The sequence below is a fragment of the Amaricoccus macauensis genome, assembly GCF_014201905.1.
Classification (GTDB): domain Bacteria; phylum Pseudomonadota; class Alphaproteobacteria; order Rhodobacterales; family Rhodobacteraceae; genus Amaricoccus; species Amaricoccus macauensis.
This window is the reverse complement of record NZ_JACHFM010000002.1, coordinates 1,189,175-1,246,845: the sequence shown is the minus strand read 5'-3', so window position 1 is coordinate 1,246,845 and position 57,671 is coordinate 1,189,175. Positions and strand designations below refer to the sequence as shown.

48 protein-coding genes, 1 tRNA gene and 1 pseudogene (2 of these 50 running past the window's edge) are annotated in these 57,671 nt (G+C 67.9%); 32 read left to right on the top strand and 18 right to left on the bottom strand.

The window, feature by feature from the left end:
• From HNP73_RS13415 to HNP73_RS13385, 7 genes are all read left to right on the top strand, one after another.
• Positions 1-857, top strand: partial view of a sugar ABC transporter substrate-binding protein gene (locus tag HNP73_RS13415; protein ID WP_184150193.1) — the 3' portion only. Its footprint begins 262 nt before the window's first position; 857 of the gene's 1,119 nt are visible here — the last part of the coding sequence; its start codon lies beyond the left edge, outside the window; its stop codon occupies positions 855-857.
• Positions 858-921: 64 nt separating this feature from the next.
• Positions 922-2,436: a sugar ABC transporter ATP-binding protein gene (locus HNP73_RS13410; protein WP_184150190.1), complete on the top strand. Its 1,515-nt coding sequence runs from the start codon at positions 922-924 to the stop codon at positions 2,434-2,436.
• Positions 2,433-4,493 (top strand): ABC transporter permease, encoded by a 2,061-nt coding sequence (locus tag HNP73_RS13405; protein WP_184150187.1) that lies wholly within the window; start codon positions 2,433-2,435, stop codon positions 4,491-4,493. The genes HNP73_RS13410 and HNP73_RS13405 overlap by 4 nt, the downstream gene beginning before the upstream one ends.
• A 12-nt stretch (positions 4,494-4,505) precedes the next feature.
• The gene (locus HNP73_RS13400; RefSeq protein ID WP_184150184.1) at positions 4,506-5,306 is read left to right on the top strand and encodes an SDR family oxidoreductase; all 801 of its coding nucleotides are present in this window, start codon (positions 4,506-4,508) and stop codon (positions 5,304-5,306) included.
• A complete protein-coding gene (locus HNP73_RS13395) occupies positions 5,306-6,253 on the top strand; it encodes a 3-hydroxyacyl-CoA dehydrogenase (protein ID WP_184150181.1) in 948 nt (315 codons plus the stop codon). The genes HNP73_RS13400 and HNP73_RS13395 overlap by 1 nt, the downstream gene beginning before the upstream one ends.
• A gap of 104 nt (positions 6,254-6,357) precedes the next feature.
• Complete coding sequence (gene kce, locus HNP73_RS13390; RefSeq protein WP_246399825.1) at positions 6,358-7,227, top strand: 3,5-dioxohexanoate:acetyl-CoA acetone transferase; 870 nt, start codon at positions 6,358-6,360, stop codon at positions 7,225-7,227.
• A 138-nt stretch (positions 7,228-7,365) separates the two neighbouring features.
• Positions 7,366-8,244: an SMP-30/gluconolactonase/LRE family protein gene (locus HNP73_RS13385; RefSeq protein ID WP_184150175.1), complete on the top strand. Its 879-nt coding sequence runs from the start codon at positions 7,366-7,368 to the stop codon at positions 8,242-8,244.
• A gap of 36 nt (positions 8,245-8,280) precedes the next feature.
• Here HNP73_RS13385 and HNP73_RS13380 read toward each other — a convergent pair whose 3' ends face one another.
• From HNP73_RS13380 to HNP73_RS13345, 8 genes are all read right to left on the bottom strand, one after another.
• Positions 8,281-9,825, bottom strand: coding sequence for an FAD-dependent oxidoreductase (locus tag HNP73_RS13380; RefSeq protein WP_184150172.1), 1,545 nt, complete (start codon positions 9,823-9,825; stop codon positions 8,281-8,283).
• Positions 9,826-9,953: 128 nt separating this feature from the next.
• Positions 9,954-10,955, bottom strand: a complete 1,002-nt coding sequence (locus HNP73_RS13375; protein ID WP_184150168.1) for a 4-hydroxyproline epimerase — start codon at positions 10,953-10,955, stop codon at positions 9,954-9,956.
• Positions 10,956-11,013: 58 nt separating this feature from the next.
• Positions 11,014-12,258 (bottom strand): NAD(P)/FAD-dependent oxidoreductase, encoded by a 1,245-nt coding sequence (locus HNP73_RS13370; RefSeq protein ID WP_184150165.1) that lies wholly within the window; start codon positions 12,256-12,258, stop codon positions 11,014-11,016.
• A gap of 4 nt (positions 12,259-12,262) precedes the next feature.
• Positions 12,263-12,985, bottom strand: coding sequence for an amino acid ABC transporter ATP-binding protein (locus HNP73_RS13365; protein WP_184150162.1), 723 nt, complete (start codon positions 12,983-12,985; stop codon positions 12,263-12,265).
• A complete protein-coding gene (locus HNP73_RS13360) occupies positions 12,978-13,631 on the bottom strand; it encodes an amino acid ABC transporter permease (protein WP_184150160.1) in 654 nt (217 codons plus the stop codon). Before HNP73_RS13360 ends, HNP73_RS13365 begins: the two co-directional genes overlap by 8 nt.
• An 11-nt stretch (positions 13,632-13,642) precedes the next feature.
• Entirely contained in the window at positions 13,643-14,308 is a 666-nt protein-coding gene (locus HNP73_RS13355; protein WP_184150157.1) for an amino acid ABC transporter permease, read from the bottom strand.
• A 69-nt stretch (positions 14,309-14,377) separates the two neighbouring features.
• Positions 14,378-15,187: a transporter substrate-binding domain-containing protein gene (locus HNP73_RS13350; protein ID WP_184150154.1), complete on the bottom strand. Its 810-nt coding sequence runs from the start codon at positions 15,185-15,187 to the stop codon at positions 14,378-14,380.
• 219 nt (positions 15,188-15,406) lie between these two features.
• Entirely contained in the window at positions 15,407-16,366 is a 960-nt protein-coding gene (locus HNP73_RS13345; RefSeq protein ID WP_184150151.1) for a dihydrodipicolinate synthase family protein, read from the bottom strand.
• A 193-nt stretch (positions 16,367-16,559) separates the two neighbouring features.
• Here HNP73_RS13345 and HNP73_RS13340 point away from each other — a divergent pair, with 193 nt between their 5' ends.
• Positions 16,560-17,264 (top strand): GntR family transcriptional regulator, encoded by a 705-nt coding sequence (locus tag HNP73_RS13340; RefSeq protein WP_184150148.1) that lies wholly within the window; start codon positions 16,560-16,562, stop codon positions 17,262-17,264.
• Between the two features lie 47 nt (positions 17,265-17,311).
• Here the strand turns inward: HNP73_RS13340 and HNP73_RS13335 are convergent, their stop codons facing one another.
• Positions 17,312-18,415 carry a mandelate racemase/muconate lactonizing enzyme family protein gene (locus HNP73_RS13335; RefSeq protein WP_184150145.1) on the bottom strand — a complete coding sequence of 368 codons (1,104 nt, stop codon included), beginning with the start codon at positions 18,413-18,415 and terminating at the stop codon, positions 17,312-17,314.
• Between the two features lie 300 nt (positions 18,416-18,715).
• Between HNP73_RS13335 and HNP73_RS13330 the strand changes: the two are divergent.
• The 12 genes and pseudogenes from HNP73_RS13330 to HNP73_RS13275 all read left to right on the top strand — a co-directional run.
• A pseudogene (locus tag HNP73_RS13330) lies at positions 18,716-19,053 on the top strand (histidinol dehydrogenase); the annotation flags it as partial.
• Positions 19,054-19,367: 314 nt separating this feature from the next.
• Positions 19,368-20,084 (top strand): GntR family transcriptional regulator, encoded by a 717-nt coding sequence (locus HNP73_RS13325; RefSeq protein WP_221288499.1) that lies wholly within the window; start codon positions 19,368-19,370, stop codon positions 20,082-20,084.
• A 243-nt stretch (positions 20,085-20,327) separates the two neighbouring features.
• Positions 20,328-21,494 (top strand): TauD/TfdA family dioxygenase, encoded by a 1,167-nt coding sequence (locus HNP73_RS13320; RefSeq protein ID WP_184150140.1) that lies wholly within the window; start codon positions 20,328-20,330, stop codon positions 21,492-21,494.
• 102 nt (positions 21,495-21,596) lie between these two features.
• Positions 21,597-22,640 (top strand): ABC transporter substrate-binding protein, encoded by a 1,044-nt coding sequence (locus HNP73_RS13315; protein WP_184150137.1) that lies wholly within the window; start codon positions 21,597-21,599, stop codon positions 22,638-22,640.
• A gap of 18 nt (positions 22,641-22,658) precedes the next feature.
• Positions 22,659-23,759, top strand: coding sequence for an ABC transporter ATP-binding protein (locus HNP73_RS13310; protein WP_184150134.1), 1,101 nt, complete (start codon positions 22,659-22,661; stop codon positions 23,757-23,759).
• Entirely contained in the window at positions 23,759-24,688 is a 930-nt protein-coding gene (locus HNP73_RS13305; protein WP_184150131.1) for an ABC transporter permease, read from the top strand. Before HNP73_RS13310 ends, HNP73_RS13305 begins: the two co-directional genes overlap by 1 nt.
• Complete coding sequence (locus tag HNP73_RS13300; RefSeq protein WP_184150128.1) at positions 24,685-25,470, top strand: ABC transporter permease; 786 nt, start codon at positions 24,685-24,687, stop codon at positions 25,468-25,470. Before HNP73_RS13305 ends, HNP73_RS13300 begins: the two co-directional genes overlap by 4 nt.
• Positions 25,471-25,559: 89 nt before the next feature.
• Positions 25,560-27,215: an FAD-dependent oxidoreductase gene (locus HNP73_RS13295; protein ID WP_184150125.1), complete on the top strand. Its 1,656-nt coding sequence runs from the start codon at positions 25,560-25,562 to the stop codon at positions 27,213-27,215.
• Between the two features lie 161 nt (positions 27,216-27,376).
• Positions 27,377-28,012: a VOC family protein gene (locus HNP73_RS13290; RefSeq protein WP_184150122.1), complete on the top strand. Its 636-nt coding sequence runs from the start codon at positions 27,377-27,379 to the stop codon at positions 28,010-28,012.
• 212 nt (positions 28,013-28,224) lie between these two features.
• Complete coding sequence (locus HNP73_RS13285) at positions 28,225-29,241, top strand: Ldh family oxidoreductase (protein WP_343063297.1); 1,017 nt, start codon at positions 28,225-28,227, stop codon at positions 29,239-29,241.
• Positions 29,241-30,485 (top strand): iron-containing alcohol dehydrogenase, encoded by a 1,245-nt coding sequence (locus HNP73_RS13280; RefSeq protein WP_184150116.1) that lies wholly within the window; start codon positions 29,241-29,243, stop codon positions 30,483-30,485. Before HNP73_RS13285 ends, HNP73_RS13280 begins: the two co-directional genes overlap by 1 nt.
• Complete coding sequence (locus tag HNP73_RS13275) at positions 30,482-31,960, top strand: NAD-dependent succinate-semialdehyde dehydrogenase (RefSeq protein ID WP_184150113.1); 1,479 nt, start codon at positions 30,482-30,484, stop codon at positions 31,958-31,960. The genes HNP73_RS13280 and HNP73_RS13275 overlap by 4 nt, the downstream gene beginning before the upstream one ends.
• Before the next feature lie 125 nt (positions 31,961-32,085).
• On the opposite strand, the gene HNP73_RS13270 is transcribed toward HNP73_RS13275, so the two are convergent.
• From HNP73_RS13270 to HNP73_RS13250, 5 genes are all read right to left on the bottom strand, one after another.
• Positions 32,086-33,378 (bottom strand): type III PLP-dependent enzyme domain-containing protein, encoded by a 1,293-nt coding sequence (locus HNP73_RS13270; protein WP_184150111.1) that lies wholly within the window; start codon positions 33,376-33,378, stop codon positions 32,086-32,088.
• A gap of 101 nt (positions 33,379-33,479) precedes the next feature.
• On the bottom strand, positions 33,480-34,466 hold the full coding sequence (locus tag HNP73_RS13265) for a transketolase family protein (protein WP_184150108.1): 987 nt from the start codon (positions 34,464-34,466) through the stop codon (positions 33,480-33,482).
• A gap of 2 nt (positions 34,467-34,468) precedes the next feature.
• Positions 34,469-35,350: a transketolase gene (locus HNP73_RS13260; protein WP_184150105.1), complete on the bottom strand. Its 882-nt coding sequence runs from the start codon at positions 35,348-35,350 to the stop codon at positions 34,469-34,471.
• Positions 35,351-35,500: 150 nt separating this feature from the next.
• On the bottom strand, positions 35,501-36,730 hold the full coding sequence (locus tag HNP73_RS13255; protein WP_184150102.1) for an aminotransferase class III-fold pyridoxal phosphate-dependent enzyme: 1,230 nt from the start codon (positions 36,728-36,730) through the stop codon (positions 35,501-35,503).
• A gap of 172 nt (positions 36,731-36,902) precedes the next feature.
• Entirely contained in the window at positions 36,903-38,120 is a 1,218-nt protein-coding gene (locus HNP73_RS13250) for a CaiB/BaiF CoA transferase family protein (RefSeq protein WP_184150099.1), read from the bottom strand.
• Positions 38,121-38,329: 209 nt separating this feature from the next.
• Here HNP73_RS13250 and HNP73_RS13245 point away from each other — a divergent pair, with 209 nt between their 5' ends.
• The gene (locus tag HNP73_RS13245) at positions 38,330-39,481 is read left to right on the top strand and encodes an acyl-CoA dehydrogenase family protein (protein ID WP_184150096.1); all 1,152 of its coding nucleotides are present in this window, start codon (positions 38,330-38,332) and stop codon (positions 39,479-39,481) included.
• Positions 39,482-39,773: 292 nt separating this feature from the next.
• Here HNP73_RS13245 and HNP73_RS13240 read toward each other — a convergent pair whose 3' ends face one another.
• Complete coding sequence (locus HNP73_RS13240; RefSeq protein WP_184150093.1) at positions 39,774-40,145, bottom strand: DUF2493 domain-containing protein; 372 nt, start codon at positions 40,143-40,145, stop codon at positions 39,774-39,776.
• Between the two features lie 55 nt (positions 40,146-40,200).
• Positions 40,201-40,680, bottom strand: coding sequence for an Lrp/AsnC family transcriptional regulator (locus HNP73_RS13235; RefSeq protein ID WP_184150090.1), 480 nt, complete (start codon positions 40,678-40,680; stop codon positions 40,201-40,203).
• Between the two features lie 99 nt (positions 40,681-40,779).
• On the opposite strand from HNP73_RS13235, the gene HNP73_RS13230 reads away from it, so the two are divergent.
• Positions 40,780-42,261 (top strand): aminotransferase class V-fold PLP-dependent enzyme, encoded by a 1,482-nt coding sequence (locus tag HNP73_RS13230; protein WP_184150087.1) that lies wholly within the window; start codon positions 40,780-40,782, stop codon positions 42,259-42,261.
• A gap of 287 nt (positions 42,262-42,548) precedes the next feature.
• Entirely contained in the window at positions 42,549-43,868 is a 1,320-nt protein-coding gene (locus HNP73_RS13225; RefSeq protein ID WP_184150084.1) for a DUF5930 domain-containing protein, read from the top strand.
• Positions 43,869-43,961: 93 nt separating this feature from the next.
• On the opposite strand, the gene HNP73_RS13220 is transcribed toward HNP73_RS13225, so the two are convergent.
• Positions 43,962-44,582, bottom strand: a complete 621-nt coding sequence (locus HNP73_RS13220) for a cupin domain-containing protein (RefSeq protein ID WP_184150081.1) — start codon at positions 44,580-44,582, stop codon at positions 43,962-43,964.
• A 72-nt stretch (positions 44,583-44,654) separates the two neighbouring features.
• Between HNP73_RS13220 and HNP73_RS13215 the strand changes: the two genes are divergently transcribed.
• From HNP73_RS13215 to HNP73_RS13205, 3 genes are all read left to right on the top strand, one after another.
• Positions 44,655-45,740, top strand: coding sequence for an NUDIX domain-containing protein (locus HNP73_RS13215; RefSeq protein ID WP_184150078.1), 1,086 nt, complete (start codon positions 44,655-44,657; stop codon positions 45,738-45,740).
• Positions 45,741-45,842: 102 nt separating this feature from the next.
• Positions 45,843-46,877, top strand: a complete 1,035-nt coding sequence (locus tag HNP73_RS13210; protein WP_184150074.1) for a cysteine synthase A — start codon at positions 45,843-45,845, stop codon at positions 46,875-46,877.
• Entirely contained in the window at positions 46,861-49,281 is a 2,421-nt protein-coding gene (locus tag HNP73_RS13205; protein WP_184150071.1) for a DUF3772 domain-containing protein, read from the top strand. The genes HNP73_RS13210 and HNP73_RS13205 overlap by 17 nt, the downstream gene beginning before the upstream one ends.
• A gap of 36 nt (positions 49,282-49,317) precedes the next feature.
• On the opposite strand, the gene uvrB is transcribed toward HNP73_RS13205, so the two are convergent.
• Positions 49,318-51,498 carry an excinuclease ABC subunit UvrB gene (uvrB, locus tag HNP73_RS13200; RefSeq protein WP_184150068.1) on the bottom strand — a complete coding sequence of 727 codons (2,181 nt, stop codon included), beginning with the start codon at positions 51,496-51,498 and terminating at the stop codon, positions 49,318-49,320.
• Positions 51,499-51,833: 335 nt separating this feature from the next.
• Between uvrB and HNP73_RS13195 the strand changes: the two genes are divergently transcribed.
• The 6 genes from HNP73_RS13195 to HNP73_RS13170 all read left to right on the top strand — a co-directional run.
• A complete protein-coding gene (locus HNP73_RS13195; RefSeq protein WP_184150065.1) occupies positions 51,834-52,145 on the top strand; it encodes an ETC complex I subunit in 312 nt (103 codons plus the stop codon).
• A 24-nt stretch (positions 52,146-52,169) separates the two neighbouring features.
• Positions 52,170-52,245: transfer RNA gene (locus HNP73_RS13190), tRNA-Arg, on the top strand.
• 291 nt (positions 52,246-52,536) lie between these two features.
• The gene (ggt, locus tag HNP73_RS13185; RefSeq protein ID WP_184150062.1) at positions 52,537-54,273 is read left to right on the top strand and encodes a gamma-glutamyltransferase; all 1,737 of its coding nucleotides are present in this window, start codon (positions 52,537-52,539) and stop codon (positions 54,271-54,273) included.
• Positions 54,274-54,537: 264 nt separating this feature from the next.
• Positions 54,538-54,996: a MarR family winged helix-turn-helix transcriptional regulator gene (locus HNP73_RS13180; protein ID WP_221288494.1), complete on the top strand. Its 459-nt coding sequence runs from the start codon at positions 54,538-54,540 to the stop codon at positions 54,994-54,996.
• Complete coding sequence (locus tag HNP73_RS13175) at positions 54,993-56,141, top strand: HlyD family secretion protein (protein WP_184150055.1); 1,149 nt, start codon at positions 54,993-54,995, stop codon at positions 56,139-56,141. The genes HNP73_RS13180 and HNP73_RS13175 overlap by 4 nt, the downstream gene beginning before the upstream one ends.
• Positions 56,138-57,671: the 5' portion of a DHA2 family efflux MFS transporter permease subunit gene (locus HNP73_RS13170; protein WP_184150052.1), read on the top strand. 8 nt of this gene lie beyond the right edge of the window; only the first 1,534 of its 1,542 coding nucleotides appear in the window; the start codon lies at positions 56,138-56,140; its stop codon lies off the right edge, out of view. The genes HNP73_RS13175 and HNP73_RS13170 overlap by 4 nt, the downstream gene beginning before the upstream one ends.

Genomic DNA, 57,671 nt, shown 5'->3' with positions numbered 1-57,671 from the left:
GGGCGAACGCCATCGTCGTCTTCCCGATCTCGCCCACCGCGCTCAATCAGGTGGTGAAGAACGCCTGCGACAAGGGCGTGGTGGTCTTCGCCTACGATGCCGAGATCACCGAGCCCTGCGCCTACAACGTCCATATCGATCAGGAGGAGGCGGGCCGCGTCACCGCCGAATGGCTCGTGGAGAAGCTCGGCGGCAAGGGCGACATCGTGGCGGTGACCGGCGTCCCCGGCACGTCGGTCGATGACCTGAGGACGAAGGCCGCGAAGGAAGTCTTCGCGAAACATCCCGACATCCACATCGTCGCCGAGGCAGTCGGCATGTGGAGCCAGGCGGTCGCCCGCACCGAGCTTGCGAAGATCACGGCGACGCGGAACTGGGACGAGATCGACGGCCTCTGGATGCAGGCCGGCTGCTTCACCGCCAACGCCATGCAGCTCGAAGCCGGCAAGACGCCCGAGCAACTCCTGCCCTGTGCCGGGGAGGGGGCGAACGGCGGCCGCATCCAGATGCTGCCGGTCGGCACCGAGGTCGAGGGCGCGGCGATCCCTTACGCGCCGCTCGGCGCCCCGCGCATCTCCTACGCCTCGCCGCCCTATTCCGGCGGGCTCGCGCTCAAGCTCGCCGTCGAGGTGCTCGAAGGCAAGGAGGTACCCAAGACCACCATCCTGCCGCTGCCGGTCGTCACCAACGACACGGTCAAGCTCTGCCAGGAAGGCACCTGGGAAGAGATGAAGGCCGGCTGCAACGTGTTTCAGCCTTCGCTGGTTTCAAACCCCGGCTGGTTCGCCTCGATCTTCTCCGCGGCCACCCCGGAGATCGGTCTGAACGCCGCCCTCGTCGGTCAGCCGGAAGGCTGAGGTCCCGTCCCCGGTCCGCGCCCTGCACGGGGGGCGCGGACGTCTGACACGGAGCCCGGTCCCCATGTCTTCCGCTCCTGCCGTCGCCTTCGACGGCATCCGCAAGGCTTTTGGCGCCACCGTCGCCCTCGACGGCGTTTCCTTCGAGATCCCCGATGGCAGCGTCCATGCGCTTCTCGGCGAGAACGGCGCCGGCAAGTCGACCGCCGTCAAGCTGCTCGCCGGGCTGCTGCGCCCCACCGAGGGCATGATCCGCATCCACGGCGTGCCGCACGGATCGCTCTCGCCGCGCGCCGCCCACGCGCTGGGCGTGCAGACCGCATTTCAGGAAATGACGCTGGTCCGTGACCTTACCGTGCTCGACAACATCCTTCTGCCCTATGCGCCGCAGGGGCCGACCGGCCTCATCCGCCGCGCCGCCGCCCGTGCGGCCGTCACCCGGCATCTCGACTCGCTGGGCTTTGCCATCGACCTCGACGCCGACGTCTCCGAGCTCGAACTCTCGGTGCGCCAGAAGGTCGAGATCGCCCGCGCCCTCTGGCGCAAGCCCCGGGTTCTGCTTCTCGACGAGCCGACCTCGACCCTCGCCGGGCGTGACATCGACTGGCTTGGCGAGATCATCGCCGCCGAGAAGGCAAAGGGCACCACGGTCGTCTTCATCACCCACCGGATGCGCGAGGTCCGCGCCTTCTGCGACTCGCTCACCATCCTCAGGAACGGCCGGCACATCGTCTCGGGGCCGGTCGCCGGCATCACCGACGCCGAGGTGATCGAGAAGATCATCGGCCGCTCTCTGGAACAGACCTACCCGCCGCGTCCCGACGCTGCCACCCTCGGCGCCCCCGTCCTCGGCGTGCGCGACCTCAAGGCCGGCTCGAGGCTCGCGGGCGTCTCCCTCGACCTCAGGCAAGGCGAGATCCTCGGGATCGCCGGCCTTCAGGGTATGGGCCAGCAGGACCTCTTTCTCGCCTGCTTCGGCATGGCCGAGATCGACGCGGGCGGCGTTCTCGTCGATGGCCACCCGGTCCGTCTCGGCTCGCCCGCCGACGCCATCCGCCCGAACGTCGCCATCGGCCTCGTGCCGGAAGACCGCAAGACCGAGGGGCTGTTCCTCAAGCTCTCCGGGCGCACCAACGCCTCGATTCCGGTGGTCTCGCGCTTTACCCGCGGCGGCCTGATCGACGCCGAAGCCGAGGCCACCGCCGTCGGCGCCGCCTTCGACAGCGTCGAGGTCGACCGGCGCGCGCTCTGGACCCGCGCCGGCGCCTTCTCCGGTGGCAATCAGCAGAAGATCGCCATCTCGCGCTGGCTGGTCGCCGAGAGCCGGATTCTCCTCCTCTTCGACCCGACCCGCGGCATCGACGTCGGCACCAAGCACGAACTCTACCGGATGATGCGCGAGTATGTGGCCGCCGGCGGCTCGATCCTCTTCCACTCGACCGAGATCCCGGAGCTTGTCCACCTCGCCGACCGTGTCCTCGTGCTCTACGACGGCCGCATCGCCGCCGAGCTCGCGGGCGACGCGATCACCGAGCCCGCCATCATGCGCCCCGCCCTCGGCCAGTCGGAGGCCGCATGACCGTACCGGCGAGCATCCCGACGCGCCCCGGCTGGCGCCGCCACCTCGGCCGCAGCCGGGGCGCGATCATCGCCGGCGCGGTCTTCCTGCTGCTCCTTGGCCTCGTCGACTGGGTGGGTGCCGGCCCGCTCACCTACTTCGACGTCTCCTTCCTCGCCTCGGGCGGCGCCACGCTGGCCCTCGCCGCCATCGGCCAGACGCTCGTCATCCTCTCCGGCGGCTTCGATCTCTCGGCCGGCGCGGTGATCAGCCTCGTCAACGCCACCCTCGCCTCGCACATGGACCCGATGGCGATGGACGCGAGCGTCCCGCTCTGGACCCTCGCCGGCATCGCCATCGGCTGCGCGGTCGGCGCCTTCAACGGCTTCTTCATCGCCGTGCTGCGGCTCCAGCCGATCGTCGTCACCCTCTCGACGATGTTCATCCTGCAAGGCGTCACGCTGCTCGTGATGGAGAAGCCCGGCGGCATGATCTCGCCCTCCCTGGGCGCCTTCTACCTCGGCGACGCCGTCCCCGGCTGGCTGCCAATGCCCGTCGTCGTCATCGGCGTCGTGCTGCTGCTCTGGGCCTGGCTCAAGGGCACCCGCTTCGGCACCGCGCTCTACGCCACCGGAAGCGATCCCGAGGCCGCTGCCGCGCAGGGCCTCAACGTCACGCTCACGCGCTTTCTCACCTACGTCATCGCCGGCGGCTGCTACGGGCTCGCGGGGGTCTTCATCAGCGCCCAGACCGGCAGCGGCGACCCGCTGGTCGGCAACCCGCTGCTGCTGTCGCTCTTCGCCGCTGTCGTGGTTGGCGGCACGAGGCTCGGGGGCGGGCAGGGCGGCCCGCTCGGCACCGTCTTCGGCGCCTACGTGCTGATGATGGTCGTGAACATCCTGCTCGTGCTCAACGTCTCCGCCTACTACTCCACCATCGCCGAGGGCACGATCCTGATGCTGGCGGTCCTCGCGGGCTCGCTCAGCCGGGACGCGCCACTCGCCACCCACCTGCGCGCGCTCAGGAGCTGGGCCAGCGCCCGCGCCGCCGGCACGCTGCCCTCCGCACTGCCCGCCACCGACCGCCGGCTTCGCCTGCCCGCCGGCTCCGCCCGCACGGCGACGCTGCCCTCCTACCTCAGCCGTCACGCCGAGACCCTGCGCTTCGCCATTCCGGCCTACGTCTGCCTGATCCTCGTCGTCGCCGTGACGCAAGCCTGGCTCGGCGCCGCCGTCTTCAGCTGGAACTACTGGAACGCGCTCCTCGTGCTCTCGTCCTTCCTCGCCGTCCTCGCCCTCGGGCAGGGGGCGGTCATCCTGACCGGCGGCCTCGATCTTTCGGTCCCCTGGACCATCGGCCTCTCCGGCATCCTGCTCGCCGGCATCGTCAACGGCTCGGACGCGGCACTCCTCTACGCGCTCCCCTTCGTCCTCATTCTCGCCGTCATCATCGGGCTTGCGAACGGCATCGGCATCGTCTGGCTCGGGGTCTCGCCCATCGTCATGACGCTCGCCACCAACGGCGTCCTGCAGGGCGTGGCGCTCCTCTACTCGCAGGGCACGCCCGCCGGCTTCTCCTCGCCGATGCTGCGCTGGCTGATGACCGGCAAGCTCCTCGGGCTGACGCCAGTGGTCCTCGCCCTCGCGCTCTTCATCGTCCTCGCCACCACGCTCCTCGGCCGCACGCCCTTCGGGCGCCGCGTCTACGGCATCGGCAACGGCCTGCGCGCGGCGCGCATCTCCGGCATCCCGGTCGAGCGCACGCTGATCCTCGTCTACGTGCTCTCCGCCGTCTGCGCCGCCCTCGTCGGCGTGATGCTCACCGGCTTCTCCGGTCAGGCGAGCCTCGGCATGGGAGACGACTACCTCCTGCCCTCGATCGCCGTCGTCGTGGTCGGCGGCACACTCATCACCGGCGGCCGGGGCCACTATCTCGGGATGCTCGGCGGCGTGCTGCTTCTGACCGCGTTGCAGATGCTGCTCGCCGGCACCACGCTGCCGTACGCCACCCGCGCCATCGTCTACGGCCTCGTCATCCTCGGCGCGGTCCTCGCCCTCCGCGAGAAGCGATCGCATTAAGGAGAACCCGCGATGAGCAACCGCGCCCCCACATCACCCGCCGACTTCCTGCGCGGCCTCGACGGCCAGCGGGTGCTGGTCACCGCCGGCGCCGGCGGCATCGGCCTCTGCATCACCGAGACGCTCACCGCGCTGGGCGCCCGCGTCGCGGTCTGTGACGTCTCCGAGGCCGCCCTCGACGCCGTCCGCCCGAAGGTCGCGGCCGCGATCCGCGCCGACGTCTCCTCCGAGGCCGACGTGGACGCGCTCTTCGCCGAGACGGCGGAAACCCTCGGCGGGCTCGATGCGCTCATCAACAACGCCGGCATCGCTGGCCCCACCGGCGGCGTCGACGAGATCGCCGTCGAGGATTGGCGCCGCTGCATCGACATCTGCCTCACCGGGCAGTTCCTTTGCGCCCGCCGCGCCGTGCCGCTGATGAAGGCGGCCGGCGGCGGCTCGATCGTCTCGATGTCCTCTGCCGCCGGCCGCTTCGGCTACGCCTTCCGCACGCCCTATTCCGCGGCGAAATGGGGGATCATCGGCTTCACCCAGTCGCTCGCCAAGGAACTCGGGCCGTCCGGCATCCGGGTCAACGCCATCCTGCCCGGCATCATCGAAGGCCCGCGCATGGAGAGCGTCATCGCCAACCGCGCGAAGCAGGTCGGCGTCAGCCACGACGAGATGAAGACCCGCTACCTCGCCAACATCTCGCTCCGCCGCATGACGAGCCCGTGGGACGTGGCCTCGATGGTCGCCTTCCTGCTCTCCGACGCGGGCGCGAACGTCTCCGGCCAGTCGCTCGGCGTCGACGGCAACGTGGAGTCCCTCTGATGGCAAGGACGGCAATCATCGGCTCCGGCTTCATCGGCCGCGCCTGGGCGATCTCCTTTGCCCGCGCCGGCCACGATGTCGCCCTCTGGGACCGCGAGCCCGAGGCGGCACCCGCCGCGCGCGGCTACATCGCTGGCGTGCTGGGCGATCTTGCCGGCAACGACCTGCTGAACGGCGCTGATCCCGCCACCGTTCTCGCCCGGATCACCCCGGTCGCGGACCTCGGCGATGCCCTCGCAGGGGTCGCCCACGTTCAGGAAAACACCCCGGAAAATCTCGACATCAAGCGCGCGGTCTTCGCTGAGCTTGACGCTCTCGCGCCGCCCGAGGCGGTGCTCGCCAGCTCGACCTCCGCGATCCTGCCATCGGCCTTCACCGAGGCGCTTCCCGGCCGCGCCCGCTGCCTCGTCGTCCATCCGATCAACCCGCCGTACCTGATCCCCGCCGCCGAAGTCGTCCCCGCGCCGTGGACCGACCCTGCCGTCGTCGAGCGGACCCGCGCGTTCCTCGTCGCCGCCGGTCATGCGCCGCTCGTCATGCAGCGCGAACTCGACGGCTTCATCATGAACCGGATGCAGGGCGCGCTCCTCGAAGAGGCGTTTCGCCTGGTCGATGAGGGCTATGCCACCGCCGAGGACGTGGACATCGGCATCCGCGAGGGGCTGGCGCTGCGCTGGTCGTTCATGGGGCCATTCGAGACCATCGACCTCAACGCGCCGGGTGGGGTGCGGGACTACGTGATCCGCTACCAGTCGATTTACTCCAACCTCTTTCCCCAGATGCAGCACCGCGCCGACTGGGCCGGCCCGGTGCTCGACCGCGTCGAGGCCGACCGCCGCGCCCGGCTTCCCGAGGCCGATCTCGGCGGGCGTCAGGTCTGGCGTGACCGCCGGCTGATGGCGCTCGCGGCCCACAAGCGCAGAACCGACAAGGAGTTCGGCAAATGACCGAAACGACCCCGCATGCGAGCGTCCGCAAGGGCAGCGGCAGCACCGACAAGCGCAAGGTCATCATCACCTGCGCGGTCACGGGGGCGATCCACACGCCCACCATGTCGCCTTACCTGCCGATCACCCCGGACCAGATCGCGTCCGAGGCGATTGCCGCCGCCGAGGCGGGGGCGGCCATCCTGCACCTGCACGCCCGCAATCCCGAGACCGGCCAGCCCGACCAGACGCCGGAGGCCTTCGCCCGCTTCCTGCCGCGCATCAAGCAGGCGACGAACGCCGCCATCAACATCACCACCGGCGGCAGCCCCTACATGAAGGTCGAGGAGCGTGTGCGCCCTGCGGCCGAGTTCAGGCCCGAGGTCGCCTCGCTCAACATGGGCTCGATCAACTTCGGACTCTATCCCCTGCTGGAGAAGTACCCGAGCTTCAAGTTCGAGTGGGAGAAGACCCATCTCGAAGCCACGCGGGATCTGGTGTTCCGCAACTCCTTCAAGGACATCGAGTACATCCTTGCGACGTGCTACGACAACGGCACGCGCTTCGAGTTCGAGTGCTACGACATCGCCCACCTCTACAACCTCGCGCATTTCGCCGACCGCGGCCTCGTCAGGCCGCCGTTCTTCGTCCAGTCGGTCTTTGGCCTCCTCGGCGGCATCGGTCCGCACCCGGAGGACGTGGCGCACATGAAGCGCACGGCCGACCGGCTCTTCGGCGACCAGTTCCGCTGGTCGGTGCTCGGCGCGGGCGCGAGCCAGCTTCGCATCGCCGCACAGGCAGCCGCCCTCGGCGGCAACATCCGCGTCGGGCTTGAGGACAGCCTCTGGGCCGGCCGCGGGCGTCTCGCGAAATCCAACGCCGAGCAGGTGGTCCTCGCCCGCAAGATCATCGAGGGCCTCGGCCTCGAAGTGGCGACACCCGACGAGGCGCGCGCCATCCTCGATCTGAAGGGCGGCGATCAGGTGAACTTCTGAGGTCCGCGCAGCCGTGCATCCCGATTGGGACCGGGCTGACGTCAAGTGATAGGCGATTGATTCAAAATGATATCCCCGCTCCGCGAGACTTGGGCAGAGCGGGGATGCGGGGAACCATCGGAACCGGGAGGAAGACCCATGAAGATCGACGTCGTTGTCGACGTGAAGACCACTCTGGGCGAGGGCCCGCTGTGGGATGTCGACCAGCAGCGCCTCTACTGGATCGACAGCTTCGACGGCCGGGTGTTCCGCGCCACCCACGACGGCCGCGAGATCCGCTCGTGGGACGTGCCGCAGAAGATCGGCTCGATGGCGATCCGCAAGGACGGGCAGGGGGCCATCGTCTCGCTCGCCCGCGGCTTCCACACCCTCGACTTCCGAACCGGCGACGTGGAACTCATCCACGACCCGGAACCCGGCCGCAACGAGAACCGCCTGAACGACGGCAAGGTCGACAAGCAAGGCCGCTTCATCGCGGGCTCGATGGATACCGAGGAGAGCGGCCCGAACGGCGCGCTCTACCGCCTCGACCCGGATTTCACCCTCCACACCCTCGACACCGGCATCATCGTCTCGAACGGCCCGTGCTGGAGTCCGGACGGCGATACCTTCTACTTCGCCGACAGCTGGTCCGGCGAGATCTGGGCCTACGACTACGACCAGACGACCGGCAGCGTCTCGAACCGCCGCACGTTCACCACGATCGACACCTCCCGTGGCGGCGCCGCCGACGGTTCCACCGTCGATGCCGAAGGCTGCCTCTGGAACGCGCAGGTCTACGACGGCAAGCTGATGCGCTACACCCCCGACGGCAAGCTCGACCGCGAGATCGAGATGCCGGTGAAGAAGGTGACGAGCGTTGCCTTCGGCGGCCCCGACCTCGACACCCTCTACGTCACCTCGATGGCAAAACCCCCGCTCCCCCGCTTTCCCGGAGACGGTGTGCTGCGCGGCAGCCTCTTCGCCATCACCGGCCTCGGCGTGACCGGCGTCCCCGAACCACGCTTCGGCGCCTGACGCGAGCGGCTCACGGGAGCCAGCCCTGGCGGTGCGTCAAGGACCGCTCGGGGGGCTCTCCGGGAAGTTGGGCGGTCTCGGGTCTGCTTCGCCGGAAGCCGCTGCTCGCGGGCGGAAGCTCCGCTCGATCCCGGCGCGGTAGGCGGCGAGCTGCGCCTCGCGCTCGGCTTCGTCCCAGCCGAGGACGTCGGCCGCGTGCCGGGAGGCTTCCTCCGCGACGCCGAGACCGAGGTCGTCGGACCAGGCGACCAGCAGGCGTCTTCGCAGGATGTCCGAGAGGTCTCGCGCCTGTTCATCGACGATGGCGCGGCGGACGCTGAGCGCGGTGACGCGATCCTCGTCGGCCTGGCTGGTCAGCGTGTAGTCCGGGGTCCGCGAGGGCCGCGACGGCGCGATGTGCCGGCCGAGCGCGCGCACGAGTCTTCTGCCGGCGTCCCGGTGAGTCATGAAGAGGCCACCGGTGAAGACGATGAACCCCGGCATGCCATGGTCGGAGAGATCGTGCTCGCGGACCTCGAACGTCCCCATCGGTGCATTCGCCCCGGCCGTGCGCGGCCTCACACCGGCCCAGCTGTAGAGCACGTCCGAGGCCGTCAGGTTCAGGTCGGGGAAGAAGTGGTTGGCGTCCGACAGGATCTCGGCGATCTCGCGGTCAGTCGCGCGGAACTCGGTCGTCGCTGCATCCGCGGCGGTATCGGCCGGCCCGATGTAGTGCAGTTCTCCCCAGGGGAAGAGGTAGAAGGGCGTGCCGCGCGCGGTGACGGCCTCGAAGCCGAGACCCCGCGCGGCCGCGGGCAGCCTCACCAGCAGGTTCACGCCCTTCGCGCCGGTGTTGAGGCGCGGCGCGCGGTTCGAGGCGAGGCCGGTAATGTCATCGACCCACGCACCTGCGGCGTTGATGACCGCTCTGGCGGTGATGGCGGAGGTGGTGCCGCCGTGTTCGAGCGTCGCCTCCCACCCGGCGGCCCCTCGCCTCAGACCAACGAGGCGCGTGTGATTGCGTGCGTCGAGGCCGGCCTCGCGTCCCCTGACGATCGTGTCGACGACGATGCGCTCGGGCGAGACGTACTGATATTCGACGTAGCGCAAGGCGCCCTGAAGCTCCCCGGAGCTGGCGATCATGCGCAGCAGCGGATGCACCCGCGCCTCCCCGGCGCTCAGGAAGGCGGGCTCGAGCGAGAGCCCCGCGCCGCCGAGCAGGCGCATGGCCATGGTCGCCGCCCGCATCTGCCACCCGGTGATGCCGGTGGTCCCGCCATATGGAACGTAGAACTCGCACCGGCGCACGCGATCCGGCGAGGACCGCACGAAGTCCGCGCGCTCGCGCATCGCCCGCCGCGCGAGTTCGAGTGATGAGACGATGCGGCGCGGATCCCGGAGCACCTGCGATCCGGCGCCATGCAGGTCCATGAAATACATGAACCCGCAGTTCTGCATGCGGGAGGTCCGGCTGCTCGTCGCCGACGCGTAGTCGTCCTGCTCGACGAGGAGCGTATCATATCCGGCGGAGGCCGCGTGATGTCCGGCCGTCGCACCGATGATGCCGCCACCGATCACCAGTACGTCGAAGTCGCTGTTCATGCCCTGCCGCCGCCTCACTTGCATCGCGGGCTTTGCGCTTCCCGATCTGCCGAGGCGGTGGTATCGCGTGCCAGCCCTACGGCAACGCCGGCGTTCCGGCTCCGGTTGCAGGCGGTCTGCCGGAGAGGCTACTTCACGACGAACCCGTGGGCGAAGGGGTCGCGGTCGTCGATGAAGATCGTGTTGATCCCGGTCTGCCGCGCCCACCCGGCGACCGAGGGGATGATCGCGGGGCGGCCCGCGACCGTGGTCGCCGCCTCGACCCGGCCCTTGAAGATCGAACCGATGATGCTCTCGTGCCAGAACTCGTCGCCGACGCCGAGCTTTCCCTTTGCCGCGAGGTGGGCCATGCGCGCGGACGTGCCGGTGCCGCAGGGGGAGCGGTCGATGGCCTTGTTGCCGTAGAACACGGCGTTGCGCGCGTGGGCGCCTTCGGTGACCGGCGCCCCGGTCCAGAGGATATGGCTCAACCCGTTGATCGCCGGGTGCTCGGGGTGGGCGAACTCGTACTTCGCATTCAGCGCGGCGCGCAGCTTCGGTGACCAGCCGATCAGCTCCCCGGCGGTGTGGTCGGCCATGTCGCGGAAATTCTTCTGCGGCTCGACGATGGCGTAGAAGTTGCCGCCGTAGGCGACATCCACCACGATCTCCCCCAGACCCTCGACTTCTGCGGTCAGCCCCTCCGCATGGAGATAGCCCGGGACATTGGTGAGGCGGACCTCCTCGACGAAGCGGCCTTCCTGACGGTAGGTGATATCGACCTTGCCGGCGGGCGCGTCGATGGAGAGCCGGCCGGGAACGCGGGGAGTGATGAGGCCGTTCTCGATCCCCATGGTGATCGTGCCGATGGTGCCGTGACCGCACATCGGCAGGCAGCCCGAGGTCTCGATGAACAGCACCGCCACGTCGCAGTCGTCCCGCGTCGGCGGGTAGAGGATCGAGCCGGACATCATGTCGTGGCCGCGCGGCTCGAACATCAGGCCGGTGCGGATCCAGTCGTAGTCCCGCAGGAAGTGCGCCCGCTTCTCCAGCATGTCGGCGCCCTCGAGACGCGGGCCGCCACCGGAAACGAGGCGGACGGGATTGCCGCAGGTGTGACCGTCGAGACAGGAAAACGTGTGGGTGGCCATGGCCGGGAGACCTCTGGGAGCGTGTGGGGATGATGGAGGCGAGTGCGCATGCCGGGCGTCAGAACCGGGAAGCCGAGAAGGGCGCGAGGTCGAGCGCGGGGGCCGCCCCCGTCACGAGATCGGCGACCAGCCGCGCGGTGCCCGCTGATTGGGTCAGGCCGAGGTGGCCGTGGCCGAAGGCGTAGGTGACGCGCGGCGTGGCGCGGGCCGGGCCGATGGCGGGCAGGCTGTCGGGCATCGACGGGCGAAACCCCATCCACTGCGCGCCGCCCTGCGGGTTCAGTCCGGGCAGGAAGTCACGCGCCTTGCGCAACATGGCCTCGGACCGCCGGAAGTTCGGCGGCAGGTCGAGCCCGCCGAGCTCGACCGCGCCGCCGACGCGGATGCCGGTGGAAAGCCGCGTCACGACGAAGCCATGGCCACCGAAGGTGAGTTGTGTGCGGAGGTCGAAGGCGCCGACGGGCAGGGTGGTGTTGTAGCCGCGTTCGGTCTCGAGCGGGATCCTTTCGCCGAGGGTCGCGGCGAGCTGGTGCGAGAAGGCGCCGGCCGCGAGCACGACGTGCGCGGCGGTTCGGACGGCCCCATCGCTCATGCGGACCTCGACGCCACCGTTGGCCGGCCGCAGCGCCACGACCTCGGCCCGTTCGATCGCGCCGCCGGCCCTGCGGAGCCGGTCCGCCAGCGCGAGGGTGAAGAGCTTCGGGTCGGCGATCGAAAACCAGTCGGACGTGAAGGTACCGTGGGTGAAGCGCGGCGCAATGCCCGGCTGGATCTCCGCCATTTCGTCCGCGGTCATGTGGCGGAACGAGATGCCGTGCGCCTCGCGCGCGGCCCAGCCCGGGAGCGATGCGTCGAACTCGGCGCGGGACTCGTAGACCTGGAGGTTGCCCTCCTTGCGCAGCATGTCGGCTGTGCCGGTGGCGGCAAGGAACGGCTCGAGCTCGGCCTTCGAGAGGTCCATGAGCCCAGTCTGCGCCGCGGTTGCCGCGGCGACCCGCGCGGGCGCGCAGGCGCGCGCGAAGCGGAGCATCCAGGGCGCGATCCGCAGTGCGTAGGCCGGCGGCACGCTGAGCGGCCCGAGCGGGTCGAGCAGCCACTTCGGCGCCTTGCGCAGGATGCCGGGCGAGGCGAGCGGCAGGATGTCGGAGAAGGCAAACGCTCCGGCATTGCCCGCCGAGGCGCCCGCCGCCGGTCCCTCACGGTCGAGCACGGTCACGCCGAGCCCCCGCTCGCGCAGGGCGAGCGCCGCGGACAGGCCTATGACGCCCGCGCCGATCACGATCACAGACGCCGGTTTCGTCATGCCGTCAGTGCGTCGCCGAGAGGAAGGCGCGCAGTTCCTCGCTTTTCGGCGCGCCGAAGAGTTCCGCAGGGGCGGCAATCTCGGCCATGACTCCCTTGTGGAAGAAGGCGACGCGGTCGGAGACCTCGCGGGCGAACTTCATCTCGTGGGTGACGCAGATCATCGTCATGCCCTCGGCCGCCAGCATCCGCAGGGTGTCGAGCACCTCACCGACGAGCTGCGGGTCAAGCGCGGAGGTCACCTCGTCGAAGAGCATGTAGTGCGGTGACATCGCGAGCGCCCGCGCGATCGCCATGCGCTGTTGCTGGCCGCCCGACAGGCGCGACGGATAGACCTTGAGCTTGTCGCCGAGGCCGACGTGGCTCAACTGGCGCACGGCCTCGGCTTCCGCCTCGGGCTTCGAGCGGCCGAGCACCTTGCGCTGCGCGAGCATGACGTTCTCGACCACCGTCAGGTGCGGGAAGGCGTTCCACTGCTGGAAGACGATGCCGATCTTGCGGCGCAGCTTGTTGAGGTCGGTGGATTTCGCATGGACCTCGGTGCCGTCGACGAGGATGCGCCCGGAGTCGATCGGCTCGAGCCCGTTGATGCAGGTGAGCAGCGTCGACTTGCCCGATCCCGAGCCGCCGATCACGCTCAGGACCTCGCCCTTCGCCACCCTGAGGTCGATCCCTTTCAGGACCTTCAGCTGGCCGAAGGACTTGTGGACCTTCTCGATCTCAATCATTGGACCACCGCCTTTCGAGGTAACCGCCGAGGCGGGCGAGGGGAAAGCTGATGACGAAGTAGAACAGGCCGCAGATCATCAGGAGGAGCAACGGTTCCTGCAGTCGGGTGATGAGGATCTGGGTCGCCTTCAGAAGCTCCGTCACCTGCACGATATAGACGAGCGCGGAGTCCTTCATCACCCCGAGCGCGAGGCCGATCCACGAGGGCAGCGCCACTCGGGTGGCGAGCGGCAGGACGATGCTGGTCATGTCCTGCCACCATGTGAGCCCCAGCGAGCGCGCCGCGCGCCGGGTTGTTCCGGGCACCGCCTCGATGGCGCCACGCACGATCTCGGCGCAATAGGCGGCGGTATAGAGGGTCAGCACGCCGCAGGCGACGGAGAAGCCCGAGATCTTCAGCTTCAGCACCATGCCGAGGAAGGCGTTGACCAGCACGAGCTGGATCAGCAGCGGGATCGAGCGGAAGATGTCGAGCAGGAAGGTCATCGGCGCGGCCCACCACGGGCCGACCTGGAAGCGGAAGATGCCGCAGGCAATGCCGAGACAGGTGCCGAGCACGACCGAGATCGCGGTGACGAGCAGGGTCATTCCCGCGCCGCGCGCGAGGAACAGGAAGTCCGAGGAGGTGAGGGCGGTGTCGAACATCTCTCTTCCCCTCAGTACCGGAACAGGCGCATGGCGATGAGCCGTGCCGCGAACTGGATGAGCTTGACGATCACGTAGAACACCACCCCCGCGAGGGCGAAGAGCTCGAAGGTGCGGAAGGTGAGCGCGTTCAGCGCCTGGGTGACGCCGTAGAGGTCGGTGCTCATGCCCACGGTGACGCCGAGCGAGGTCATCAGGATCGCCCAGACCATCTGGTTCGTCATCGGCAGGAAGGCGATGCGCAGCATCTGCGGCAGCATGATGTAGCCGAACGCCTGGTTCGACGTCATCCCGAGCGAGCGGCCGGCGCGGGTCTGGGTCTCGGGGATCGCCTTCAGGGCGCCGCGGAAGTTCTCGGCGAGATAGCCTGCGTTGTTGAAGGTGATGCCGATCAGGAGCGAGGTGAACGGGTTGAAATGGATCCCGAAGGTCGCCACGCCGAAATGCGCCATGTAGATCTGGAAGAGCGCGGGCGTGTTGCGCGCGATCTCGACCCAGCTCGTCGCGATCCCTGAGAGGACCCGGCTGCCGGAGCGGCGGAAGACAGTGAGCACGATCGCGAGCAGGATGCCGAGGACCATGGACAGGATGGCGATCTGCATCGTGATCAGCGCGCCGTCCAGCATCTGGGGCAGCCTGGCGAAGGCCTGGTTCCACTGGAACTTGTAGGAGAACATTGGGGGGACCGCCTCTTCACAGTGCGACGGGAAGACGGAGGGCGCGCCACGCCCTCCGCTCGGGCGGGATCAGCGGTAGGCGTTCGGGACGGTCAGGCTCGGCACCTCGCCGCCCACCCACTTCTCGAAGAGCTCGGCATAGCGGCCGGTGCGGACCTGCTGGTTCACGAAGAGGTTGAGATAGTTGATGAAGCCGTACTCGTCGCGGTTGGTGAAGAGCGCCACGTAGTCGATGTCGAAGGGCGCCTTGCCGACCACGGCGATGCCGGGATAGTTGCCGGTCTTGACGTTGGCCTGGGCGACCGTCGAGGTGGAGACCGTGGCGTCAAGCTGGCCCTGGCTCAGGGCGAGGAAGACGTCCGCCTGGGTCTGGTACGGCCGGAACTCACCCGCGCCCCACTCTGTCACCTGCTTCTCCAAGGCGATCGCCTCGAAGGTGCCGGCGGTGGCGCCGACCGTCTTGCCCTTCATGTCGTCGAAGGACTTGATGCCGGACTTGTCGCTGGCGGTGACGACCATCTCGAAGGCGAAGTAGGGGACCGAGAAGCCGACCGTCTTGGCGCGCTCGAGCGTGTCGGAGGTCGAGGCGACGCCCACATCCACCTGCCCGCTCATCAGCGCGGGGATGCGCTCGGGGAAGGGGGTCTCGACGATCTCGGCGGTGACGCCGAGCGCCTTGGCGAGGTCGTTGCAGTAGTCGACGTCGAAGCCGATCGGATTGTTGTCCGCGTCACGCGAGCCCATCGGCGGGAAGTCGAGCACCACCGCGCAGCGCAGCGTTCCTGAGGAGATGATGTCGTCGAGCTTGTCCGCATGCGCCGGGGTCGACAGGCAGGCGACGGCCACGGCGATGGCAGCGAGGGCATTCCAATGCTTCACGATGAGCCTCCTTGTTGGTTGTTTGGGTCGGCGAAGAGACTGGTCTGCAGTACGAAGTCCGATCACAGATACAGTACTCGCAGCGCGAGTGGCTGCAATCCGCGACGAGCGCGGAAGAAGTCGTGCTTGCCCGGCAATTGCGAAGCAGCGGCGGCGTGGGCCGGCAGGGACGCCCCACCGGCGACGGCCGACGGCAACAAGGCCGTCGCCGGCCAGTGATCAGGCGGCGTAGCGCAGGACTTCAGGCTGCTTCGACCAGTCGGCGTACCAGGTTTCGAAGAGCGCGAGCTGTGCCTCGATGAACCCGCGCTGGCTCGGGGCGAGCGCATCGGTCTCGTTGAAATGCAGCCCGTACTCGGCGTCGCCCTTCAGCACCATCATGTGCTTGAAATAGAGCACGAGGTCGGGGCCGGCATCAACCGTCGAAAGCACCTGGAGCGCGTCGTCGAGTTCCTTGCCGAGCCGGCGCGCGGTTGCGTCGCCCTTCTGGGCGGCGGCGCAGAGCGCGTTCAGGTGCAGCACCTCGCGCGGCAGCACGCAGCCGATGCCGGTGATGGCGCCGGTCGCGCCGCAGTTGACGTAGCCATGGTAGACGGCGGTATCGACGCCCACCATCAGCGTGATGTCCGCGTCCTGCGAGGTGATGTGCTCGGCCGCATAGGAGAGGTCGTCGGGGCCGCCGAACTCCTTGAAGCCGATCAGGTTCGGATGCTCGGCACGCAGCGCGAAGAACAGGTCGGCGCGGGTGGCGAAGCCGTAGTACGGGCTGTTGTAGATCACCGCCGGCAGATCGGGCGCGGCGGCGAGGATCGCCTTGAAGTGCTGCTTCTGCGCGGCGATGACGCTGCCCCGCGACAGGACGCGCGGGATGACCATCAGGCCTTTGGCGCCGACCGAGGCGGCGTGCGCGGCATGAGCCACGGCCGAGGCGGTGTTGACCGCGCCGGTGCCGGCGATGACCGGGAGCCCGGCATCGACCAGACGCTCGACGCCCTCCATGCGCTGCGCGTCGGTCAGGAGCGGCCAGTCACCCATCGAGCCGCAGTAGACCACGGCCGACATGCCGAGTTCGACGAGCTCCTGGCCCTTGCGCACCAGCGCGTCGAAATCCGGCGTCCGATCCGCCTTGCACGGGGTCATCAGCGCCGGGATCGTTCCGGTGAAGATCGTGGACTGCATCTCTTTTCCCTTTCAAGGCGCGGGAGCGGCGTCCCGGGGCGTGCGCGAATCCGTCAGTGATGCGGTAATAATACGAGTTGGATTTTACTTGTCGACAAAAAAGCAACCGCATGCGACGTTTCGTCTTGCACTCCGGGCCAGGTCCGTATCCTCCACCGGCACACCCCGCTTGCACACAGAGAGAGGCGACCCCATGGCCCAGAAGACGAAGAGCCCTCCGATCGAGCGCAAGCGAGGGGAGGGCAGCAAGCTCGTCTACACCGCGTTGCGCGACGACATCCTGAACCTCGTGCTGCCGCCCGGTAGCCCGATCGACGAGGTCCAGCTCACCGAGCAGTTCTCCATGTCGCGCACGCCCATCAGGGAGGCGCTCGTGCGGCTTGCCGGCGAAGGGCTGGTGCGGACGCTGCCGAACCACTCGACCGTGGTCTCCAACATCGACTTCCTGAACCTGCACAGCTTCTTCGACGCGATAACCCTCATGTACCGCATGACGACCCGGCTGGCCGCCCAGTTCCACCGGCCCGCCGATCTCGACGTCATCCGCGGCCATGAGGCTGCCTTCGTCCGGGCTGTGGAGGCGCGCGACGCACTGGCGATGATCGCCACCAACCGCGATTTCCACGCGGCCATCGCCGAGGCCGGGCGCAACCCTTACTACGCGGGCCTGTTCGGCCGGCTGCTCGACGAGGGGCGGCGTATCCTGCGGGTGTACTATTCGTCCTTCGACGACGAGCTGCCGCTGCAGTACGTGGGGGAGCACGAGCAGATGATCGCCGCAATCGAGGCGCGCGACATCGAGGCCGCCGACCGGATCGCCACGGCCCATGCCGACCAGATCGTCCGCCAGATCCAGCAGATGATTACCCGAGACCACCGACGCCCGATCGCGCTCTGAGGAATGGCGTTGCGCCGCGGGCAGGACTCCCGCGGCGCGCGACAAGATCAGCGGACGGAGAAGATCGGGGCGCCGAGCGCCGCCTCGTCGACCTCGATCCCGAGCCCCGGGCCATCGGGCACGCGGCCGCGGCCCTGCACGGAGCGGGGCGCATAGCCCGCGACGTGCTCGTTGGTCCAGTCGTTGAAGAAGGACGCGTGCATCAGGCTGTCGGGCCGGGCCGAGCCCGCCACCTGGGCGACCGCGGCGCTGGTGACGTCGCCGCCCCACACGTCCTCGATGGTGAAGATCATGCCGAGTTCGGTCGCGAGATCGCGGATGCGGACCGCGCCGCTGATGCCCCCGAGCCGGCCGATCTTGATGTTGAGCGCCACCGCGCCCGCCTCGAACTTGGCGCGGTAGAGCTCGTTGACCCCGGTCACACACTCGTCGAGCGACAGGGGCAGGGTGCTCATCTGCTGGACCAGCGCGCAATCGGCAAGATCGCGGCAGGGCTGCTCCACGATCACGTCGAGCCCGGCCAACTCGCGCACCGCGACCACGGCCTGCCGCAGATTCCAGCCGCCATTCGAGTCGGCGACAATGAAGGCCTCGCCCCCCATCGCCTCGACGACCGCGCGGGTCCGGGCGGCGTCCTCATGCGGATCGTTGCCGACCTTCAGCTGGAAGCGGCTGATGCCCGCCTCGCGCCGAAGCAGGCAGAACGCGGCCATCTCCTCGGGCGATGTGAGCGGCACGGCCTCGTAGAGCGGGAAGCTCTCCTGGGTCCTGCCCCCGATCAGCGCGGCGACCGGAAGTCCCGCGACCTTGCCGAGGATGTCCCAGCAGGCGATGTCGATCGGGCTCTTCGCGGCCTCCTGGCCCAGCAGCACGCCGTCCATGATCTCGTGCAGCGCAGTGATCCGGGTCGGATCCTCGCCGATCAGGTACGGCAACATCTCCTGGAGGGAAGCGCGGATCCCGGCGGGAAAGGCAGGCAGATAGGTCCCCCCAAGCGGGCAAGCCTCTCCCCAGCCAGTGACGCCGGCGTCGGTCTGCACGCGCACCAGCGTCGATGACTGAGCCTGAGCGGCGCGACCGCCGGACATGACATACTCACCATGGGCATATGTGAGGTCGTATGCGTAGACGTCTATGCCTTTGATCTTCATGGGAATCCTCTGAGATTCAACAGTTACACCCACGGTGTGTCGTCAGACTACCACAGTATATAAGTAGTATACACTGATTGTGCAACAGGCTCGAGCGAACCCTGCGGAACACTTGGCAGGCGAACCCGAGCTGGACTGCATACGCATCCGCAACGTGCTTGCCTCGTGTGGGCAACCGCGGGGGGAGCGAATCACGGCACGACCGGAGCACGCTCCGTCCGATGACGAAGCGGAGGGGGTGGGAGCGGTGGCCGAAGGGCGCGTCCTTCAGGTGGAGCGCCGCGATTTCGTGGATATCGTGCCCGAGAACAGGTGCGGAATTTCGCGCAGGCCAGCGTGACTCGATGAAGGATATCGAGATCGAAACCCTGCCGGGCGTGATCCTTGGGCACAGGAACATCCCCGTCCAGTCGGTCGGCTGCTACGTGCCGGCCGGCAAGTTTCCGATGGTCGCCTCGGGGCACATGTCGGTCGCGACCGCGAGTGTCGCGGGCGTGCCGCGCATCATCGCCGCCACGGCGCCGTTCCAGGGCAGGCCCAACCCGGCGGTGATCGCCGCGATGCATCGCGGCGGTGCCCACGAAATATACGTGCTCGGTGGCGTGCAGGCGATTGGCGCATCGAGCATAACTGTGGAATAAGTCACTTTTGAATGCATGGAGCCTTTCGCTCGCGAGTGCGGGAGGATCTGGTCTCTCCCCCTCACCATCGCCGGCAGTCTGGATCTCCAATCAACCGCCGGCGCAACGGTCTGATCAGGCGGCTGAAAAGAAAGGTTTGGAGCTTTCAGGCGTGCTTTCGGGGGAGCGCGGACGGAGAATGAAATTTGATATATTGCCATGAAGTGCAGAGGCTCGATACGGTGAGGCAGTCGTGATGTGGCGGGCCGGGCAGTATGGTGGAGGTGAGTTTGAGAGAGATGGACGGTGCCCCGAGGGGCGAACTCGCTCCAATGGAACCGATTTCCCGCGATAGTCTGACCCGCAGCGTATACAACAGTCTCAGAACCGGCCTGATGGAGGGGCGGTTCTGGCCCGGACATCGCTTCAAGATCCGCGACCTCGCCGCTTCCATGCAGGTTTCCGAGACGCCCATCCGGGAAGCGCTGATGCAGCTCGTCCGGGCGAGGGCTCTGGAACTGCTGGATGGCCGCTCGATCGTGGTCGCCCACATGACCCATGCGCAGTATCTGGAGCTGCGCACCATCCGGCTCTATTTGGAGGGGCTGGCGGCGGAGACCGCGACGCCGAAGATCTCCGATGAGGACATCGAACTCATGAAGGTCTCCCATTGCGAGCTGATGGAGGCGGAAGAGTCCGGCCGCTGGGGAGACGCGGTCCGGGCGAACTGGCAGTTTCACAACCGGCTCTACGAGGCGGCGCAGATGCCGGAGCTGCTGCATATCCTCGGCGACATCTGGATGCGGAACGGCCCGCTGCTGAACTACCTCTATCCGCACGCGCGGCCGACGTATGACGGCGGTCACGAGCATTTCGTCATCCTCGACATGCTGAAGAGGCGGGACGCCTCCGGTGTGAAGAATTCCGTGCAGAGCGACATGATTCAGGGCGGCGCCAAGCTCCTGCAATTCCTGGAGTCGATCGGCGACACCCGGAGCATGGCGACGGAGCCCGAACGCGCGTCCCGTGCCAGACGGAAACCGAAGTAGGTTTTCCCCGACGCCAAAGCGGCCTCCCGGCGACTCTCCCCGAAACCCGGACCAGATGCCGCCGCGCCCGCGGGCGCGGCGCTTGCGGTCTTTCGTGCGCGTGGCCGTCTTGCCGCGATTTCCACGGCACCGAACCGTCCGATCCGCCCGAGAGGATTCCACCCGCGCTCCAACAAAGATGTTGACTTGCGCAATGTCCGTATGGTGATATGATATATCAAATGCACATACGGGGAGCGGAAAGTGCACGATCGTCCACAGGGGCTTGAAAGCCCCGCCGCCTGGAAAGGCGGTTCGTTTGACTACCATTCAGACGCGTTGCAGACTCTCACGGCGGACGAGGTGTCCGAGATCGACGCGGGTCTGCGGAAGTTCGAGCAGTGTGGTCTGTCGGACCTCCTGGAAATCAACCCGGCGACCTTTCCTCTCCCCGAGGTCGGCCGGATGCTGGCCGGTCTCAAGTACGACCTGAGGTACGGCCCGGGCGTCGTGCTGCTGCGCGGACTGCCGCGGGACAAGTACTCCGACGACCAGCTCAGCAAGATCTACTTCGCGCTCGGCACGTACATGGGCTTCCCGGTGCCGCAGTCCCACAACGGCGAGCTGCTCGGGAGCGTCATCGACATCACCGACGCGGATCCGGGTGTGCGCGGCTATCAGGCGGGCGGCAAGCAGGGCTTCCACACCGACGGAACCGCCTGCGATATCGTCTCGCTCATGTGTCTGCGCGCGGCGAAGTCGGGGGGCGCGAGCCGACTCGTCAGCGCGCTCGCTGTCCACAATGCGATGGTCGAGAAGAACCCGGCATTCGCGCAGGTCTTCTACGACGGCTTCTTCTATCGCCAGATGGACAACGACGCCGAGAAGGCCGGGATCGATCCGATGTCTCCGGAACCCGTCGAGGTCTTCGCCATTCGCAATGGCGAATTCTTCTGCAACATGAACAGCGGGGAAATCAAGCGCGCCGTCGAGAAGGGCGGCAAGAAGCTGACCGATCTTCAGCTCGAAGCTTACGACTTCTACATGGAGATCGTGAACTCCGATGAATACGTCCTGGACATGAACATCCAGGAAGGTGACATCCAGTTCGTCAACAACCGGAGCGTGCTGCACGGTCGCGCCGGATACGAGGACCACGACGAGGTGAATCGGCGCCGGTATATGCTGCGCCTCTGGCTCGAAGTCCGCGACTGGCCGGCGCGGCCGCAGCGGCAGGTGGGACTCACCTTCGACATCGCGCGGCGCTGGCTCGCCAACCGCACCCCGAGCATGGAATTCCCGACGAACTTCATGAAGGCCAAGCAGGCCGACATCGTGGCGAAGCAGAGTGCTGGCATCGCCGCGTCGAGGATCAAGCCCTACGAGTCGGGCGGATCGAAGGCGTTCTTCCAGACGCCGACGCCGACCTGACCGCACCGTCATCCGTCAAAAAAACAAGAGCCTGCTCGAAGCCAGCGAACGGATCGCTGGCTCGAGTTCAATGACCAACGTCCAATGAGGGAAGTAGTGGAAATGACAGTATCCTGCTTCAAGAAGTGCCTTCTCGCCGCAGCGTCGGTATTCGCGCTGGCCGGGACTGCTCACGCCGGGGGGGAAATCGTGTTCGGCTGCTTCGGCGGCACGGTTCAGCAGACTTACGAGAACTATCTCATCAAGGACTTCGAGTCGAAACACGACATCAAGGTTCGCTACATTCCGGGAGTGTCGACCCACTTCGTCGCGCAGCTTCAGGCGCAGGCCCAGAAGCCGGAATACGATCTCGTCTGCATCGACAACGGCCCGCAGGGCCAGGCGCGCGACCTCGGCGTTCTGCGTGCGGTCCCGGAAACGGTTGTGAACTACCAGGACACCCTGCCGATCGCGCGCGGCGTGGACGATTCCGGCGTCGGCTACGGCCTGCTCGCCATGGGCCTCGTCTACAACGAGGAAGCGTTGACGAAGGCCGGCGTCGCGCCGCCGCGTACGTGGAACGACCTCGCCGATCCCCGTTTCGAGGGAATGGTCGGGATGCCCGGCTTCAACAGCACACCCGGCGTCTTCACCCTGATGATGCTGGCCCAGAACAACGGCGGCAGCGTCGAGAACATCGATCCGGGCTTCGAGAAGGTCCGGGACGTCGTCAAGAATGTCTCCGCGTTCGGCGCCGGCGGCGAGATGAGCAAGGAGTTCCAGCAGGGCGAGATCGCGGTCTCGGTCTGGACGAACGGCGAGACCGCGCGCTTCGTGCGGCGCACCGGCTTCCCCCTCAAGTTCGTCTACCCCGAGGACGGCACGCCGATCGTGATGCCGATGCTGAACCTCGTGAAGGACAGCCCGAACCAGTCGAACGCGGAGACCTGGCTCAACTATCTGCTCAGCGAGGATGCGCAGGCGATCTACGTCGAGCAGTCCCGCGTCGGGCCGGTGAACGCGAAGGTGAAGCTCACGCCCGAGCTGGCGGACGGGGTGATCTACGGCGAGGAGACGATCGGCAAGCTGATCCGTCCCGACTGGCCGGCGATCAACAAGGAGCGCGCCGCCTGGACCGAGCGGTGGAACCGCGAGGTCGAACGGTAAGCAGGCGGGGACGACCGGATGAGCTACCTTTCTGTTCAGTCGCTCGAGCACTCCTACGGCAGCGTCCGCGTGCTCGACCATGTTTCATTTAACGTCGCCGAAGGCGAACGGCTCTGTCTGCTTGGCCCGTCGGGGTGTGGAAAGACCACCACGCTCAACGCGATCGCCGGCTTCGTCGAGACCGATGGCGGGAGGGTAGTTGTCAGGGGGGAAGCTCTCACGGGGCTTCCCCCCGAAAAGCGGAACATCGGGATCATGTTCCAGAACTACGCGCTCTTCCCGCACATGACGGTCTTCGAGAACGTCGCTTTCGGGCTGAGAATGCGCCGGGAGGCCGAGGCCAGCGTGTGCGATCGCGTCACGGACATGTTGCGTCTCGTGAAGCTCTCGCACGCCGCCAAGCGCTTTCCCAAGCAGCTCTCCGGCGGCGAACAGCAGCGTATCGCCTTCGCCCGCGCGATCGCGATCAAGCCGGCGCTGCTGCTGCTCGACGAGCCGTTCAGCAACCTCGATGCCCGGCTGAAGGTCGAGATGCGGAACGAGCTTCTCGAACTGCTGCGGCCGCTCAAGATCGCGACCATCATGGTCACCCACGACCAGGAAGAGGCGATGGCGATCGCGGACACGATTGCCGTCATGCGTCGCGGCCGCATCGAGCAGATGGGCAGTGCGCGGGAGATCTACCGCTCCCCGGCCAATCTGTTCGTGGCGAGCTTCATCGGCGAGTCGAACGTGCTCGAAGGCCGGCTGAGGAGCGTCGCCTCCGGGGTCGCCACGGTGGACGCCGGCGGTGTCGGACCGGTCATGGCGCGGCATTCGGGAGGACTTCGGTCCGGCGACCATGTGCAGATCATCGTGCGCCCGGAGGACATCCGGGTCGGCACGCGGCCGGCCTGCGGAACCTGCGCGGCAACGAACCGGTTCGAGGCGAAGCTGGTCGATGTGACCTTCCTCGGCAACCGGACCGTCATCCGCACGCAGATCGGGGAGGCGCCGATGGTGCTCTCCGGTGACGAGCAGTTCGCCTCGTCGCTCAGGGGCGTGCAGCGCGGCCAGAGCGTCTACATCGACTGGGCGTCCGACCGGGGCCTGATCGTGAAGAAGGAAGAGGCGCAGTGATGGGGCGGCTCCTCGGCAGGTCGGCATCGTCCTGGTTGTCGCTCATCGCGGTGCCGACCCTCATCTTCGGCCTCCTCTACGCGGTGCCGATCGGCAATCTGGTCAACCTGAGCTTCACGCCGGGCGACGGCGCGGCCGCGACTGGCAGCGCCTACACGCTCTCGACCTACGTCGACCTCCTGTCCGACGAGTTCGTCCGCGAGGTCTTCCTGCGGACGATACGCATCAGCCTGATCACGACGATCGCCGCGGCGATCGTCGGCTACCCGATCAGCGTCTACATCCTGAGCGTGGTCGGGTGGCGGCAGACGGCGATGTTCATCCTGCTGCTCCTGCCGCTGATGACGAGCGTGACGGTCACGACCTACGGCTGGCTGATCCTGCTCGGCCACGGCGGCGCGGTGAACAACCTGCTGATGAACCTCGGGCTGATCGATGCGCCGCTCCGCATCATCAAGACGGAATGGGCGATCGTCGTCGGACTGGTCTACACGCTCTCGGCGTTCATGGTGATCTCGATCGCCGCGTCGTTGCAGAGCATCGACCAGAACCACGTCCGTGCCGCCCGGAGCCTTGGCGCGTCTCCCGCGAAGGCCTTCTGGAGGATCGTCTTTCCGCAGTCCCTGCCGGGGCTGAGGACAGGGTGCCTGCTGGTCTTCTCGCTCAGCATGAGTTCGTATGCGACGCCGATCATCCTCGGCGGCCAGACCAACAAGTTCGCCTCGCTCCTCGTCTACCAGCAGGCGATCAACCTGCTCAACTGGCCCAAGGCGGCAAGCCTCGCGGTGCTTCTGCTGCTGACGACGACGGGGTGCCTCGTCCTTGCCAGCGGTTTCTCCAGGGTCTGGGCGTCGGCGCGACGTCTCAACGCGACCGACGTCCCGATCGGCAGTTCCGGCCCGGCGCAAGCTTCGAGTGTGGTGTCATGAGGAAATATCTTCTTCCCGTCTACGCGGTGGCGTTCTTCACGTTCCTGCTGGCGCCCGTCCTCGCGCTCACCATCGGCTCGCTGACCGAGGCCAACTACGTCTCGTTCCCGCCCGAGGGGCTGAGCCTGCGCTGGTATATGAAGATCTTCGCCGAACAGGAGTCGATGTACGCGCTCATCATGAGCCTCGGCGTGGCGACGGCGGCGGCGACGGTCGCGACGGCGATGGCGCTGCCGACGGCCCTGGCGCTGCACCGCTACAGGACACCGCTCAACAAGGTCGTCTACCTGCTCGTGATGACGCCGGCGATGCTGCCTGCGGTGTTCCTCGGCCTCGCGTTCCTGCTCTTCTATTCGGCGCTGGGCTTCGGCGGCACGCCGCTCTCGCTGGTGGCGGGCCACATCATGATCGCGACGCCGTTCGCCGTCTCCATGAACATGGTCGGCCTTGCGTCGAACGATGGAGCGCTGGAGCGGGCGGCGCGCAGTCTCGGAGCGTCGCCGATCATGGCCTTCCGCAAGATCACCGTCCCGAGCATCTCGTGGAGCCTCTTCGCCGGGTGGGGATTTGCGTTCATGATCTCGTTCGGCAGCCTGGAGGTGTCGCTCTTCCTCTCGACCTCCACGATGGTGACGCTGCCGGTGCAGATCTACACCGGTCTCGAATGGTCGCCGCTCGATCCGTCGCTGACCGCCGTGTCCTCCGGCCTCGTCATCGTCACGCTGACGGTCCTCATCCTGACGGCACGGTTCGTGAAGATCGACCGGTTCCTTCAGAGGTGATCGAAGCCACCCGGAAGCCGGGATGATCCCTCGGCAAGTTCCGTGTCCGAAGTGAGCGATGCTCACGTTTCAAGTGCAGGAGAAGCGTCATGGGCGCCTCAGCTCCCAACGCCGTCGACGAACGCGGCGATTCGATCCGCTGTGACGTCGCCGTCATCGGGTCGGGCGCGGCGGCGCTCACGGTGGCCCTCAGGGCAGCGGCCGGCGGCCGGTCGGTCGTCATCCTGGAGAAGGCCGCGAGCATCGGTGGCACCAGCGCCATGTCCGGTGGCATGACGTGGGTGCCCGCCAACCATCTGGCCGCCGCCGCCGGGCACCGGGACTCCGTCGAAGAGGCCATCCGGTACGTGGAGGCGGCCGCGCCCGCGGGCTGGCTCGAAACCGAAGGCGAGCTTCTGCGCGCGCAGGTGGCGAACGGTCCAGACATGCTGCGCTTCGTCGAGGCGCACTCGCCCCTCCGCTTCACGATAGCCGACGTGCCCGACCCCATGATGGAGCTTCCGGGCGCGAAGCGGCTCGGGCGTCTCCTGAGCCCGGTTCCCGTCAGCAGGAAGCTGATCGGCCGCTACGGGGATCTCGTCCGTTCCTCGACGCTGCCCCTCAACATGACCTACGCGGAGGCCCAGCGGGCGAACATCCTGCGAAAGCCGGTGATGGGGGCCATCCGCTACGGCGCGACGATGCTCCGGCGCTACCTCTCGGGCGGCGTGTCGCGCGGGCGGGCGGTGATCGTCGGACTGCTCAAGGGGTGCCTCGATCATGGCTGCCGGCTGGAGCTGTCCTGCCGGGCGACCGGTCTGGTTCTTGACGAGAACGACGTGGTGACGGCGGTCGACTGCGAGCGCAACGGGCGGCCGTTCCGCGTCAATGTCACCAGCGCCGTCGTTCTCGCCACCGGGGGGTTCGAATGGGACGCCGAGATGATGGCGAAGTACTTCCCCACCGACTACGAGTATCGCAGCAGCCCCCGGACCAACACCGGCGACGGCCACCGGATGGCGCAGGAGGCCGGCGCGGCCTTTGCCCGGATGGATCAGGCCAACATCATGGTCCAGCCGCCGATCCGCTACGAGGGCGCCCTGCATGGCCTGCCGCTGGTCATCCACACCGACGCCGACGCGATCATCGTCGATCGTTCGGGACGCAGGTTCGTCAACGAATACAGCTTCACGATCAACGACCGCATCATGGGCGTCGATGCGGAAACCGGCAGGTCGGCGCACCTTCCGGCGTGGGTCATCACTCACAGGCCCATGGTCCGGCGGACGCTGCTCATCAACTGGTACAAGCGCTACGACAGGAACTGGCTGGTCTACGCGCGGAGCGTGGAGGAGCTGGCGCAGCGCATCGGGGTCGATGCCGCCAACCTTCAGGATACCGTCTGGAACTTCAACCGGATGGCCAAGGCCGGCGTCGATACGGAGTTCGGGCGCGGCGAGGACGAGTACGGACGCGCCCTCGCGAAGCGGCTCGGCCTGATGCGGCCGATCGACACGCCGCCCTACGTCGCGATCCGCTGCAAGCCCTCGGTGCTTGGCACGAAGGGCGGGGTGCGCACCAACGCCCGGGGGCAGGCGTTGCGCGAGGACGGCAGCGTCATCGCGGGCCTCTACTGTGCGGGCAACGTCATGGCGAACCCGGTCGGAACCCGCACGCCCAGTCAGGTGGGCACCACGATCGGACCCTACATGACCTGGGGCTACATCTGCGCCAGCAGCATCCTGTCCGACAATCGCGGCGCCTGATCCCGTCGCGGGCGGCGCCCGGAACAGCGTCATCCACTGCTCGAGATTCTGGAGGCAGGCCCGGCGCGGGCCTGCGCCGGGAGGCGTCGTGCGGAAACCACGAGACAGCGGGTCAGCACGGACTGTCCGCGACCCGAACACTGGAAGAGAGGATTGAACCGATGATCGACCATCTGGTCTGGCAGGTGCCAAATCTCCGCGAGGCAATGGCCACGTTCGCGGACCTGAGCGGCGTCGAGCCGAAATTCGACGGCGAGCATCCGGTGAAGGGTTTTCAGGTGGCGGTCGCGAGCCTCGGCTCGGCCTTCGGCTACGGGTGCTACATCTGCATCGACGGGCCGCTCGACGACCCGGCGCCGGGCACCTACGGCGAGACGCTGAAGGGCATCGAGCGGCCACGGATGCGTCGTTTCGCCGTCCAGACCCCCGATGCATCGCACGTCCAGCAGGTCCTCGCGGATCGGGGCATCGCCACGAAGATCGGCTCGAACACCCGGCGGCAGGCGGACGGCGCGCTGGGTGAATGGGACTACATCGACTTCTCACCGGCGGGGCCGCGCCCCTGGGGCCCGGACATGCCATACTTCAAGCAATGGCGGACGTCCGTGCACCCGTCCGCGGAAACGCCGGCCGGCTGCGTGCTCGAGGCATTCGCCGTCCAGCATCCCGATCGGGCCGAGGTGTCGGACTTCTTCCGCGCCGTGAAGATCGACGTCCCGGTCGTCGAAGGCGCGAGCGCGAAGATCCTCGCGCGCTTCCGGGGCAAGAAGGGCATCTTCATGCTTCCGAGCGACTAGAGCGGTCGCTGCGCCGGAAGGGCGCGGCCCCGGCATCTGGCCGGCGCGCGGTGCGCGGGCCGGCTTCTGACATGTGGTCGACGCGCGGTGCGCACCCGTCCCGGACACTGAGGCCGGGACCGCGGTGCGCAGCCGGAATGCATCTTCGGCTGTCCGCAGTGCATCCAGACAACGCAGTTGCATCCAGACAACATCGTATCGGATCGCGAACCGTGAGCATCTTCACCGAGAGTGAGACGAGGGGCCTCGTCAGAGCCGTCCTGTCGCGCGCCGGCGTTCCCGCGTGCAACGTCGGCATCCAGCTCGACATGCTGCTGGAGGCCGAGCTTCGCGGTGTGACGTCGCACGGCCTGCTGCGGCTCGAGCGCATCGTCGCACGGATCGCCAACGGCGTCGCCGACCCCGTGACGGCAGGAACCCATCACTGGCGCGCGCCGGGCTTCCTCGCGGTCGACGGCGAACGCGGCCTCGGCCCGGTCGTCGCGTTCCGCGCGCTCGACGCGCTCTGCGAGCGCGCCCGGACGAACGGCATCGCGGTCGCGGCGATCCGCAACTCCAACCACATCGGGATGCTCGGCTGGTACGTCGAGGAGGTCGCCCGGAAGGGGTTCTCGGCGATCGCGCTCTCCACGAGCGAGGCGCTGGTGCATCCCTGGGGCGCCAAACGCGCGGTGATGGGGACAAACCCGATCGCCATCGCGGTGCCGACCGGCGATGACGCGCCATTCATGATGGACACGGCGACGAGCCTCGTCTCCATGGGCGAGATCCACGACCACGCCAGTCGCGGGGCGGCGATCCCGCTCGGCTGGGCCCTCGACGCCGACGGCAACCCGACGACGGACGCCGTGGCCGCCAAGGCCGGTGCCATCGCGCCGCTGGGCGGCGCCAAGGGCTATGCGCTCGGTCTGGCCTTCGAGCTGCTGGTCGCGGCGCTCAGCGGGGCGGCGGTGGGCGCGGACGTCGTCGGAACGCTCGATTCCGACCGGGTCTGCACCAAGGGCGATGTCTTCATCGTCATGGACGGACCGAACCCCGATTTGCGCGGCTTCCTGCAGGGGATCCGCGATCTCGAACCCGCGGACGGCTTTCCGGGCGTACTCGTGCCCGGCGAGCGCGGCCGCGACTGCAAACGCCGCCGGCAGCGCGAAGGTCTGCCGATCCCCGATGCCCTGTGGAGCCGGATGCAGGATCTCGCCGGCGCCACCGCTCCAGCGGAGACATCCTGATGCCGACCTTTGGCGCCCTGCGCGCGCCACGCAATATCGTCTTCGGTGCGGGACAGCGCCGGGCGACAGCGGGCTTTGCCCGCGGCCTCGGGCATTCGGCCCTGATCGTCACCGACAGCCGCCTGGCGGACTCCCCGGAGCTTGCGGGGCTCGTGGACTCCCTCACGGCCGCGGGCGTGCGCTCCGCGGTCTTCGGCGGGACGGTGGCGGAACTGCCGCTCGACTGCCTCGATGCCGGCTGCGAGGCGGGCAGGCGGCTCGGGGTCGACCTCGTCATCGGTCTCGGCGGCGGGAGCTGCATGGACGCCGCGAAGATCGTGGCGCTGATCCTCGCCCATGGCGGGCGCCCGAGGGACTACTACGGCGAATTCAGGGTTCCCGGGCCGGTCCTGCCGGTGATCGCGCTGCCGACCACGGCCGGAACCGGGTCCGAGGTGACGCCCGTCGCGGTGGTGGCCGATCCCGAACGGGAGGTGAAGGTCGGCATCGCGAGCCCCGCGCTCATTCCGCACACCGCGATCTGTGACCCGGAGCTGACATACTCCTGTCCTTCGGGCCTGACCGCCGTCTCCGGTGCGGATGCCCTGACGCACGCCATCGAAGCCTTCACCACCCGGCGGCGCGAGGCGACGGGCGGGATCGTTCACGAGCACGTCTTCCTCGGGAAGAACGCCATGAGCGACCACTACGCGTTGCTGGCGGTGCGCCATCTGAGCGGCAGCCTGAAGCGCGCCTGCGAGGCGCCCGGCGACATCGCGGCGCGGGAGAGCGTGATGCTCGGCTCGCTCGCTGCGGGGCTCGCCTTCGGCACCGCGGGGACGGCGGCGGCCCATGCCATCCAGTATCCGATCGGCGCGAGTACCCACACCCCGCACGGTCTCGGCGTCGCGGTCCTGATGCCCTACGTCATGGCGTTCAACCGCCCCGCGTGCGAGGCCGAGCTCGCCGAGATCGCCGTCGCCATGGGCGTCTCGCCCGCCGGCCGCGATCGGGCGGAGCTTGCCGCACGGGCCATCGAGGCGGTCACGGCGCTCTTCTCCTCGATCGGCATCCCTTCGACGATTGCCGGTCTCGGTGTCAGCGCCGCGGAGCTTCCACTGATCACCGAGCGGGCGATGGGCAGCACGCGGCTGATCAAGAACAACCCCCGCGAGCTGACGCTGCCCCTCATGGCCTCGATCGTCGAGCAGTCTTTCCACGGTCACGGCGCCCCGGCTTCGAGCAACTGCGAGCATCAAGAATGACAGCATTCCAGAAAATCCCCGTGGGGATCCGGTCCCACCTCGCCGGCATCCCGACGGACCTCCTGATCGGTGGCGCGTGGCGTCCCGGACTGACCGGCGCGCGGCTCGACGTGACCGACCCTTCGACGGGGGCGAAGATCGCCGACGTCGCCGACGCCTCGATCGAGGACGCGCTGGCCGCGGTCGCCGCCGCCCATGACGCGGGCCCGGAGTGGGCGGCGACGCCGCCGCGCCGGCGCTCCGAGATCCTGCGGCGCTGCTTCGAGCTGATGCTGGAGCGCAAGGACTTCCTTGCGGAGATCATCAGTCTGGAAAACGGCAAGGCGCTGCCCGACGCCCATGGAGAGGTGGCTTATGCGGCCGAGTTCTTCCGCTGGTTCTCGGAGGAGGCGGTGCGGCTCACCGGCGACTACGCCACCGCCCCGAGCGGGGCGAACCGGATCATCGTCCAGCATCAGCCGATCGGCGTCTGCGTCCTCGTGACGCCCTGGAACTTCCCCGCCGCCATGGCGACGCGCAAGATCGCGCCAGCCCTCGCCGCGGGATGCACCTGCGTCCTGAAGCCTGCGACCGAGACGCCGCTGACCGCCTTCGCGCTCGCGGCGATCTTCGCCGAGGCGGGGGTGCCCGATGGGGTGATCAACGTGCTGACCACCGGTCGCTCCGGTCCGCTCGTCAGCGCCATGCTGCACGATCCCCGGGTGCGCAAGCTCTCCTTCACCGGCTCGACCGAGGTCGGGCGCCGGCTGCTGCATGAAGCCGCCGACACGGTCATCTCCTGCTCCATGGAGCTCGGCGGCAACGCGCCCTTCATCGTCTTCGACGACGCGGATCTCGACAAGGCGATCGACGGCGCCATGGTCGCGAAGATGCGCAACGGTGGCGAGGCGTGCACGGCGGCGAACCGGTTTCTCGTGCAGGAGGGCATCCAGCACGCCTTCGCCGCGCGCCTGAGCGAACGGATGTCGGCGCTCGCGGTCGGTCCGGGATACGCCGTCGGCACCGAGTGCGGTCCGGTCATCAACGGCGGGGCCCTGCGCAGGATCGACGGGCTGGTCCGGGACGCGGTCGCGCGTGGCGCGATCCTTCTGACCGGAGGAGCGCCGGACGACCGCGACGGCTTCTACTACCCGCCGACCGTGCTCAGCGGCGTGCCGGACGACGCGCTCATCTCCACCGAGGAAATCTTCGGCCCCGTCGCCGCAATCGCGTCGTTCCGGACCGAGGACGAGGCGATCGCGCGGGCGAACGGCACCGAATACGGCCTGATCTCCTATGTCTTCACCGCTGATCTCGCGCGCGGAATGCGAGTCTCGGAGAAGCTCGACAGCGGCATGATCGGCCTGAACCGCGGCGTCGTCTCCGATCCCGCGGCGCCCTTCGGCGGCACCAAGCAGAGCGGCCTCGGGCGCGAGGGCGGGCACCACGGCATCCTGGAGTTCAGCGAGGTGAAATACATCGGCGTGACCTGGTGAGCGGCCGACCGGGCACGGCGCGCCTGTAGCCGAGACGAAAAAACGGGGCCGATCGCGTGTGGCGATCGGCCCCGTTTCCTTTTTCCGACAGGGCAGGGGGCGGGCCGCCGGCCCGCCTGATCGGCTCAGAAGTAGGTCTTGTATGCGGTCGTCACGTTGTAGGCTGCATCGACCCCGTAGAGGACGTCCCACTTGTCGAACGTCGTGCAGGGGTGGGAAATGTCGAGAAAGACCATGTCGCCCACCTGCAACGGGCAGTCGCCGGGCACGCGCATGAAGGCGTGCTGGTCGGCGAGCGCGAAAATCTCGTATCCCTCGCCAATCTGGACGGGCTCCGGGTGATCGCCGTCGCGCCGCCAGAGGCTCGGCACGGGCATGTGCACGTCGAACGAGAGATCGCGCTTGCCGCCGGTCAGGAGCACGAGGCCCTTTTCGGGCGTCGACTGCACGCGCGTGACGACCTGAAGCGCGGGCTCCGGCTCGCCGGGCACCGCGCGCACGCGCTCCGAGCGCGCCTGAAGCGACGTGAAGTAGTTGTGGTACATCACCGCGTCGTGGGTGAGATAGCAGCCCGATCGCGTCACGACGCGAACTGGCCGCGACAGCGTCAGCGCCCCGAGCCGCTCGGCCACGATGTCATAGTAGGCCGACCCGCCGGCCGAGAGGACGATCTCCGCACCCGTGAAGGCGCCCTCCGCATCGAGGGCCCGCGCCGCCGCACAGGTCTCGTCCATCATCGCATGGACCTTGTCGAGATTGCCCTCGGCCGGCCCCGGGAAGATTCCCTCGTAGGACTCGATCCCGCGCAGCTCGAGTTCGTCGGCGTAGCCTGCGATGACATCTGCGATGGCGCGCACCGTCTCGAGACCGCGCGCCCCCGTCCGGCCGCCCATGGCGCCGATCTCGATCAGGACCCCGAGCCGCCGCCGGCTCCCGAGCTTGCGGATGTGGCGCCCGGCGAGATGCGCGCCCGCCTCGGAGTCGATCAGGCAGAGGAAGTCGAAGTCCGGATCCGCGTCGAGTTCGCCCATGACGAAGTCGAGGAACCGGGGATCGACGACCTCGTTCGCGACGAGGATGCGGTCGACGCCGAAGTCCCGGGCCACCTGCACCTGATGCGCGGTGGAAAGCGTGATGGCCCAGGCGCCGTTGTCGAGCTGGCGGCGGAAGAGCTGCGGGCACATCGTGGTCTTGCCGTGCGGCGCGAAGGAGACGTTCGCGCTGGCGCAGAACTCCCGCATCCATCGCTCGTTGTTGGCGATGCGCGGCTCGCGCAGGATCGCGAGCGGCAGCGGCAGGTCGCCCCGGAGGACGTTCCAGTTCTTCGAGGCGATCGCCTCGGGCGGGAAGGGCTCCGTGCCACCGGGGATGCCCTTGGTCCGGTGGTCGAGAAGTGGGTGTTCTGCGTTGGAAGTCATTGGATTGTCTCGGATTGCGTCAAGGCGTGGGGGGCGGAAATCCGCTCCCCACGCATACAGTGTTCCCTCGGGAAGGGAAGCCCCGGCCGCGCGCACCGACGTCAGCCTTCCAGCTTCGCGTAGTAGACGCCGATGACGGCGTCGGCTGACAGCCCGTAGCGCTCGAAAAGGTAGGGGGTCGTGCCCCCCTCGGCGAACACGTCCTCCACGCCGATCCGGGCGAAGGGCCGGGCGACGCCTTCCTCCATGAGCAACTCCGCGACCGCGCTCCCGAGCCCGCCGATGATCGAGTGGTTCTCGGCGGTGATGACGACCGGCGCGGCCGCCGCAAGCTCGACGATGGCCGGATCGAGCGGCTTGATCGTGGCCACATCGACGACCGAGACGTGATGCCCCTCGATCTCGAGGCGTCCGGCGGCGTCCATCAGGACCGGGATCATCATGCCGCAGCCGAGCAGGAGCCCGTCGGGGCCTTCCTTCAGGATCCGGACCTTGCCGATCTCGAACGGACTCGCGTCCGGCGCCACGTCGATCTCCGTCCCGTCGGCGCGCTTCATCCGCAGGTAGACCGGTCCCACGTGCTCCGCGACGGCCGCCACGGCCTTGCGCACCTGGCTCGGCCCGGACGGCTCGATCACCGTCATGTTCGGCAGCGCGCGCATCAGCGCGATGTCGTCGATCGCCTGATGCGAGACTCCGAGCAGGGTGGAAAGGCCGGGGAGGACACCCACAACCTTCACGTTGAGGTTTGGATAGGCGACCTGCATCGCGATCTGGTCGTAGCACCGCCGGGTGGCGAACACGCAGAACGAGTGGACGAACGGGACATCGCCGTTCCGCGCCATGCCGCCCGCGAGCCCGATCATGTTCGCCTCAGCGATGCCGACCTGAAAGAAGCGGTCGGGAAGCGCGTCGCGGAAGAGGTCGGTCTCGGTCGGAAGGGTGAGATCCGCCGTCAGGCAGACGATGTCCGGGTTCGACTGCGCCGCTGCCAGCAACGCGTTGCCGTAGTGCTTTTCGGCCAGCGCCGCGCTGGCCGAGCGGGCGCTGAAGTCCTCGACCGTGAGGTCGTCTGCTGCGCTCGCCATGGTCAGAACTCCTGCACGGTCTCTAGGGATTTTAGGGCGCTTTCGGCGACGTCGGGCGGCAGCTTGAGGTTGTGGGCGTAGATGCCCTCGAGACCCGCAGCCCCCTTGCCCGGCAACGTGCGCGCCACGAGGCATGTGGGCTTGTCCGTCAGGCTTCGGGCGCGGTCGAAGGCGGCCAGAAGCCCTTCGATGTCGTGGCCGTCGACCTCGTGCGCGTCCCAGCCGAACGCCCGGAACTTCTCCGCGACCGGGGCGTGCAGCATGACCTCGTCGGAGTGGCCTTCGCACTGCAACTGGTTGTCGTCGACGATCAGGCAGAGGTTCGAGAGCCGCCGGCTGCCCGCGAGAAGGGCCGCCTCCCACACCTGGCCTTCCTGCAGTTCGCCGTCGCCGAGGACGACGTAGACGCGCGCGTCCGACCCCCGCCGCCGGTGGCTGAGCGCAAGGCCCGCGCCCACCGAAAGGCCCTGTCCGAGCGATCCGAGGGTCGCCTCGACGGCGCTCCCGACGCGTTCCGATGCGTTGATCTCGAAGACCGAGCCGTCGATGCAATAGCCCTCGACCTCGGGAACCAGGCCGCGCGCCTCGAGGGTCGCGTAGAGGATCGCGGTGTTGTGCGCCGTGGAGAGCAGCATCCGGTCCCGGGCCGCCCAGCGGGGATCGGCCGGGTCGAGCCTGAGTTCGGCGAAATAGAGGACGGCGAAGATGTCGGCCGCGCCCAGCCCCTGCTGGACATAGCCCTGACCGGTCGGAGCCACGAGCCCGATGACCCGTCGGCGCAACCTGCGCGCCAGCTCAGCCAGTTCCTTTGCATCCCGCGTTCGCCACGCCGGCTGCCGGTCGTCGCCTGACCGGGTTGCCGTCATGCCCTCTGGCCTCGCCATGCGCTTCCCTCCGCTTGAAGTCGAGTGTTGTGTCGTCTGGTCGGTGGTCCGCCGCTCATGTGGCTTCGCGCCCCCTGCGGCGGTTGGGGTGCACCTTCCCGGTTCGGGCAGGGGATGGTGCCGACCCGAAGCGATCCGCAGCCGTTCGTGTCATCCCCCGAAACGCTCCGCGACTGCCGCGAGGGCGACGTCCGCGGCGGCGATGGCCTCCTCGATTTCTGCGAGGCCGTGCGAGGCGGACAGGAACATGTTGTGCCAGGGGTGGAAGTAGACGCCCTTGTCGAGCGCCGCCTGACAGAAGAGATCGCCCTTGCGAAGCCCCGGGTCGTTGTCGAAGCGGATCGAAGGCATCTGCACCGGTCCGGTCTGGCGCAGCGCCACGCCGTGCCGCTCCGCGAGCGCGGCGATGCCGGCGCGGAGCCGCCCGCCCATGTCGAGAAGCCGTTCGATCACGCGCTCGCGTTTCACGATGTTGATGGTGGCGATCCCCGCGGCCATCGGAACGGCCGAACACCAGAACGAGCCGGTCACGAAAATCCCGGCCGCGGCGGCCCTCAGGTGGTCCTTGCCGGTCACCGCGGCGAGCGGGTAACCGTTGGCAAGGGCCTTGCTCCAGGCCGCGAGGTCCGGCTCGATGCCGAGCGGCTGCCAGCTGCCTTCGAGGTGCAGCCGAAGCCCGGTGCGCACCTCGTCGAGAATCAGCACGGCATCGGTCCGGTCGCAGATCGCGCGCACGGCATTGGCGAACTGCGGAGTCGGGAATTCCTGATCCAGCTCCCGCTCCTGCCGGACCGGCGAGACGATGATCGCCGCGAGATCCGCCCCGGCCTCGCGCGCCGCGGCTTCGAGGCTCCCGAGGTCGTTGTAGTCGAAGTAGCAGAGATGCGTCCGGTCCTCCGCCGTTACGCCGACGACCGATGGCGAGCACCACGGCGCCGCGCCGTGGTAGGCGCCGCGTCCGATGAGAACCTTCCGCCGTCCGGTGGCGGCGCGGGCAATCGTGACGCAGGTCGTGGTGGCGTCCGTCCCGTTCTTCTGGAACATCGCCCAGTCGGCATGCCCGACCGTCTCGACCAGGAGTTCGGCCAGCTCGACCATGGCTTCCGAAGGCCCGTTCATGGTGTCGCCGAGCGACTGCTGCCGCAATGCGGCTTCATCGACCTCGGCGTTCCCGTACCCGAGCAGGTTCGGTCCCCAGGCGCACATGAAATCGAGGTAGCAGCGCCCGTCGACGTCCCAGACCCGCGCGCCTTCCGCGCGTGCGTAGAACTGCGGGAATCCGGGTGGCAGCTTGCCCGCGTGCAGGTGGCCCCACATGGACCCCGGCACGACGCGGTCCGCACGGCGCCGCAACGTCTGATCAACCGAATTCGTTAGCATGCAACCTCACCTGCTTTCCGAAAGATATATCATATATCTTTAAGTGGCACAACGATCACGGCGCTGGTCTGGTGTGGAAATCGACCTGCGAACGGCGGGAAGGCGGCTCTGGTGCCGGGCAGGCAGGTGACGGCTCGCTTCGACCCGCCGGAAGCCCTGCGCCTGTCCGCCACTATTGCGCCGGCCAGTGCTCCCCGAAGGCGACGATTCCCCCGTCCCGGAGACGGTCGATGTCGCCGCCCGTCAGTCCGAGCTTCTCCATCAGCACGTCGCGGGTGTGCTCTCCGACGCCGGGCGGGGGAGTAGGGGCGGCGAAGGGACTGTCGGACATGCGCAACGGATTGCGGACCGACCGGACGGTCCCGACTCTCTCGCAATGCGTCGAAAGGATGGTATCCCTCAGGGCCGCAACCTCGCTGCCGAATGCCTGCCCCACCGAGCGAACCTCGCCGGCCGGTACGCCGGAGGCGCGGAGATCGGCGAGCAGATCGCCGAGCGGCCGCTCGCTCAGACAGGCCTCGATGACCGGAAGCAAGGCGTCACGCGCCTCGGCCCGCCCCTTGTTCGTCGCGAACCGTGGATCGTCGGCGAGTTCCGGCCTGCCGATGATCCGGCAGAAACGCCGGAACTGCTGATCGTTGCCGACCGCCAGCGCGACACGCCCGTCGGCGCAATCGAAAAGCTGGTACGGCACGACGCTCGGATGGGCATTGCCGTAGCGGCGAGGCTCCGTGCCGGTGTTCAGATACCCCGAGGCGACGTTGGCGAGCAGGAACATCGCACTGTCCGTCAGGCTGATGTCGAGCCATTGGCCCTTTCCGGTCCGCTCGCGCATGACGAGCGCCGCGAGAATTGCCTGAACCGCGTTCATGCCCGAGATCAGGTCGATGAACGCAACGCCGAGCCGTACCGGCTCGCCGTCCCTCTCGCCCGTGATGGACATGAACCCCGATTCGGCCTGGATGACGAAGTCGTAGCCCGGGCGCTCCTCGAGCGCGTGCCCGCGGCCGTAGCCCGATATGGAGCAGACGATGAGCCGCGGATTGATCTCGCGCAGATCGTCGTAGGTGAGCCCGAACTTCCTCAGGGACGCGGGCCGGAAGTTCTCGATCAGGACATCGCTCTGCCGTGCCAGCTCGACGATGAGCGCCCGCCCCGCGGGGGTGCCGATGTCGATCGCGATGCTCTTCTTGTTGCGGTTCGCTGCAAGGTAGTAGGTCGACACCCCGTCCAGCGACGGGGGCATCCATCGTCGGGTGTCGTCGCCCGCGCCCGGCTGTTCGACCTTCAGGACCTCGGCGCCCAGATCGCCCAGCGTCATCGTGGCCCACGGACCCGCCAGTACCCGTGACAGGTCGAGAACCCGAAGGCCTTTCAATGCAATGCTCATTGCGTGGCGCAATCCCCTTCTGCGGACACGGATAGCGGCCCGATCGGGGGCGCGATCGGCGTCAGGGATCAGGCCGGGTCATGGCGGGAAGATGGTCTTCAACTCGCTCTGGTAACTAGCGTTATATCATATTTCATGTGTCGTCAATCGGCACTGGCCCATGTATGAACGCGATGCGCCGAGGGGGCGTCGATCAATGGATGGGTCCGATGGCTCTCGAAGCCGACACGATGAACGAACTGGTGGAGACGGTGGCGCGCTTCGTCAGGGAGCGCCTGCGGCCGCTGGAGGCTCGCGTCGCCGACGACGACGCGATCCCGGAGCGGATCCGGCAGGAGATCGCCGATCTCGGGCTATTCGGCCTGACGATCCCGCAGGAGTACGGCGGACTCGGGCTCGATATGGAGGAAGAGGTCAGGATCGCCCTCGAACTCGGCAGGACGTCGCCGGCTTTCCGCTCGCTGGTCGGGACGAACAACGGGATCGGCTCGCTCGGCCTCATCCTGGACGGCACCGAGGAGCAGAAGGCGCGCTATCTGCCGCGGCTGGCGACGGGCGAGCTCATCAGCTCGTTCGCGCTCACCGAGCCGGAGGCCGGCTCGGACGCCGGTTCGCTCCGCACCACCGCGCGGCGCGTCGGCGACGGCTACGTCCTGAACGGCACGAAGCGGTTCATCACCAATGCTCCCCATGCCGGCCTCTTCACGGTCTTTGCCCGGACCGATGCGGGGCGGGAGGGAGGCCGGGGTGTCTCGGCCTTCCTGATCGAGGCCGGGACGCCGGGCCTTTCGATTGGACCCGCCGACCGCAAGATGGGGCAGAAGGGGTCTCACACCGCGGACGTGGTGCTCGAGGACTGCCACGTTCCGTTTGCGGCACTCCTCGGCGGTGTCGAGAACCAGGGCTTCAGGACGGCCATGAAGACCCTCGACCGCGGTCGTCTCCACATCTCAGCGGTCTGCGTCGCCATGGCCGAGCGGCTCATCGAGGACAGTCTCGCCTACGCCATGGAGCGCAGGCAGTTCGGCCAGCCGATCGCCGAATTCCAGCTCATCCAGGCGATGCTCGCGGACAGCCGCGCGGAGGCTTACGCCGCGCGCTGCATGGTCATGGAGACAGCCCGACGCCGCGATGCCGGTCAGGACGTGGCGACCGAGGCGGCCTGCTGCAAGCTCTTCGCAAGCGAGATGGTCGGACGGGTCGCCGATCGCGCCGTCCAGATCCACGGCGGGGCTGGCTACATGGCCGACTATGGCATCGAACGCTTCTACCGCGACGCCCGCCTCTTCCGCATCTACGAGGGGACGAGCCAGATCCAGCAGATCGTCATCGCCCGAAACATGATCCGCGCCGCCTCCTGAGTGCAGGGGGCGAGGGAGCGTTCCCGATGAACTCTCGCCCGGCCGCTTGCAGGCACGCGTCGCCATGGCCGGGTGAACCTGAACGCGCTCCACCGAGACCTCTGCAAGACCCGCCCTCGGGGAGGGTCGCAAGGTGCGCGCGAGTTGCGCAGACGGATAACCATCTGTTCTGACGAATGTATTCAAAGATGTATCTTTCCTCGATGCGCGGGCGGCTCCTTGCTGCGTTTCTCCGTGAGGGCAGTCCCGCGCGGAGCCGGAGGCGGATCGCCGAACATACCAAGGGCGGTCGTCACCGCCCGGATGTCTCGCCCGATGCCGTGATCGGCTCCAGCACAGGCACGCCTGCGGCGCGTGCCTGACGCATCATGTTCGCGGTGCCTCGCCCGCCGGGGAAGGCCACCACCAGATCGGGCTCGCCCTCCACCAGCATCCGGCGGTTTCGGATCGGGCCTGCCGCCCGGCCATGCCGCTCCCAGTCCGCCGGGAAAGCGAGCTCGCGGATGCCTGAAAGGCGAGCCCACTCACCGGCAAGCCTGTCCGCGCCGGCGGCATCTCCATGGATGACGACATCGATCCGCGCGCCGGACGCGATCCGGTCCAGCGCGCTCCGGAGACTCTCCCTGTCCGTGAAGCCACGACCGCCGCAGACGAAAACCCGCAATCCTCCCTCCCACCGCTCGTCGCCGGCACGAGGTGGCCTGCGCCCGCGCGCCCCGTCAGTCGCCGGTTTCGGTGATCGGGAACGGGCGTTGCTCGACGATCGCCTCCATGGCGAAATAGGTCGTCACGGTCTCCAGTTCGACCTTCTCGATCAGTCGCTGGTAGAAGCGGTCATAGCTCGCGATGTCATGAGTCACGACCTTCAGCATGTAGTCGTATTCGCCGCTGATCCGGTAGAAATCGACCACCTCGGGAATGCTGCTCACATGCTGACGGAACGTTTCCAGCCACTCACGCGAATGGCGGCGGGTGCGCAGCACGACGAAGGCGACGATGTCGAGCGCCAGCATGGCCCGATCCACCCGCAGCGAATGGCCGACGATCAACCCCCGGTCGCGAATGGCCTGCAGCCGTCGCCAGCAGGCGTTCTGCGACAGCCCGACCTCTTCGGCCAGCGCGCGCTGTGACAGTGAGGAGTCCCGTTGCAGGGCACGCAGGATGGCTGCGTCGACATGATCTATCTTGGGGCGGTTCATTCGTTCATTTGACAACAAAATGAACTTCGCCGGAAGAGATATGATGTGGAAATCGCGCCGATCCTCCGTGAGTTTTGCCGGACCACAACGGAGATCCCCATGGCGCACGGCGCAACCCTGAACCTTTCCGACGAAAGCCCGCTTGCCCGGTTTCGCGGGTCTCTCGGCGGGCCGGGAGCGGTCGAGCGGTTGCGGGCCGGGCTGATCGGCGAGAAGGCGGTCATCGAGGGGCCGTTCGGGCCAAAGCCGTTGATCTACGCGGACTACGTCGCGTCCGGGCGGGCTCTGGCACAGGTGGAGGATTTCATCCGCGACGAGGTGCTGCCGTTCTACTCGAACAGCCACACCGAGGCGTCGGCCTGTGGCGCCTTCATGACGCGCCTGCGCACCGAGGCGCGGGCGGTGATCGCCGAACTGACCGGCGCGAGCGACGAACATGCGGTGATCTTCGCCGGATCCGGCGCGACCGCCGGCCTGAACCGCCTCGTCTCGCTGCTGGGCGTTCCCGCCGCGATCGCGCGGGGTGGCGTGCCGCTGGTCGTGCTCGGGCCTTACGAGCATCACTCCAACATCCTGCCGTGGCGGGAAAGCGGCGCCGATGTCGTCATGCTGGACGAAGCCGCCGGGGGCGGCCCCGACCTCGGCCAGCTTGAGCAAGTCTTGCGCGCGAACAGCGAGCGGGAGCTGGTGATCGGCGCGTTCTCGGCGGCGTCGAACGTGACCGGCATCGTCACGGACGTAGCCCGCGTCTCGGAGATTCTGCGCCGCCATGGTGCGCGCTCGGTCTGGGACTATGCCGGAGCGGGGCCGTATCTGCCGATAGACGTCTCCGACAAGGACGCCGTGGTGGTGTCGCCGCACAAGTTCCCCGGCGGCCCGGGGGCGTCGGGAGTGCTGATCGTCCGCAAATCCGCCGTGGCGACCCTGTCGCCCACCTGGCCCGGCGGCGGCACCGTGCGCTTCGTCTCGCCCTGGGGACACGACTATTCCGACAATCTGGTGGCGCGCGAAGAGGCGGGCACGCCGAACACGCTCGGCGACGTCCGCGCGGCGCTCGCCTTCATGGTGAAGGCCGCAGTCGGTCAGGATCACATCGACCGCCGCCATCGGGAACTCGTTGCGCGCGCATTCGAGGGGTGGAGCGACAGCCCCCGGCTCGATCTCCTCGGCCTGCGGGATGCGCCGCGCCTGCCGATCTTCTCGTTCCGGGTGCGAGACGGGCACGGGGGATTCGTCCATCAGCAGCTCTTCACCCGCATGCTGAGCGACTGCCACGGCATTCAGGCGCGGGGCGGCTGCGCCTGCGCCGGACCCTACGCCCACCGGCTGCTCGGGATCGACGCGGCGGAGTCCGGCGTGCTTCGCGAGCGAATCGCGCGGGGAGAAGAGATCGCGAAGCCCGGCTGGGTCCGCCTCAACCTGAGCTACCTGCTCGACGACGCCAAGGCGGACGCGATCATCCGCGCGGTGGACGATCTGGCGCGCGAGCCGATGGCACAGGCCGATTACCGGGTCGACACGGCGACCGCTCGGTTCGTGCTCGACCCGCGCGGGGAGGCGATGGCCCTCCAGGACGGCTAGCCCTCCGCGAAACGCCATCCCGCGGTGCAGCGGCTTCCGGCGACCAGATGGCCCGGCGGAGGTGGCCATACAGAAGGCCCCGGGTGGCGCCCCGGCCGCCCGGCGGTCAGGCGGCTCCATACATTGTGAGGGATGTCGCCTCGACAACCAGAGATTGTGTATCGGCAACTATCCGCCAGTTTGACGACTTGTGAACGCTCCTGCGTTGCACCGCACTCTCATCATTTCTAGACAAACCGCTGACGGAACGCACCATCCGGCGAAGTCAGAACAATCAGGGGGCGAGCGTGGGGGCACTTCGGCGACGTTTGAACGGCGGGCTCGCGCGTATCATCCCGGAGAAGCACCTCCTCATCCAGACTCCCCGCTCCACCCGGTCACTCCGGTTCACACCGCTCGTCCAGCTCATGTCCGGCACCGCCTTCGCTGGCGTCGTCGGTTGGGTCGCCGTCCTGTCGGCAACTCTGGCAATCGAGGCGGTGGGCCCCGATCACCGGCTGAGTTCGGCTGCCGTGCTGCAGTCGGCCTATCAGGAACGTCTCGAGGACGTGGCAGCGGAGCGGGACCAGCGGGCGGCCGAGGCGCGCTCGGCGCAGGAACGCTTCCAGGTCGCCATGGAGCAGATCAGCCGCCAGCAGTCGGCGATCCTGACCTCGGTCGAGGAGCGGCGCGAGCTTTCGACCGCGCTCGATCTGATGCGTGCGCGTCTCGCTGATGCGGTGGCAGAGCGCGACGCGGTGTCGCAGGCGAACGAGCGGCTGGTGAACGAGGTAAGTGCCTCACTCGGCCGCGAAGCGGATGGGGCAGGGCTGACGGACACCTTGGGCACTGTCTCGCAGGCGCTCTCCGAGGCTGTGGTTGCGCGCGACCGCGCCACTGCCGATCGCGCGGCCCTGAGCCAGCAGCTTGCCGATCTGGAGTTGAAGGCGCGCGTCGATGGCCAGCGCCAGGACGAGATGATCGACGAGCTTTCGCAGGCGGTCGCCATGTCGTTCGGCCCCCTTGAGAAGATCATCGGCAAGACCGACCTCGACGTCGACGGGCTGATCGCCACGGTCCGGTCGAACTATTCAGGGGTCGGCGGGCCGCTCGGCGACGTCTCGGTCTCGACCCGGTCGATCGACGGGGCGGAGAACAGCCGCCTCGACCAGCTGATGCTCGACATCGACCGGATGAACCTGATGCGCGTGGCGGTCGAGAAGCTTCCCGTCACCATGCCGGTCCTCGACACCTTCCGCTTCTCGAGCCCGTTCGGCTACAGGCACGACCCGAAGGGCGCCGGGAGGCGCATGCACGCGGGGGTCGATATGGCCGGCCCGCGCGGCACGCCGATCTATGCCACGGCCGACGGTGTCGTGATCACCGCCGGACGCGAGAGCGGATACGGCAATGTCGTGAAAATCCGGCACGATTTCGGGCTGGAGACGGTCTACGGCCATCTCAGCCGGATTCGCGTCAAGGTCGGACAGCAGATATCGCGCAACATGCAGATCGGCGACATGGGCTCGACCGGGCGCAGCACCGGCTCGCATCTCCATTACGAGGTCCGGGTCAACGATCAGCCGGTGAACCCGATGACCTATCTGGAAGCCGCGAAGGACTTCTGAGCCGGGTCCGGCCCCCGAAGGAGCCGCGCCGCTCATCTCGATTGATCCATCCGACTTAGGGACCGGCCCGCATCGCACTGCGGGCCTTCGCCGTTATGCGGCGGGTTCGACCATCAGGCAGAGGCACGCCGAGGAGCCGGTCGCGCGGGGCGCGTCCGCCAGTTCGGCGAGGCAGTCACCGGGGCCGAACACGGTGCCGCCGACCTGGGCGGCTCCCGAGAGCAGGAGCCCCATCGTCCCGATCCTTGCGCCCGGCGTCACCAGCGGCACGCCCGAGGCGGCGCGCCGGATGGTGACGGTCTCGCCGGGGAAGCCGTCGAGCCGGCTCGCTTCGAGGCCCGGCGCGATCGCCGTGAAGTCGAGTTCCCGGATCGGCCGCTCCAGCCGCCGGCAGAGCGGGCGTGGCAGGGGCCAGCCCTGCGCATCGAAGCAGGGCTCGGCGCGTTCTGCCGCCTCGATCCGCGCGAGGGCCGCCTCGAGACAGCAGGGCTCCGGCGCCACCGGATCGGCTCCCGCGAGCAGCGCGCCACCCAGGGCCTCGAACCGTGCCGCCTTCGCGCGGCAGCACGGGCAGGAGGTGAAGTGGCTCGCCACCAGCAAGCTCAGCCCCGGCGAAAGCAGTCCGGCGGCGTAGTCCGAGATCATCGCCGGCGGCAGGTGCGCGGCGGGACCGGCCTGCGCGGCGGGGGACAAGTCGGAAGTCGGGCTCTTCACGGATAGGCCACCTGTATCTGGCACGGTCTCGATGCTACGAGAACACTCGACAAATGGATCACCGGAGGCGCTTTGACCACGTTATTCCTCCATCCGCCGTTCGATGCGCCCGATATTCTGGCTGCAATCCTGCCCGACGGGGCGCCCGCGCTGCGTCCTGCGACCCTCCCGGGGGTCGCCCTCGCCGGGGACGGCGGGGTGCGGATCGCTCTCGCCGCCTCGCCGGGGGCCGGGACTGCGGGCCACGTGGCCGAGCCGACCGCGGAGCAGCGGGCGCGACTGGATTTCGCCATGGCCGCGATTGGCGCGGCGCCGGTTCCGGTGGGGGGCGGCGTGGAGGCATATGTCCTGACCGAACCGTCGGCCGAGGGTACGGTTCCCGAAGGCGAGGCGCGGCAACGGCTGTTCGAGGCCCTGTCCGAGGCGATGGATCAGTTCGGCCAGCGCCCTGCGGCGGACATGCCGTTTCTCATGCACGGCATCTCGATCCGCGCCCTCGGGCGGGCGCGCGGGCCGGAGACCCGGATCCCGTGCGAACTCGGCTCGGGGCTCGGCGCGGAGGACGTGACCGAGGAGCGCCTCCGGCGGCCCTACGCGCACTATTTCGGCATCGAGGAACACCGGGTGCGCCACCGGCGTCACGACGGCGGCGAGTCGCCCACGCTCGAGCGTGCGGTCTTCACCAGCGGCGACGCAGTGACGGTACTGCCCTACGATCCGCGCCTCGATGCGGTGCTGCTGATCGAGCAGTTCCGCGCCGGTCCCTACGCCCGGCACGACCCGCGGCCCTGGTGCCTCGAGACGGTGGCCGGGCGCTGCGACCGGGCCGAGGCGCCGGAGACGACGGCGCGGCGCGAGGCCGAGGAGGAGGCGGGGCTGACCCTCGGGCGGCTGGAGCGGATGGCGGCGTACTATCCGTCCCCGGGGATCATGTCGGAGTACATCACCGCCTTTGTGGGCGAGGCGGATCTTTCCGCCGCCGGTGGCACGCATGGTCTCCCCGAGGAGGACGAGGACATCCTGTCGCTGGTGGTGACGCGGGCCGACGCGGTGGCGGCGGTCGCCTCCGGCGAGATCAACTGCGCGCCGCTCATCCTGTCGCTGCTCTGGCTTGACGCAAACGCCGCCCGGCTGCGCGCGGACTGGGCCGGGCTCTGAGTGTCCACCGGCGTTCGTTCGCGCACGATGCCGGGAGCCCGGTTGATGGCCGGCGGCGAAGCCGATAAGTCTCGCCCGGTCGCACCGGCACAGGGGAACTGAATGATCGTTGCACCGGATCTGCCGGCCGCTGTCGGAAACACACCGCTCATTCGCCTGCGCCGCGCGTCCGAGCTCACCGGGTGCGAGATCTGGGGCAAGGCCGAGTTCATGAACCCGGGCCAGTCGGTCAAGGACCGCGCCGCGCTGTCAATCATCCGTGACGCGGAGCGCCGCGGCGCGCTGCGTCCGGGCGGCACGATCGTCGAAGGGACGGCGGGCAACACCGGCATCGGGCTGGCGCTGATCGGCTCGGCGCTCGGCTATCGCACGGTGATCGTCATTCCTGAGACCCAGAGTCAGGAAAAGAAGGACATGATCCGGGTCGCCGGCGCCACGCTCGTCGAGGTGCCCGCCGCGCCCTACCGCAATCCGAACAACTACGTGCGATATTCCGGGCGTCTCGCGGCCAGCCTCGCCGAGACCGAGCCCGGCGGCGCCGTCTGGGCCAACCAGTTCGACAATGTGGCGAACCGGCAGGCGCACGTCGAGACCACCGCGCCCGAGATCTGGGAGCAGACCGGCGGCAAGGTCGACGGCTTCATCTGCGCCGTGGGTTCAGGCGGCACCCTCGCGGGGGTCGCGGAGGGCTTGCGCGCCCGCAGTTCCGACGTGAAGATCGGCCTCGCCGACCCGGAAGGCGCGGCGCTCTTCAGCTGGTACACTTCCGGGGAGCTGAAAGCCGAAGGCTCGTCGATCACCGAAGGCATCGGTCAGGGGCGGATCACCGCCAACCTCGAGGGCCTCGCCGTCGATTTCCCGTACCGCATTCCCGACTCGGAGGCGATCGGGCAGGTGTTCGATCTCCTCTCGCAGGAAGGGCTCTGCCTCGGGTCGTCTTCGGGCATGAACGTCGCGGGCGCCATCCGGATGGCGCGCGACATGGGGCCGGGCAAGACGATCATCACCGTGCTTTGCGACTATGGGACGCGCTATCAGTCGAAGCTTTTCAACCCCGACTTCCTGCGCTCCAAGGGGCTGCCGGTGCCGGAATGGCTTGAGGCGCGGCGGGAGCTTCCGGATGTCCGCGAAGGCTGATCGGGCGCCAGTCGGGGGCCTCTCTCGCCTCCTCGCGGCGCTCCTCGTCTGGCTCGCATTGGCGCTGCCGCTCGCGGCGCAACCGAACGATCGCGCCAACGTCTGGGACGCGACCGCGACGCGCATCCAGGAGCAGGTGAACGACACCACGACGGCGACGGCGGCGCTTGACATCATGCGCGCGCAACTCGCGACGATTCGCGATGAGGCGACGCAGGTCCAGAAACAGCAGGAGCCGGCGATCACCGACCTGAGTGGTCGGCTGAAGGCGCTGGGAGAGCCGCCTGCCGAGGGTGCGCCCGAAGCCCCGGAGATCGCCCAGCGGCGCGCGACCCTGAACGAGCAGATCGCGAGCGCGCAGGCGCCGGTGCTCGAGGCCCAGGAGGTGCTCGAGCGGGTAAACGGCCTCATCGAGCAGATCGACCGCATCGTTCGGGCGCGCTTCTCTGCCGAGTTGCTCTCGCGCGGCCCGAGCCCGCTGCTGCCCGGCACATGGCTCGCCGCAGGCGAGGAGGCGTGGGCGCGGCTCTTCGCCATGAAGGAGCACATCGTCTCCCAGATCTCCGACGTGGCCAACCGCCAGGCGGCGGCGCGGCGACTGCCGACGACCCTCGCGCTGCTTGTCCTCGGCGTGGCGGCGGCAGTGATGGTGCGCCGGAGCGTCGGCGGCTGGATCGAGCGGCGGGCGGCGCGGGCTGTCAAGGGCGGGCGAACCTTCGACTTCCTCGTGGCGCTGCGCAATCTGCTGCGTCTGGTTGTTCCGGTGGTGACGACCGGCCTCATCTTCGCCGCCTTCGATCTCGGCGTGCTCTTCGCGCAGGAACCGAACGGCAGCTTCTTCGAGCTGCCATTGCCGGTCGGTTTCATCATCGGGGCGTTCTGGCTGGCGTCGAGCCTGCTTGCGCCGGAGCAGCCGGACTATCGCCTCGTGCCTCTCGATGATCACGAAGCGGCGCACGCGGGCCGGCTCACAATCTTCCTTGGTGGTCTCCTCGCGCTGGCTGCGGCCTTCAAGACGGCGGCACCGGAGTGGGACGTTTCGCAGGGCACCCAGGTGGCGGTGTTCTATCCGCTGCTCGTGCTCGGGGCGCTCGGGCTCTGGCGGGCGTCGCGGTTCCTGCGGCTGCTGCCGCTGCGCCTGCATCCGAAGGACATGTCGGACGCTCCGGCCCTCGCGACCGGGCTCGGGTTCCTCTCGGTGATTGCCCGGGTGCTTCGGGTGTTCGCGGTTGTGGCTCCGATCCTCGGCGCGGCCGGCTACATGGCGGCAGGGGCCTTCCTCGTCTATCCGACAATCCTGACGCTCGGGCTGATCGGCGCGGGCTATGTCATCTATGACCTGCTCTGCAAGGTGACGTGGGCAATGGTCGGCCCGCCCGCAGAGGGCCAGGATGGCGGACTGCTGCCGGTGGTGATCGGCGCTCTCGTCTGCATGGCCGCGGCGCCCTTCCTCGCACTCACCTGGGGCGCGCGCTGGATCGATCTGGCGGAAGTGTGGACGCTGCTGAACAACGGCGTGACCATGGGCGGCATGCGCCTGTCCGTTGGCGTGCTCTTCACCCTCACGCTGGTCTTCGGCTTCGGCGTCGCGCTGACCCGCCTGATGCAGCGGGTGATGCGCTCCACCGTGCTGCCCCGGACCCGGCTCGACGCGGGCGGCCGCAACGCCGTCCTCGCCGGCATTGGTTATGTGGGCTTCGCCATCGCCGGACTGGCGGCGATTTCCGCGGCGGGCCTCAATCTCTCGAGCCTCGCCATCGTCGCCGGTGCGCTCTCTGTCGGCATCGGTTTCGGCATGCAGAACATCGTGTCGAACTTCGTCTCCGGGATCATCCTGCTGGTTGAGCGCCCGGTGAAGGAAGGCGACTGGATCGAGGTCGGCGGCTATTCCGGCTACGTGCGCGGCATCAACGTGCGCTCGACCGAGGTCGAGACCTTCGACCGCGCCAGCGTCATCCTGCCGAACAGTTCGCTGATCGGCGGCGCGGTGCTGAACCGGACACACAACAGCATGTCGGGGCGCCTTCAGGTGCCGATCAGCGTCACCTACGAGTCGGATCCGAAGACGGTGGAGCGCATCCTCCTCGAGATCGCCGATACCCACCCGCTGGTGCTGCAGGAGCCCGCGCCGCGTGTGCTGTTCATGGACTTCGGCCCGGACGAGATGAACTTCGAACTGCGCTGCTGGCTTCGGGACGTGAACTTCCAGCTTTCCGCCAAGTCGGACATGAATTTCGAGATCTACGAGGAGTTCCGCAAGGCCGGTATCCGCATGAACGCCTATGGCCGGGACATGCCCCCCGTCCCGCCGGTGCCGGAAACCGACGAGACGCCGGAGACGGGGGCGGCCGATCCAGCGCCCCTGGCGGGCAATTCGCCGCCACTCGCGGCTCGCCCGACCTGAGGCCGAGCCAGGCGAGGGTGTCGCCGCTGCGCAGCCTCAGCGCAGCTTCTTCTGGGTCTTGCCGCGATAGACCCGCGTGCCTCCCTTGCCGGCCTTCGAGCGGGGTGAGGCCGACGCGGCTCCCACTTCCATCTCGATTGCAGCCTGCCGGGCCAGCGGGTCGTCGTGAACGGCGAGATCCACCGCCTCCAGCCGCTTCACCTCGTCGCGGAGCCGGGCGGCCTCCTCGAACTCGAGGTTCTCCGCCGCCTTCAGCATCGCCTTCCGCAGCCCGTCGAGGTGCGCGGCGAGGTTCGCGCCGACCAGCGGACGCTCCACCTGCGCGGTGATGCGCGACTGGTCGGTGTCGCCTCTGAACAGCCCCTCGAGCACGTCCGCCACGTTCTTGCGCACCGTCTCCGGGGTGATGCCGTGCAGGGTGTTGTAGGCCATCTGCTTCTCACGCCGGCGGTTGGTCTCGGCGATCGCGCGTTCCATCGAGCCGGTGATGCCGTCGGCATACATGATGACCCGTCCGTCGACGTTGCGCGCCGCGCGGCCGATGGTCTGGACCAGCGAGGTCTCCGAGCGCAGGAAGCCCTCCTTGTCGGCGTCGAGGATCGCCACCAGCGCGCACTCGGGAATGTCGAGCCCCTCGCGCAGGAGGTTGATCCCGACGAGGGCGTCGAACGCGCCGAGCCGGAGATCACGCAGGATCTCGATGCGCTCCAGCGTGTCGATGTCGGAATGCATGTAGCGCACGCGGATGCCCTGTTCGTGCAGGTATTCGGTCAGGTCCTCGGCCATGCGCTTGGTGAGCACGGTGACGAGCGCGCGGTTGCCCGCGGCGGCCACCTGCCGGAGCTCGTCGAGCAGGTCGTCCACCTGCATCGAGACCGGGCGGATCTCGACCGGCGGATCGAGCAGGCCGGTCGGCCGGATCACCTGTTCGGCGAAGACGCCGCCCGCCTGGTCGATCTCCCACGCGCTGGGCGTCGCCGAGACGAAGATTGACTGCGGGCGCATGGCGTCCCACTCCTCGAACTTCAGCGGCCGGTTGTCCATGCAGGACGGCAGCCGGAATCCGTGCTCGGCGAGGGTGAACTTGCGCCGGTAGTCGCCGCGGTACATGCCGCCGATCTGCGGCACCGAGACGTGGCTCTCGTCGGCGAAGACGATGGCGTTGTCGGGGATGTATTCGAAGAGCGTGGGCGGCGGTTCGCCCGGCGCCCGGCCGGTGAGGTAGCGCGAGTAGTTCTCGATGCCGTTGCAGACGCCGGTCGCCTCCAGCATCTCGATGTCGAAGTTCGTACGCTGCTCCAGCCGCTGCGCCTCGAGAAGCTTGCCCTCGGCCACGAAATGGTCGAGGCGGGCCCGAAGCTCCGCCTTGATCGACTTCACCGCCTGCTGCATCGTCGGTCGCGGCGTCACGTAGTGCGAGTTGGCGTAGACGCGCACCTGCTGAAGCTCGGACGTGCGCGCCCCGGTCAGGGGATCGAACTCGTGGAGCGACTCGAGTTCCTCACCGAAGAACGACAACCGCCATGCCCGGTCCTCGTAGTGCGACGGCCAGATTTCGATCGAGTCGCCGCGCACCCGGAAGTTGCCGCGCTGGAAGCCTGCGTCGCTGCGCCGGAACTGCTGCGCCACCAGATCCGCGAGCAACTGGCGCTGGGGGTAGGACTGGCCGACGATCAGGTCCTGCGTCATGGCGCCGTAGGTCTCCGCCGAGCCGATGCCGTAGATGCAGGAGACCGAGGCAACGATGATCACGTCGTCACGTTCGAGCAACGCCCGGGTGGCCGAGTGGCGCATCCGGTCGATCTGGTCGTTGATCTGCGATTCCTTCTCGATATAGGTGTCCGAGCGCGCGACGTAGGCCTCCGGCTGGTAATAGTCGTAGTAGGACACGAAGTACTCGACCGCGTTCTCGGGAAAGAACGCCTTGAACTCGCCGTAGAGCTGCGCGGCCAGCGTCTTGTTCGGGGCGAGGATGATCGCGGGGCGCTGAGTCGCGGCGATGATCTGCGCCGCCGTGAAGGTCTTGCCGGTGCCGGTTGCGCCGAGAAGCACCTGATTGCGCTCGCCGGCGTTGATCCCCGCGACCAGCTCGGCAATGGCGGTCGGCTGGTCGCCGGCCGGCTGGAACTCGGAGACGAGCCGGAACGGCTTGCCACCTTCGAGCTTGGCGCGCTGCGGATCCTGCGGCGTCACGGTGAGCATGTCGACGAGCGGCATCAGGCGCAGTCCCTTCGGGCTGGAAGCAGGCGAGTCAGATGGCGAGTTTCGCGCGGATGACAAGGTTAAGTCGAGATGAAGCAACACGGCGTCCACCAGTTTGCCGCGAGTAGGATTTTAGATAACTAAACCCTTGCGTGCAAAGACGGGGAGATCGTACAACGTAAGGGCAAGCAGCACGTGGTCGTCGTCCGGGTGCGTTCACCCACCCCACCCCTCGCTCCCTCGCAGTCGGACGACGACTCGCTGCTGCCCGCGAACCCTTCCCAACCGCTTGATCCGCGCGTCGCAATTGGCGATACAACATCCATCGTCGTCGGAGGTGCGTTCGTAAGATGCTCGCGAAGATCTATCAGCCAGCCAAGAGCGCCATGCAGTCGGGCGTGGGCAAGACCCGTACCTGGGTCCTCGAGTTCGTGCCGGCGTCGGCGCGTTGGATCGACCCGCTCATGGGCTGGACCGGCTCGGGCGACATGGACAGCCAGGTGACCCTGCGCTTCCCGACCCGGGAAGAAGCGGTGGAATACGCCGAGCGCTACGGCATCCCGTTCGAACTCTTCGAGCCGAACAAGCGCGTCCCGGTGGTACGTCCCAACGGCTACGGCGACAACTTCGCGTATTTCCGCCGGACGGCCTGGACGCACTGACCAGCGGACAGCTCGTGCCTGAACGGCCCCGTAGCTCAATGGATAGAGCACCGGACTTCTAATCCGACGGCTGCAGGTTCGAGTCCTGCCGGGGTCGCCACCATTCCTGCCCGACGCAGAGGCCGACCTGACGGCGCGCCTCGTGGTCCGGGGAAGATGTCCCGGACTCCGGCTGCCGTGCCGGCAGGGGAGGCGGTTCGTCTCAGACTGCAAGCCGGCTCGGACGGTACCCAAGCCTTGCATTCCGGTCGAGTGGCCTGCTGTTCTAGGTCGCCGTTTATTCCCGAGAATCAAGCCGTTGGTGTCAAAAGCTGGCCCGCCGGCGAAATTCCCGCCTCGCAATCCGCCCGCCCCGCTATAGTCTCGACACGAGCGAGAAAGGGAGGACGGCATGATCTGCAGGGTTTCAGGGCACATCACGATGACGATGCTGCTCTGGTCCACCGGAGCGGCGGTCGCGCTTGCGGCCTCGCCAGCCCCGGCGGAGGGCGAGAGCGGGATGGTGGTGACCGCCCAGCATCTCGCGACCGACGTCGGGGTGGAGGTGCTGAAGGCGGGCGGCAACGCCGTCGATGCGGCTGTGGCGGTCGGCTACGCCCTCGCCGTCACCTATCCCACCGCCGGCAACCTCGGCGGCGGCGGGTTCATGACGGTCCGCCTTGCCGACGGCACCACGACCTTCCTCGACTTCCGGGAGCGGGCGCCGGGGGCGGCGACGAAGAACATGTACCTCGACGACAAGGGCGAGCCGGTGCCGGGGGCGAGCACCGACACCTATCTCGCGATCGGTGTCCCGGGCTCGGTCGCGGGGCTCGAGGCGGCGCGGGAGAAGTACGGCACGAAAACCCGCGAGGAGCTGATCGCGCCGGCGCTCCATCTCGCGAAGGACGGATTCGTTCTGGAACAGGGCGATATCGCCGCCTTTGCCGATGGCAACGACATGCTGGCGCAGGATCCGGCGGCGGCGAAGATCTTCCTGAAGGACGGGCAGGCGCTGCCGCTCGGGGCAACGCTGGTGCAGCAGGATCTCGCGAAGACGCTCGAGGCGATCTCGCAGGGCGGTGCGGATGCGTTCTACAAGGGCGCGACCGCGGATCTCATCGTGAAGGCCAGCGAGGCGAACGGCGGCATTCTCGCGAAGCCGGACTTTGAAGCCTACAAGGTCCGCGAACTCGCGCCGGTCGAATGCAGCTACCGCGGCTATGACATCGTCTCCTCGCCGCCGCCGTCGTCGGGCGGGCTCATCATCTGCGAGATCCTGAACATTCTCGAAGGCTACCCGATCTCCTACCTCGGCTATGGGTCGGCGGAGACGACGCGCCTGATGGTCGAGGCGATGCGCCACGCCTACGTCGACCGCAACACCGCGCTCGGCGACCCGGATTTCGTCAAGAATCCGGTCGAGAAGCTGACGAGCAAGGGCTACGCCGAGAGCATCCGCGCCGGGATCGACCCCTATCACGCCGGTGTCTCGGCCGAGCTGACGCCTGCCGGCTTCGGCGAGAGCACAGAGACGACGCACTATTCGATCGTCGACAAGGACGGCAATGCCGTCGCCGTCACCTACACCCTCAACGGCTCGTTCGGCACCGGCAAGGTTGCCGAAGGCACTGGCATCCTGCTCAACAACGAGATGGATGACTTCACGATGAAGCCGGGCGTGCCGAACCTCTACGGTCTGGTTCAGGGTGAGGCGAACGCGATCGAGCCGGGCAAGTCGCCACTTTCCTCCATGAGCCCGACGATTGTCTCGAAGGACGGCAAGCCCTTCATGGTGATCGGCTCGCCGGGTGGTTCGCGGATCATCACGATCACGCTCGAGGCGATCATGAACGTGATCGATCACGGCATGGACCTGCAGGAGGCGATCGACGCGCCGCGGGTGCATCACCAGTGGCTCCCCGACCGGGTCTACATCGAGCCGCGCGCGCTCTCGCCCGACACCCTGCGCATCCTCGCGGGGCAGGGCTACCGGGTCAGCGTTGACGAAGACTGGCCGATCTGGGGTGAGGCGGCCGGCATCCTCGTCGGTGGTCGCGACCTCGACGAGATCGCCACCGGGGAAGGCCCCCGCTACGTCGGTGCCATCGACAGCCGCGCGGCGGCGGGATCAGCCAGGGGCTACTGACGCGACGATCGGACGGGGCCGCCCGAGGCCCAGGGTATAGCGATAATTGGGGAACCCGGAGCGGGTGTCGGTCTCTTCCGGGACCCGACTCCCGCTCCGGACGGGTACTGCCCTGCCTTCGGGAGAGCGGTGTCCGGCCACGCGGTGACCGCGGCGTGGCCGGGTCACTGCGTCGTGTGTGCAGTGCAAGAAATCCAGCTTGCTTATTATAAGTCGGGTTATTATAGCGCCGGCATGGAACCGATCAAACCGAGCCTCGGATATATGCTGTCGGATGCTTCCCGACTGCTGCGACGGCGCTTCGATCAGGAGAGCCGCGATCTGGCGATGACGACCGCTCAGCTCCAGATCGTCGCGCGGCTCGCGAGGAACGAGGGCATCAGTCAGGCGACCCTTGCGGGACTCCTCGAGATCGAGCCGATGACGCTCAGCCGTCACGTCGACCGCATGGAAGTGGCCGGGCTGGTGGTGCGCCGGCCCGATCCGGCCGACCGGCGCGCCCGGCGGCTCTATACCACCGAGCTTGCGCGCGCGCTGCTCTCGCCGATGCGTGAGCGGGCCGAACTCGTCTACGAAGAGGCGCTCGCAGGGATCACGCCGGCGGAGCGGGAGACGCTGTTCGCGGCGCTGCAGATCATGACCGAGAACCTGTCCGCCGCGCTCGCTGCGAGACAGGAAATGAACCCGAACGACCGCGGTGCTGCGGAGAAGGAAATCGCATGAACGCCCAGCCGTCCCGTGGGGAATTCGGTGCCCCCGAGGTCGCAAACGTCAGGAAGAGCCGGCTGCGCCGCAACCTTCTGATCGCTGCGGTGCCGCTCGCACTGGCGCTCGGGGGCGGCTATGTCTGGGTGACGGGCGGGCGGTATGTCTCGACGGACGACGCCTACGTCAAGCAGGACCGGGTCACGGTCATGCCGCAGGTGAGCGGTCAGATCTCCGTGGTTTCCGTCTCCGAGAACCAGCAGGTGAAGGCCGGTGATCCGCTCTTCACCATCGACGACTCGAGCTATCGCGCCACGGTCGCCGAGGACGAGGCGCGGTTGCAGTCGGCACGACTCGACGTGGAGAAGCTGAAGGCGGCCTACGCGCAGGCGGTCTCCGAGGCGTCGATCTCGCGGGACGCGCTCACGACCGCGCAGACCCAGGACGATCGCATCCAGTCGCTGCGGAAGTCAGGCGTCGTCGCCCAGTCCGATGCGGACAACAGCGCTCTGGCGCTGCAGCGGGCGAAGGGCGCGGTGATCGCCGCGGACTCGCAGGTCCTGAGCGCCAGGGCGGCGCTTGCGGGCAATCCCGACATCGAGACTGACCGCCATCCGGAGGTTCTGGAGGCGCTGGCCTCGCTCAGTGCCGCGGAACTCGATCTCGCCCATACCATCATCACGGCGCCGCAGGACGGGGTCGTCACCCAGACGGCGCGGCTGCAGACCGGGCAGTACGTCACGCCCGCGACTGCCGTCCTCGGGCTGGTGGCGACCGCGAACACCTGGATCGAGGCGAATTACAAGGAGACCGATCTCGAGCACATGCTCGACGGTCAGCCGGTCTCCGTGCACTTCGACAGCTACCCGGGGCGGAGCTTCGAGGGCACCGTCAATTCGATCGGGGCCGGGACGGGCTCGGAGTTCGCGCTCATCCCGGCGCAGAACGCCAGCGGCAACTGGGTGAAGGTGGTGCAGCGTGTGCCCGTGCGGGTCAGCCTTGCCACCGATGCCGATCTGCCGCCGATCCGTACCGGCATGAGCGCCACCGTCGAGGTCGACACCGGCCACGCTCGCGGCCTGCCCGGGCCGCTCGGAAACGCGCTCGCGGCGATCGGCATCGGTGGCAAGGCCGCCGTAGCGGCGGAGCCCGACGCGAAATGAGCGCCGCCGCCGGTGCCGCCGCGGGGGGCGTCCCGGCGGTCGCCAACAAGGGCCTGATCACCGTCTCGATCATGCTCGCGACGATCATGCAGGTGCTCGACACCACGATCGCCAACGTGGCGCTGCCCTCGATGCAGGGATCGCTCGGGGCGGCGCAGGATCAGATCACCTGGGTTCTCACCTCCTACATCGTCGCCGCCGCGATCATGACGCCGGTCACCGGCTGGCTCTCCGACCGCATGGGACTGCGCGAGCTGTTCATCGCGTCGGTCATGGGCTTCATCGTCACCTCGATGCTCTGCGGCATGGCGACGAGCCTCGTCGAGATGGTGCTCTTCCGCACGGCGCAAGGGCTCTGCGGCGCGGCACTGGTGCCGCTCTCGCAGACGGTGCTGCTCAACATCAACTCCCGCGAGGAGCATGGCCGGGCGATGGCGATCTGGGGCGCCGGGATCATGGTCGGGCCGATCATCGGCCCGACCCTCGGTGGCTGGCTGACCGAGAGCTTCAACTGGCGCTTCGTATTCTACGTGAACCTGCCGATCGGTCTTCTGGCGCTTGCCGGGCTTATCCTCTTCCTGCCGAAGTCGCCGAAGCGGGAGCGGAGCTTCGACTTCTTCGGCTTTGCCATGCTCTCGATCGCCATCGGGGCGTTGCAGATGATGCTGGACCGGGGCGAGCAGGTGGAGTGGTTCTCCTCCGTCGAGATGTGGCTCTACCTCTGGCTGACGATCTCGGGCGCCTGGGCGTTCGTCTGGCACATCACGGCGCAGGAACATGCGTTCATCGACCCGCACATCTTCCGCGACCCGAACTTCGTGATGGCGTTGATGATGATCTTCATGGTGGGCGTCATCCTGCTGGCCGGCCTCGCGCTGATGCCGCCGATGCTTCAGAACATCTTCGGCTATCCGGTGGTGACGACCGGCATGGTGCTGGCGCCGCGCGGGGTGGGGACGATGATCTCGATGATCGTCGTCGGGCGGCTGGTGGGCAAGGTCGATGCGCGGATCCTGATCCTCGGGGGGCTGGGACTCACGGTGGTCTCGCTCTGGCAGATGAGCCAGTTCTCGCTCAACATGGATACCCGTCCGATCATCGTCTCCGGGGTTGTTCAGGGGCTGGGGCTCGGGCTCGTCTTCGTTCCGCTCTCGACGATCGCGTTCGCGACGCTCGATCCGAGGTACCGGGCTGACGCGGCGGCGCTGTTCAGTCTGGTGCGCAACATCGGCTCTTCGGTCGGGATTTCAGCGGTCTCGGTGATGCTGGCCCACAACATCATCATCAGCCGGGGGGACATCACTTCGGCGCTGACACCGTTCAATCCCAACGTTGACCAGATGTCGGCGCTGGGCTTCGATCCGACGATGACGACGGCGATGCTGAACTCGATGGTGCAGACGCAGGCGTCGTTCATTGCCTACGTGGACGATTTCCGCCTGATGATGTTCGTCACGATCGCGGCGATCCCGCTGGTGTTCTTCCTGAGGAAGCCCAAGGTGGCCTCGCCCGAGGCGGCAGCGGCGGTGA

What these genes read in the sequence shown, in the direction of transcription:
- HNP73_RS13290 (WP_184150122.1), top strand. Translation starts at nt 27,377, where the DNA reads ATGATCGACCATCTGGTCTGGCAGGTGCCAAATCTCCGCGAGGCAATG.
- uvrB (WP_184150068.1), bottom strand. Translation starts at nt 51,498, where the DNA reads ATGCCGCTCGTCGACATGCTCACCGTGACGCCGCAGGATCCGCAGCGC.
- HNP73_RS13235 (WP_184150090.1), bottom strand. Translation starts at nt 40,680, where the DNA reads ATGAACCGCCCCAAGATAGATCATGTCGACGCAGCCATCCTGCGTGCC.
- HNP73_RS13280 (WP_184150116.1), top strand. Translation starts at nt 29,241, where the DNA reads ATGCCGACCTTTGGCGCCCTGCGCGCGCCACGCAATATCGTCTTCGGT.
- HNP73_RS13250 (WP_184150099.1), bottom strand. Translation starts at nt 38,120, where the DNA reads ATGAGCATTGCATTGAAAGGCCTTCGGGTTCTCGACCTGTCACGGGTA.
- HNP73_RS13275 (WP_184150113.1), top strand. Translation starts at nt 30,482, where the DNA reads ATGACAGCATTCCAGAAAATCCCCGTGGGGATCCGGTCCCACCTCGCC.
- HNP73_RS13180 (WP_221288494.1), top strand. Translation starts at nt 54,538, where the DNA reads ATGCTGTCGGATGCTTCCCGACTGCTGCGACGGCGCTTCGATCAGGAG.
- HNP73_RS13360 (WP_184150160.1), bottom strand. Translation starts at nt 13,631, where the DNA reads ATGTTCGACACCGCCCTCACCTCCTCGGACTTCCTGTTCCTCGCGCGC.
- HNP73_RS13205 (WP_184150071.1), top strand. Translation starts at nt 46,861, where the DNA reads ATGTCCGCGAAGGCTGATCGGGCGCCAGTCGGGGGCCTCTCTCGCCTC.
- HNP73_RS13175 (WP_184150055.1), top strand. Translation starts at nt 54,993, where the DNA reads ATGAACGCCCAGCCGTCCCGTGGGGAATTCGGTGCCCCCGAGGTCGCA.
- HNP73_RS13245 (WP_184150096.1), top strand. Translation starts at nt 38,330, where the DNA reads ATGGCTCTCGAAGCCGACACGATGAACGAACTGGTGGAGACGGTGGCG.
- HNP73_RS13340 (WP_184150148.1), top strand. Translation starts at nt 16,560, where the DNA reads ATGGCCCAGAAGACGAAGAGCCCTCCGATCGAGCGCAAGCGAGGGGAG.
- HNP73_RS13295 (WP_184150125.1), top strand. Translation starts at nt 25,560, where the DNA reads ATGGGCGCCTCAGCTCCCAACGCCGTCGACGAACGCGGCGATTCGATC.
- HNP73_RS13335 (WP_184150145.1), bottom strand. Translation starts at nt 18,415, where the DNA reads ATGAAGATCAAAGGCATAGACGTCTACGCATACGACCTCACATATGCC.
- HNP73_RS13365 (WP_184150162.1), bottom strand. Translation starts at nt 12,985, where the DNA reads ATGATTGAGATCGAGAAGGTCCACAAGTCCTTCGGCCAGCTGAAGGTC.
- HNP73_RS13325 (WP_221288499.1), top strand. Translation starts at nt 19,368, where the DNA reads ATGGAACCGATTTCCCGCGATAGTCTGACCCGCAGCGTATACAACAGT.
- HNP73_RS13345 (WP_184150151.1), bottom strand. Translation starts at nt 16,366, where the DNA reads ATGCAGTCCACGATCTTCACCGGAACGATCCCGGCGCTGATGACCCCG.
- HNP73_RS13255 (WP_184150102.1), bottom strand. Translation starts at nt 36,730, where the DNA reads ATGCTAACGAATTCGGTTGATCAGACGTTGCGGCGCCGTGCGGACCGC.
- HNP73_RS13400 (WP_184150184.1), top strand. Translation starts at nt 4,506, where the DNA reads ATGAGCAACCGCGCCCCCACATCACCCGCCGACTTCCTGCGCGGCCTC.
- HNP73_RS13375 (WP_184150168.1), bottom strand. Translation starts at nt 10,955, where the DNA reads ATGGCCACCCACACGTTTTCCTGTCTCGACGGTCACACCTGCGGCAAT.
- HNP73_RS13410 (WP_184150190.1), top strand. Translation starts at nt 922, where the DNA reads ATGTCTTCCGCTCCTGCCGTCGCCTTCGACGGCATCCGCAAGGCTTTT.
- HNP73_RS13260 (WP_184150105.1), bottom strand. Translation starts at nt 35,350, where the DNA reads ATGGCGAGGCCAGAGGGCATGACGGCAACCCGGTCAGGCGACGACCGG.
- HNP73_RS13395 (WP_184150181.1), top strand. Translation starts at nt 5,306, where the DNA reads ATGGCAAGGACGGCAATCATCGGCTCCGGCTTCATCGGCCGCGCCTGG.
- HNP73_RS13300 (WP_184150128.1), top strand. Translation starts at nt 24,685, where the DNA reads ATGAGGAAATATCTTCTTCCCGTCTACGCGGTGGCGTTCTTCACGTTC.
- HNP73_RS13265 (WP_184150108.1), bottom strand. Translation starts at nt 34,466, where the DNA reads ATGGCGAGCGCAGCAGACGACCTCACGGTCGAGGACTTCAGCGCCCGC.
- HNP73_RS13385 (WP_184150175.1), top strand. Translation starts at nt 7,366, where the DNA reads ATGAAGATCGACGTCGTTGTCGACGTGAAGACCACTCTGGGCGAGGGC.
- HNP73_RS13305 (WP_184150131.1), top strand. Translation starts at nt 23,759, where the DNA reads ATGGGGCGGCTCCTCGGCAGGTCGGCATCGTCCTGGTTGTCGCTCATC.
- HNP73_RS13270 (WP_184150111.1), bottom strand. Translation starts at nt 33,378, where the DNA reads ATGACTTCCAACGCAGAACACCCACTTCTCGACCACCGGACCAAGGGC.
- HNP73_RS13210 (WP_184150074.1), top strand. Translation starts at nt 45,843, where the DNA reads ATGATCGTTGCACCGGATCTGCCGGCCGCTGTCGGAAACACACCGCTC.
- HNP73_RS13310 (WP_184150134.1), top strand. Translation starts at nt 22,659, where the DNA reads ATGAGCTACCTTTCTGTTCAGTCGCTCGAGCACTCCTACGGCAGCGTC.
- HNP73_RS13405 (WP_184150187.1), top strand. Translation starts at nt 2,433, where the DNA reads ATGACCGTACCGGCGAGCATCCCGACGCGCCCCGGCTGGCGCCGCCAC.
- kce (WP_246399825.1), top strand. Translation starts at nt 6,358, where the DNA reads ATGTCGCCTTACCTGCCGATCACCCCGGACCAGATCGCGTCCGAGGCG.
- HNP73_RS13355 (WP_184150157.1), bottom strand. Translation starts at nt 14,308, where the DNA reads ATGTTCTCCTACAAGTTCCAGTGGAACCAGGCCTTCGCCAGGCTGCCC.
- HNP73_RS13380 (WP_184150172.1), bottom strand. Translation starts at nt 9,825, where the DNA reads ATGAACAGCGACTTCGACGTACTGGTGATCGGTGGCGGCATCATCGGT.
- HNP73_RS13315 (WP_184150137.1), top strand. Translation starts at nt 21,597, where the DNA reads ATGACAGTATCCTGCTTCAAGAAGTGCCTTCTCGCCGCAGCGTCGGTA.
- ggt (WP_184150062.1), top strand. Translation starts at nt 52,537, where the DNA reads ATGATCTGCAGGGTTTCAGGGCACATCACGATGACGATGCTGCTCTGG.
- HNP73_RS13195 (WP_184150065.1), top strand. Translation starts at nt 51,834, where the DNA reads ATGCTCGCGAAGATCTATCAGCCAGCCAAGAGCGCCATGCAGTCGGGC.
- HNP73_RS13370 (WP_184150165.1), bottom strand. Translation starts at nt 12,258, where the DNA reads ATGACGAAACCGGCGTCTGTGATCGTGATCGGCGCGGGCGTCATAGGC.
- HNP73_RS13230 (WP_184150087.1), top strand. Translation starts at nt 40,780, where the DNA reads ATGGCGCACGGCGCAACCCTGAACCTTTCCGACGAAAGCCCGCTTGCC.